The organism is Sphaerisporangium corydalis (assembly GCF_025506355.1).
In the GTDB taxonomy this organism is placed as follows: domain Bacteria; phylum Actinomycetota; class Actinomycetes; order Streptosporangiales; family Streptosporangiaceae; genus Sphaerisporangium; species Sphaerisporangium corydalis.
Genome location: NZ_JANZYP010000070.1, coordinates 1 through 53950 on the forward strand (window position 1 = coordinate 1; position 53950 = coordinate 53950).

The window sequence follows — 53950 nt, forward strand, 5'->3', positions numbered from 1 at the left end:
GGGGGGTTCTTGGGCGGGGGGGTGGTGAGGCGTCGGTTTCGAGGGGGGATGGGAACGGTCCTTTTAGCGGTGTCCTGGGGGGGATTGTGGGACGTTCCTCCACGGGTACGAAGTGGGCGTGGAAGCCGCGTGCCGGTTCGCGTAGTGCCTCTGCCGCGGCGGCCAGCCGTACCGCGCGCAGGTCGTCCGCGCCACGGCTGGCCAGTACCGCCAGGGATTCGAGCCCGTGGGCCGTCTCGGTCTCGAACCCGGCTTCCCGGCTGAGGGTGAGCGCCTCGCCGAGCCGGTGGCGCGCCTCCGTGAAGTCACCTTGTTCCAGGGCGACCATGCCGAGAGCCGCGACGCACTCGATGACCGTCTGGCGGGGGTCGAAGGCCCTGACCAGTCCCAGCGCTCCTTCGAGGTTGCGCCGCGCGGTGACGAGCTCGCCCTCGCTCCGGGCCTCGCGCGCCAGCCCGATGAGCGCGTCCGTCATGCCTTGCTGGTCTTCGAGGGAACTGCAGATCGACAGGACGTCCTCGTACGCCCGGCGCGCCTCGCGCAGGCGTCCGGTCTGTTCGAGCGGTGCCTCCTCCGGCGCCTCGCGGCGGGGCACGCGAAGGTGCCGGCCCCGGTCCCCTTTGCGTGCCGCGCCGACGGCCTTTTCGATCAGCCCGCCGAACGCCGCGTTCCTCCCGGTCTCCGAGCCGGCGACATTCCCCGAGCCGGCGACGTCCCCCGGGCCTGCGACGGTTCCCAAGCCGGGGACGTTCGCGAAGCCGGGGTCGGTCTCCAAGCCGGGGACGTTCCCGAAGCCAGGGACGTTCGCGAGGCCGGGGGCGGTCTCCAAGCTGGGGTCGGTTTCCAAGCCGGGGACGGTCCCGATGCCAGGGACGTTCGCGAAGCCGGGGACGTTTTCCAAGCCGGGGACGGTCCCGAAGCCGGGGGCGGTCTCCAAGCCGGGGTCGGTCTCCAAGCCGGGGACGGTCCCGAAGCCAGGGACGTACCCCCGGGCGAGGGGTGTCTCCGTGTAGAGGGCGGGCTCCGCGTTGGAGGGGGTCCCTGGGTCGGGGGTGCCGTCGGCGATCTCCCGCCCACGAGCGTCCAGGTCGCGGGAACCCGGACCGGCCTCTCGCCGGCTCGTGTCGGCGCCGAACAGACCGCCGGAGACCGGGCGCCGGGTCGTGTCGGGGTCGAGGAGGGTTCCGTGCGGGTCGTGGCGGCTGACCTCGGGGTCGAGGAGGGCGAGGAGGATCAGGGCGAGGGCGTCGCTCGCCAGGCCCTGGGCGGTGCGGCAGAGCGCCAGCCCGGCTTCGGCGTGGTCACCCGCTTCGTCCCGCCGGCCCTGCATCAGGGCGAGGGTGCCGCGCAGCGCGAGCGCCCGCCCACGGAGGCCGGCGGGCATGTGGGGCGAGGCGACGGAGAGCAGGCGCTCCAGCCAGGCGGCGACCTCGAAATGGCGGGGACCCGCGCTGATGATCACCCAGCGCAGGTCGACGATGAGTCGGATCGCCGGCTCGGGGTCGCCGGCCTCGATGGACCATTCGACCGCGCTCGCCAGGTCGGGCTCCAGGCCTTCGAGCTGCCGCAGCAGGCGCTGCGTCGTCGGCCACGGCGCGCGCAGCCCGGGTCTGATCGCCGAGTCGAACTCGACCGCGAGCTCCCGTACGTAGTCGCGGTGGCGGCCACGGAAGCGGTCGTCCTCCCCGGAGACGACCAGCCGTTCGGTGGCGTACTCGCGGACGGGGCCGGGCAGGCGGTAGCGGGTCTCGCCCGCGACCTCGCCGCGCACGACCAGCGACCGGGCGACCAGGCCGCGGACGTGCGTCAGGATGTCCTCGGTCCACAGGCTCTCGCCCGCGCACACGCGCTCGGCCATGCGGAGCGTCCACCCGCCCCTGAAGACGGTCACCCGTCTCAGCAGGGCCTTCTCGGGTTCGCTGAGCAGGTGGTGGCACCAGTCGATGGTCGCCGACAGGACCCGGCGGTGGGAGACCGCGGCTTGCTCCTCGCGAGGGCCCGGTTCCTGGAAGTGGTCGGCGAGGCTCGACGCGACCTGTTCGAGGGTGAGCGTGCGCGCAGCGGCGGCGACCAGCTCGATGGCGAACGGGATGCCGTGGAGCATGCGGACCAGCGAGGCCACGCCGGCGGCACCGTCACGAGCCCCCAGGAAGCCACTCCCCCCTGAGCCCTCCCCGGCTCCCGCCACACGATCGCGGAACAGACGGACGGCCTCACAGTCCGCGAAGTCACGGGGCCCGAGGTCATGGGGCCCGAGGTCACGGGTCGCGTGGGCACCAAAGTCACGGGCCGCGTCGGCACCGGGGTCACGGGCCGCGTGGACACCGGGGTCACGGGCCGCGTGGACACCGGGGTCACGGGCCGCGTGGACACCGGGGTCTCGGGTCGTGTGAGAAGCGGAGGCACGGGTCGCGTACGGGCCCGGGCCGCCGGGCGCGTGAGTACCGGGGTCGCGGGGCGCGTGAGTACCGGGGTCGCGGGGTGAGTGAGGGACGGGGTCGCGGGGTGAGTGGGTGCCGGGGTCGCGGGGCGCGTGAGGGACGGGGCCGCGGGGTGGGTGAGGGACGGGGTCGGGGGGGAGGGTCAGTGGGGGGACGCGCCAGGGTGTTTCGGCGGGGAGGCCGAGGGGCTCGCGGGCGGTGGCCAGGATCACCGCCCGGGGGCAGGCGGACAGCACCCGTTCGCACAGTTCGGCGCACGCCCCCGCCAGGGAGTCGCAGCCGTCGAGGACCAGGAGCACGCGGGCGTGGCCGATCGCCCTGGTCACGGCGTCCTCCGACGTCTGGGACGCCTGCGGCGCGACGCCGAGCGCGGTGGCGACGCGGGCGGCGAGCTCGTGGGGCTGGTCGGCGCCGGCGAACTCCACCAGCCGCGCCCCGGCGGGGAACCGTCCCGCGACCTCGGCCCCGACCTTGAGCGCGAGCCGGGTCTTGCCGATGCCTCCGATGCCGCACAACGTCACGAGACGAGTCACGGCGAGAAGCTGCGCCAGCTCGGTCACGTCGAAATGGCGGCCCACAAAGCTCGCGGGCTCCGACGGAAAGCCGGTGGTGGCTGTCATACGCCTCGGCGGGCGGAAGTGCTGGCCATTACTCAAGTGTTACATCAAATTACGGAGCGCGCTCATGTGATGGAAGGATTCCCGTCATCCCCGATGAGCACCGCGAAAGATGCCAATGAATCCCGTGCTTTTTGGCGCTTTCTCCAGGCTGGTGAAGCCACACGTCAAGGACGCCGGAAGTTCTCCCGGGAACCGCGAGATCCCGCCATTCCCGGCGGGACGGATGTATCCGGCTTACCCGCTAAGCGAATGCCCCGGTCGCGGGGCCCCCGCCCGGGGACGGTCGCGGGCAGGGGCACGATGCCGCGACCGAGCGATCACGGAATGTAAATGACTTTCGCAAATTCCCACCTTCCGTAATTATGATCACTTGGCTACTCTGCTCTGATCACGTCACCTGCGCGGCGCCCCGCCGGGCCGGGTCGCGTACGAGTTCTGGCACGTTCCCGTATGAAGCACGACCCCGCGGGCAGTCGGCGGCAGGAGACGACGATGCGTCGAAGACCGAACGAACTCCACCCCTCATGCGCGACCGCCCAGAAGCGACGCGAGCCGGCGGATCCCCCTCCTCCCCCGGCCTGCCGCGCACACACAGTGATCAACACAGGCCAGGGCGACGACCGGCCGTCACGGAAGGTAAGATTCCACGAGCAACGGCCTCCCGGACGATCTCTGGGCCGGCAGGGCACCTCACTTCGGGAGACTCGGATGGAAACCGCCGACCTGGAAGACCTGAGCCTCGAACTCCTCCTCATCGCCGCGCTGCACGCCGAGGCGGAGCGCCTCGCCTCCCAGCTTCCCGACTCGCCGGGCGGCGGGGTCGAATGGGGCGGGAACGTCCGGCGCGCGTAGTCCCAGCATCATCCCCGGCATATGCGGCGAACCAAAGCAATTGTCACTTTCAACCTAAAGAGTGACCTTTACCGCAGCCGCTTTAAACTGTCGGTGCCGCCGGTCACACTGCGAGCATGGCCGACCTTCCCCAGGAATCCTCCGCTTCGGACGGCTCCACCCCGAAGGACGCGACACCGGACGGCTCCCCACAAAAGCGCCCGGCTCCGGACATCTCCCCGTCAAGTACCACCCCACCCACCGGAAACACCACCGCCGACGATCCGGACCGGCCGGACGACGCATTGATCGATCTCGGCGAGGTCAGCCTCTCCGACTGGCACGCCCACATCGGCACGATGACCGGCGTCGGCTTTCTCACGGTGGCGCGCAGGCTCCCCGCCCTGATCCGCCACGCCGTCCAGATGGCCTGGCGGGCCAGCCCGCGCGACACACTGGCGACGATCTCCCTCAGCGTGCTGGGCGGCATGTTCACCGCCTTCGGGCTGCTCGCCACGACCGGCGTGCTGCAGGCGCTGTTCTCCTCCGGTCCCACCCCCGACCGCGTCAGGGCCGCGTTGCCCAGCCTCCTGCTCGTCGGCGCGGCGGCGACGCTGCGCACGAGCCTCCAGGCCGGGGCCGGGTGGGCGCAGTCCCGGCTGGAGCCTCAGGTCAGCCGCATCGCCGAGAAACAGCTCTACGAGCTGACCAGCCGCGTCGACCTCATCTGCTTCGACGACCCCGACTTCCACGACTCGCTCCAGCGGGCCCGCGTGCGCGGCGTCTCGATGGTGGACAGCGTGGTGAACTCCGCGATCGACCTGCTCACCGGCCTGATCGGCATCGGCGCGGCGGCCGGCGTCCTCGGCATCCTGCATCCGGTGCTGCTGCCGCTGCTCGTGCTCGCCGTCGTCCCCGACGCCTGGGCGGCCGTCCGCTCGGCCCGCATGCGGTACACCACGATGTACGCGATGATCCCGCTCTACCGGCGCAAGTGGATCCTGACCAACCTCATGGCCGAGCGGGAGACCGCCGCCGAGGTCCGCTCGTTCACCATGCGGCGCTTCCTGATGCGCCTGTACGACGCGGTGGCCGGGGCCGAGCAGGAGGCGGTCCTGAGACTCGCCCGGCGGCAGACGGTGGCGCGTGTCATCGGTGAGGCGCTCGGCGGCCTGGGCACCGGCCTGGTCTACCTCGCGCTGGGCATCCTGCTCGCGGCCGGCGCCGTACCGCTGGCCGTGGCCGGCACCGCCGTCCTCGCCATCCGCTCGGGGCAGTCCTCGCTGGCCAACCTCATGTACTCCACCAACCGGCTGTACGAGGAGGGCCTGTACTTCACCGACTTCCTCGACTTCTGCGCGGAGGCGCGTGCGCGGATGGGCCCCGAGCGCCCCCGCCCGGCCCCCGCCGCCTTCGAGAGGATCACCGTCGACGACGTGTCGTTCAGCTACCCCGGCAAGGAGGAGCCCGCCCTGGACCACGTGTCCATCCACATCGACAAGGGCGAGGTGGTCGCGCTCGTGGGCGAGAACGGCTCGGGCAAGACCACCCTTTCCAAGATCCTTGCCGCGCTGTACGAGCCGGAGAGCGGGACCGTCCTGTGGGACGACGTGCGCGTCCAGGACGTCGACCAGGACGAGCTGCGGCGGCACATCGCGGTCATCGCCCAGGACCACACCCGCTGGCCGCTGACGGCCAAGGACAACATCGCGATGGGCCTGGAGAAGGGCGATGAGGCCTTGTACGCGTCCGCCGAGGTCGCGGGGGCCGACCAGGTGGTGGCCGAGCTGCCGAACGGCTACCGCACGCTGCTCGACCGCCGGTTCAAGGACGGCCACGAGCCCTCGGGGGGTCAGTGGCAGCGCATCGCGGTGGCCCGCGGCTTCTACCGGGACGCGCCGCTACTGATCTGCGACGAGCCGACCGCCGCGCTGGACGCCCGTGCCGAGCACACCCTGTTCGAGCGGATCCGCAGGCACGCCGACGGCCGCAGCGTCCTGCTCATCACCCACCGCCTGGCCAGCGTGCGGTACGCCGACCGCATCTACGTCCTCGACCACGGCAAGGTCGTGGAACAGGGCACCCACGCCCACCTCATGGCCTTCGACGGCATCTACGCGGATCTGTACAACATCCAGGCCAGCGCCTACAGCCCCGCGGAGGTCACGCGGGCCGCCGGGCAGTGAGCCGGAGCGGGACGTCGTCGTGCGGGGGTTGCGCGGGTCGACGGACAGTGTGCCGGAGCGAAAGGCCTGGAGGACGGTGAGGTGCGCCATGAGCGCGAACGCCATCAGCCCGCAGGCCGACGCGACCCGGAGCAGCGGGATGTTCATCCGTGTCGGGCGCGGTCCGGCCATGCTCCCTCCCGCTACCGGTCTAGCAGGCGGCGCAGAAAGAACCCCATGTACCAGGGCAAAAGGGAAGCCATGACTCCGGAGAGCAGGCCCGGATCAGCGGGAGCCGGCCTCCGCGGCCTGGCAGCTGACCGGCGTGCCGGAGAGCGCCACGACGTCGCGGTAGTGGTGGATCTTGCGCTTGATGGCGTCCTGCTTCTCCCGGAGCTGCGCGATCTGCGCCTCCACGTCGCGGTCGTGGGACTCCAGCAGCGTGATGCGCTCCGGGATGGTGTGCTCCCCGTTGCGGACGAGCTTGGCGAAGCGCAGCATCTCGGCGATGGGCATGCCGGTGTCGCGCAGGCACCTGACCATGCCGAGCCAGCCGAGGTCGTGGTCGCTGAACCGCCGCTGGCCGACGGCGTTCCGCTCGACCGGCTCCAGCAGGCCGATGCGCTCGTAGTACCGCAGGGTGTCCAGGCTGAACCCGGTCTCCTCAACCACCTGTCCCGGTGTGTATACGCTCACACTCCGAGCATTTCACCTGGAGTGCACTCCAGGTCAAGCCGGAGCGGGGCGTGCCCGGGTGGATGAGGCGGCGTCACGGTCACAGTTCCGGCAGGTGGTCGGCCAGATAGCGCCGGACCAGCCGCCGGCACTCGGCGATCAGCTCGGGGTCGCCGTCGGGGTGGGTGCGGAACGCGAGCTTCAGCACCGCGTCCGCGGCCTCGACGGCCACGATGAGCGCGCGGTCGAGCCCCGGCCCCCTGGGCGCGCCCAGCATGTCGATGGTGAGCGCGCGCAGCCGGTCGGCGACGATGACGTTGTTCTCCAGCGCGGCGTCCAGCAGCCGGTTGGTGCCCTTGATCGGCGGCCCGCCGGGGGTCGGCAGCACCTCGCCGAAGTCGACGATGGCGAACCCCGGGGTGGTGCGCTTCATCGCCACGAACTCGTCCACGGCCAGGTCGACGGCGTCGGTCCAGTCGGAGACGCCCGCCGAGGCGAGCCGGCTGGTCAGCCGGTCGAGGAAGGCGTCGAGGTTCCGCAGCGCCAGCGCCCGCACCAGCCCCTGCTTGTCGGGGAAGAACTGGTAGAACGTGCCGATCGGCACCTCGGCCCTGCGGGCCACCTCTTTGGTGGTCAGCGCTTCGTAGCCCACCTCGTCGAGCAGCCGGGCGCACTCGTCGAGCATTCGCCCGACCCGCTCGACACTGCGGCGCTGGGCGGGACGGCGGCGCAGCGTCCCTGCGGAGACGTTCGTCATCCCTCCATCATCCTCCCGAATCCGTTTGCCGGGCCTAGCATGAGGCCTACTCATATCACCGGAGGTCATCATGTTCCTTTGGGGCACGGCTACCGCGTCCTACCAGATCGAGGGCGCCGTGACGGAGGACGGCCGGGGGACGTCGATATGGGACACCTTCGCCCACGAGCCCGGCCGGATCAGAGACGGTCACACCGGAGACGTCGCGTGTGACCACTACCGCCGATGGTCCGAGGATGTCACGCTCATGAGCGATCTGGGGGTGAACTCCTACCGGTTCTCCATTTCGTGGCCGAGAATCCAGCCCGAGGGCACGGGGAAGGTCAACGAGGCCGGGTTCGGCTTCTACGACAGGCTGGTGGACGAGCTGTGCGAGCGGGGCATCGTCCCGGCGGCCACGCTCTTCCACTGGGACCTCCCGCAGGCCCTGGAGGACAAGGGCGGCTGGCTGAACCGCGACACGGCCCACCGGCTGGCGGAGTACGCGGGGATCGTGGCCGAGCGCCTCGCGGACCGGGTCCCGATGTGGATCACGCTCAACGAGCCGTTCATCCACATGGTCTTCGGCTACGCGCTCGGCGCGCACGCCCCGGGCAGGACGCTGTTCCTGGACGCGCTGCCCACCGCCCACCACCAGCTCCTCGGCCACGGCCTCGCCGTGCAGGCGCTGCGGGCGGCGCGGGCCGGCCAGGTGCTCATCACCAACAACTGCACCCCCGTGTGGCCGGCGTCCGGCTCCGCGGAGGACCTGCGGGCCGCCGACGCCTACGACACCCTGCACAACCGGCTGTTCAACGACCCCATCCTCACCGGCGCATATCCCGATATGTCGGCGTACGGGGTGGCCGCGCTGGACGCCGTCCAGGACGGCGACCTGGAGATCATCGCCCAGCCCCTGGACGGCCTCGGGATCAACTACTACAACCCCACCCGCATCGCCGCCCCCGCCACCCCGCCCGGCCCCGGAGAGCTGCCGTTCGAGGACGCCGGCATCACCGGCTACCCGACGACCGCGTTCGGCTGGCCGGTGGTGCCCGACGGGCTGCGCGAGCTGCTGACCGGGCTGCGGGCCAGGTACGGCGACGCGCTGCCGCCGGTGTACGTCACCGAGAACGGCTGCTCGCAGCCGGACGAGCCCGGCCCGGACGGGGTGGTGGACGACCAGGCGCGCATCGCCTTCCTCGACGGCCACATCGGCGCGGTCAGGGCGGCCGTCGCCGAGGGGGTCGACGTGCGCGGCTACTACGTCTGGTCGCTGCTGGACAACTTCGAGTGGGCCGAGGGGTTCAACCAGCGGTTCGGCCTGGTCCACGTCGACTTCGCCACCCAGAAGCGCACGCCGAAGGCCTCGTACCACTGGCTGAGGGAGCGCATCGCCGCCCAGTGAGGCCTGAGGGACCCCCGGCGGACGGCCATCGCCGCCCAGTGAGGGGACCCCGGCGGACGGCCCTGACGGCGGGTGGCCTCATGGGCGGCCGGAGCGCTAGAAGACCGAGACGTGGACGTGGTCGTAGTGGTTCGCGGTGATCCCGCCCCGGTCGGACATCTGCCGCCACCCGGCGCCGGTGCGGATGTCGTAGTAGCGCTGGCGCCAGATGATGTACATGATGCCAATCTGGCGCCCGTTCTCGATGCACCACTGCGCGAGGGCGTCGCCCCGGGCCACCGACCCGGCGTCGGGCATCCTGCCGCCGCCGCTCATCATGAAGTCGCAGGCGCGGCCCTTGCCGTGCTCGCCGGGGTCGCCCGCCCGCAGGCACCCGACGCCGAACGGCATCGGGTAGTTCTGCATGATGACGTTGCGGATGCTGACCATGCGCGCGGTCAGCCCGCTGCCCGCGTCCGGCGTCTGGAAGCCGAACTTCTTCAGCAGCGCCTCGACGTCCCGCTTCTTGGCCTCGAGCTGCTTGATCTCCTTCTTGAGATCGACGATCTTGTCCTGGGCCTGGGCCTGCGCGGTCTTCTGGTCCTTGATCAGCGCGCCGATCCGGTTCAGCCGCTGGTTCTTCTCCTCGGCGAGGTAGGTGACCGTGGCGGCCTGTCCGAGGATCGAGTCGGGGTCGCCGGTGTAGCTGAACACGCGGGGGCCGTCGAGCGAGCCGGACATGTAGGAGTTGCGGTAGAACTGCGCGACCTGCCGCTTGGCCTCGGCGAGGTCGGCGCGGAGCTTCTTGACCCGGCCGCCGGCCTTCTCGGCGGCGTCCCGCACGTCCTGAAGGCCCTCGATCTGCCCCCGGTAGGCCTTCTGCAGGTCCGCCGCCTGCTTGGTGAGGCGTTCGAGCTGGGCCTGGGGACTGGGCTTGGCCTCGGCGGCCGGTACGGCGAGCGCCGAGAACAGGCCGACGAGGACGGTGGCCAGCACCAGCACACGGCCTGATCGCATCAGCCCTCCCACTTCAGACGTCCCGAACTATAGAAGCCGATCTTCGGGGGTGTCACACGATCGGAAGAACCTATACACCAATGGCGAAGTTTCTACCACTTCGCGAATATGCAGGTCGCGGGTTTGCCGAGAATTGGGCCCCGACAAATTTCCGGACACCAGCCGACATATCACTACACCATCGGGTGGTCAGGCCCCGGCAACGAGCAGTCGATCTTACCCACGGACGGCGGCCACGGTCCCCCACTCTTGCCAACCGCGACAGAACATGGTTCTGTCGCAACGACCGGGCGATGCGGCTTGTGAGCGACAGCCCTCCATGGCAAGACTAAACAAGCAAGCATTCGGTCAACTAGGACCCGGCCCACCCGACCAGGAGGCAGACACATGCTCCAGCACGACCGTCTTTTCATCGGGGGCGACTGGGTTGCTCCCGCGGGCACCGCGATGATCGACGTCGTCTCCCCGCACACCGAGGAGATCATCGGCCGGGTGCCCGACGGCACCCCCGCCGACATGGACGCGGCCGTCGCCGCCGCCCGCCAGGCCTTCGACAACGGGCCGTGGCCGAGGATGTCCATGGCCGAGCGCGCCGAGACGGTCGGCAAGCTGGCCGGTCTCTACGCGGCCCGCCAGGCGGAGATGGCCGAGATCATCACGCTCGAGATGGGCAGCCCCATCACCTTCTCGCAGCTCGCCCAGGCGCCCCAGCCGCTCGGCATGCTGCAGTACTACAGCGAGCTGGGCAAGACCTTCGCGGTCGAGGACGAGCGTCCCGGCATGTTCGGCCCCGTGACGGTGCGCCGCGAGCCGGTCGGCGTCGTCGCCGCCGTGGTGCCGTGGAACGTGCCCCAGTTCGTCATCATGACCAAGCTCGCCCCCGCTCTGATCGCCGGGTGCACGGTCGTGGTCAAGCCCGCCCCCGAGACGCCGCTGGACTCCTACCTCCTCGCCGAGATGATCAAGGAGGCGGGCATCCCTGACGGCGTCGTCAACATCGTGGCCGCCGGCCGCGAGGCGGGCGAGCACCTCGTCTCCCACCCGGGCGTCGACAAGGTGGCCTTCACCGGCTCCACGGCCGCCGGCCGGCGCATCGCCGGGATCTGCGGCGAGCAGCTCAAGCGGTGCAGCCTGGAGCTGGGCGGCAAGTCGGCGGCGATCATCCTCGACGACTGCGACCTCGGCGCGGCCATGGGCTTCCTGTCCATCGCCTCCCTCATGAACAACGGGCAGGCGTGCGTGGCCCAGACCCGCATCCTCGCCTCGTCCTCGCGGTACGACGAGGTCCTGCAGGCCATCGCGGACATGGTCAGCGCCCAGCCGGTCGGCGACCCGTCGGAGCCGACCACCGGCATCGGCCCGATGGTGGCCAAGCGCCAGCAGGAGCGGGTCGAGGGCTACATCAAGCTCGGCATCGAAGAGGGCGCCAAGCCGGTCGTCGGCGGCCTCGACCGCCCCTACGACCGCGGCTGGTACGTGGCCCCGACCGTCTTCGCCGGGGTGACCAACGACATGCGCATCGCCCGCGAGGAGATCTTCGGCCCGGTCCTTTCGGTGATCGAGTACGACGACGAGGCCGACGCCGTCCGCATCGCCAACGACAGCGACTACGGCCTGTCCGGCACGGTCTGGACCTCCGACACCGACCACGGCATGGACATCGCCCGCCAGGTCCGCACGGGCACGTACGGCGTGAACATGATGAACACCATGGAGCCGTCGTCGCCGTTCGGCGGGTACAAGGCCAGCGGCATCGGGCGCGAGCTCGGCCCCGAGGGCCTGTCGTCCTACCTGGAGTACAAGTCGATCGCCCGCCTGGGCTGACGTGCGTAACCGCCGCCCAGCGCGCCCCCGCGTCGCTGGGCGACGGCCCCGCATTACAAGGATGTCCGAGATCGCCCCCGCCAGAAGACATGCCCGGGTCATGAGTTCTCCTGGTGGATCTCATACCTCCTTTGGAGGTAGACGACATTTACTCTGATTTGGTTCGCGCCAGAACCCCGTCGGTTTCCCGGGCGATCTCCAGTTCCTCGTCGGTCGGCACGACGGCGACGGTCACGGCCGAGTCGCCGGCCGACACCACCCGCGCACCGGTGACCGACACGTTCCGCAGGGGGTCCAGGCGGATGCCCATGGGTTCGAGGCCGGCGAGCACGTTACGCCTGACCTGCGCGGAGTTCTCTCCGACGCCACCGGTGAAAGCGATCACGTGCACCGTGCCGAGGACCGCGCAGTAGGCGCCGATGTACTTCCTCAGCCGGTGGCAGTACACGGCGTAGGCCAGCGCGGCGTCCGCGTCGCCGGCCGCGACCCGCTCGATGACCGTTCTCATATCGTTGTCCCCGCTCAGCCCGTGCAGGCCGGCGCGGTGGTTGAGCATCGACTCCACCTCGTCAGGCGTCATGCCCTCACGGATCAGGTGGAAGATCACGCCCGGGTCCAGGTCGCCCGGCCGGGTGCCCATGACCAGGCCCTCCATCGGCGTCATCCCCATGGAGGTGTCCACGCACCTGCCCGCCGAGACGGCCGAGGCGCTGGCGCCGTTGCCGAGGTGCAGGACGATCACGTTGGCCGTGCCCGGCCGGCCGATCATCTCGGCGGCCACGCGTGACACGTACGCGGTGGAGGTGCCGTGGAACCCGTACCGGCGCACGCCGTACCGCTCGGCCACCTCGCGGTCGATGGCGTACGTGCGGGCCGCGTCCGGCATCGTGCTGTGGAACGCGGTGTCGAAGACCGCGACCTGCGGCAGGTCGGGGCGCAGCCGGCGGGTCTCCTCGATGCCCGCGAGGTTCGCCGGGTTGTGCAGCGGCGCGAGCGGGACGGCCTCCTCGATGCGCTTGACCACCTCGTCGGTGATCAGCACCGGGCCGGTGAACCACGGGCCGCCGTGGACGACGCGGTGGCCGATGGCCGTGAGGTCGCCGGAGTCCATCGACACCTCGTCGGCGACGCGCTGGAGGGCCGCCTCGTGGTCGGGGACGCCCGAGTCCGGCTCGCCGACGCGCTCGACCTTGCCGGACTTGATCCGTGTCGGACCGTCCAGGTCGACGAGCTGGTACTTCACCGACGAGGACCCGGAATTGATCACCAGGATCACTGGTCCACCCCCTGTGCCCGGTCGTGGTGACGCCGGCGCGCCGCCGATGTCCCGAACCGATGCCCCAGGAACGGGAGGTTAACCGGTGGCCCGCGTCCCCGCAGATCGGTGACCCGTGCCGGGGTACGCGGGCGCGGCGGCGATCCACTCGCCGATCCGCCGGATGAGGGCGGGGGTCGCCGCGGACTCGGCGTGGCCGTAGCCGGGCTCGATCCACAGCTCCTTGGGCTCGCGGGCCGCGTCGAAGAGCTGGTGGGCGTGCTCCAGGGGGAAGAAGGTGTCGGCGTCGCCGTGCACGATCAGCAGCGGGGTGGGCGAGATGCGCGCCACCGCCTCGTACGGCGGGAGCGGCACCGGGTCCCACCGGCCGGCCTGGATGCGGGTGTGCTTGGCCAGCCGGGCCACCAGCCGCCCCGAGGGCCGCTCGATCACCCAGTGCACCTGCCGCATCGGGCGGGTGCCCCGGTAGTACCAGCGGGCGGGGCCGCTCACCGCGACGACCGCGTCCGTGCCGGCGTGCAGGGCGGCGTGGCGCACGGCCACGGCGGCGCCCATCGAGAACCCGACGGTGACCACGCGGGAGTAGCCGATCGCGCGGGCGTGCCTGACCGCCGCGTCGAGGTCGAGCACCTCGGCGTCCCCGACCGTGGACAGGCCGCCCGACCTGCCGTGGCCGCGGAAGTCGAAGGCGAGCACGCCGCCGAAGCCGCTCAGCACGTGGGCGATGCGCCGCGTCGTGCCCTCACGCCAGGAGCCGGTGAAACCATGGGCGAGGACGATGCCGAGATCGGCGTCACCTCGCGACGGGATGTGCGAGGCGTCGATCCGCACACCGTCCTTGGTCATCAGCGTCGCTGGGAATGCTTCGGCGAGAGGCATGGGAAGAGCTTAATCGGGGGCCGTCAGCGAGGTCCGGCAAGGTGGCCGGGAGGGGGCACGGCCGCGTGGCCGTCCATCTTCGCCGCCATCGGCGTGACGCATCCGGTCACGAACGCGCCCACCACCAGGGCCCAGACGCCCAGCCGGCACCGTTGTCCTGTCTGCCGCCCGCGCGGGCGGCGGCCGAGAGGCTCGGTCGCCGGAGGCGCCGGGGTGACGAGCCGGTTCAGATCTTCGTCCACCATGTCCGGTGTCTGCCCCTGCGGGCCGCCGTTAGTCCAGAGTGCGGAGTTCCTTGACCATCATGGGCCGGGGTCGTGGTCATCCCCTTCCCCCGTCCTGGCTGGTCATCCAGGGTCACGCGAGCGGGCCGGAAAGTTCGAAATCGTGCCGGATTTGCCCCCCTTTGCGCAAGACCGGCACGTGGTGGTAACAGCGATCAACTAAAATAGTGGTGGCTGCATACTCCGCGGCCGGCCTCCACGACCCAGAGCGAGACTCCATCATGCCTTTGAACAGCCGCGACGACCTGCGGAACATCGCGATCATCGCGCACGTCGACCACGGCAAGACCACGCTGGTGGACGCCATGCTCTGGCAGTCCGGGGCGTTCCGTGCCAACCAGGACGTCGACGAGCGGGTCATGGACTCCAACGACCTGGAACGCGAGAAGGGCATCACCATTCTCGCCAAGAACACCGCCGTCAAGCACAGCGGGATGACCCTCAACATCATCGACACCCCCGGCCACGCCGACTTCGGCGGCGAGGTCGAGCGCGGCCTGTCCATGGTCGACGGCGTCGTGCTGCTCGTCGACGCCTCCGAGGGGCCGCTGCCGCAGACCCGGTTCGTGCTCCGCAAGGCCTTCGCCGCCAAGATGCCGGTCATCCTGTGCATCAACAAGGTCGACCGGCCCGACGCGCGCATCAAGGAGGTCGTCGACGAGGTCTACGAGCTCTTCATGGACCTCGACGCCACCGAGGAGCAGATCGACTTCCCGATCGTCTACGCCTCCGCCAAGGCCGGCCGGGCCAGCCTCAACCGTCCCGAGGACGGCGGCATGCCCGACTCCGAGGACCTTGAGCCGCTGTTCGAGACGATCACCAAGACCATCCCCGCGCCGGTGTACGACCCGACCGCGCCGCTCCAGGCGCACGTCACCAACCTCGACGCCTCCAGCTACCTCGGCCGCATCGCGCTGTGCCGCGTCCACCAGGGCACCATCAAGAAGGGCCAGCAGGTCGCCTGGTGCCGCACCGACGGCACCATCCAGCGGGTCAAGATCAGCGAGCTGCTGATGACCGACGCGCTCGAGCGCAAGCCCGCCGAGCAGGCAGGGCCCGGCGACATCATCGCCATCGCCGGCATCCCCGACATCATGATCGGCGAGACGCTGGCCGACCCCGACGATCCTCGCCCGCTGCCGCTCATCACCGTCGACGAGCCGGCCATCTCGATGACGATCGGCACCAACACCAGCCCGCTGGTGGGCAAGGTCAAGGGTTCCAAGGTCACCGCGCGCATGGTGAAGGACCGCCTCGAGAAGGAGCTGGTCGGCAACGTGTCGCTGCGCGTGCTCCCGACCGAGCGCCCCGACACCTGGGAGGTCCAGGGACGCGGCGAGCTGGCGCTGGCCATCCTGGTCGAGCAGATGCGCCGCGAGGGGTACGAGCTGACCGTCGGCAAGCCGCAGGTCGTCACCAAGACCATCGACGGCAAGCTGCACGAGCCCGTCGAGCGGCTCACGGTGGACGCCCCCGAGGAGTACCTCGGCACGATCACCCAGCTCCTCGCCGTCCGCAAGGGCCGCATGGAGCACATGACCAACCACGGCACCGGCTGGATCCGCATGGAGTTCGTGGTCCCCTCCCGCGCGCTCATCGGCTTCCGCACCGAGTTCCTCACCGAGACGCGCGGCACCGGCCTGATCCACCACGTCTTCGAGGCCTACGAGCCGTGGTACGGGGAGCTGCGCACCCGCAGCAACGGCTCGCTGGTGGCCGACCGCGCGGGCGTCGTCACCGCGTTCGCCATGATGAACCTCCAGGAGCGCGGCACCCTGTTCATCACGCCGACCACCGAGGTGTACGAGGGCATGATCGTCGGGGAGAACTCCCGCTCCGACGACATGGACGTCAACATCACCAAGGAGAAGAAGCTCACCAACATGCGCTCCTCCACGAGCGACGAGACCGAGAAGCTGATCCCGCCGAGGTCGCTGTCGCTGGAGCAGGCGCTGGAGTTCTGCCGCGAGGACGAGTGCGTGGAGATCACCCCGCACACCGTCCGCATCCGCAAGGTCGTGCTCGCCGCGGCCACCCGCGGCCGCTCGGCCGCCCGCGCCAAGCGCGGCGGCTGACCGGGACGCGGTGACCGTGTCTGACCGGGCGTGGTGACCGAGGCCTGAAGGCCGCGCGTGCCGGCCGGGTGGGTCAGGGGCGTCTGCTCTCCTCGCCCGCCTCGCCGGTGTACCGCCGGCCCGGGACCAGGCCGCGGGCACCGTACAGCTCGGACACGGTGACGAAGGTGTAGCCCTTGGCGGTGAGCTCGCGCAGCAGCCGGGGCACCGCCTCGACGGTGGTCCGGTGGATGTCGTGCAGGAGCACGATCGACCCCGGCCGGGCGGCGGAGGCCCGTTTGGCGACCAGGGTGCTGTTCCTGTCGCGCCAGTCGAGCGTGTCCAGGTCCCACAGGACCTGCGCCAGCCCGTCGTGCGCCGCCTCGGCCGCGACCGTGCCGTTGGTCGCGCCGTACGGCGGTCGCAGCAACCGCATCGTCGCCCCGGTGGCCGCCTTGACCACCTGCTGGGTGCGCTCGATCTGGCCGCGCAGCGCCTCGCGGGACAGCGAGGTGAGCGACGGGTGGCTCCAGGAGTGGTTGCCCACCTCGTGGCCCTCGGAGACCATGCGGCGGACGAAGGGCAGGGTGCGCGGGGTCACCATCTGGCCGACGATGAAGAACGTGGCCTTCGCGTGGTTCTCTGCGAGGATGTCCAGCACGGTGCCGGTGTAGTCGAACGGCCCGTCGTCGAAGGTCAGGGCCACGCACTTGACCTGCCCGCACTTGATCGAGCGCCGCCTCGGCGCCGCCACCGGCCGGGTGCCCGGCCAGCCGGGCTGCTGGGCGATCACCCACCGGGCCAGCAGGACGGGGTCGGCCTGTCTGCGGACCGGTGCCGACGTCCGTACCCGCACGACACCGTCGTCATGGCCCTGCGGTACCGGTGCCACCACCTCGCCGCATCCCGGCAGGCTGAGCACCGCCAGGAACGACAGCGGGAGCGACAACCACGTGAATCCCACCCGTATGACTGCCACCCGCGCGCTCCCCCCGAACAGCGGCAGGGGTCACGGGTAGTTGTCGAAGTTCTCCGCCGTTTCCCCCCGCAGAGTCTTCTCCAGCTCGTCCCACCAGGGCGGTGCGTCGGCCTGTGACTCGGCGTAACGACGTGCCACCCGAATGGCACATCCAACCGGATCAGTACCCAGGTGGCGACGTTTCACCACACCCTCCTGCCAACGGTAAAAGCCATCACGGAACGTGACGACCAGCCCAATCCACACGGAAAGAATCGCGTCGTCGCACACTTCGTAGGCGTCTGTCACCCCCAGGCCGACGAGCTCCACGCGGAGTTTCGCGAGGGCCCCACGGGCGTCGGTCACCCCACCACCCCCCGGGCGACGTCCAGCCGGCCGGGTCGGGACTCCCTGAGTGCGCGCACAACGTTCATGTACCCGCATTGGGCGGTGCTTTGCACCACCGTAAGCGAGACGTGATGTTACTGTGAGAAACCAAACGACTACTTGGCGTTCCTTTACCCGGCCGGACACCTCTCGCACGCGGCCGGGCGCCTCGCGGCACCGCCGTTTGAGCGCCTCGCGGGCTCCTACTGGTCGAGCGTCTCGCGGGGTTCGGTGACGACCATGATGAAGCGGAGCGGCTCGGTCCCCTCGTTGGCGTAGCGGTGCGGCCGGTCGGCGCTGAACAGCACCGCCTCGTCCCGGGCCACGACATGGCTGTGGCCGTACACCGACAGGGTCAGCTCGCCTTCCAGAATGGTCAGCATCTCGCGGGTGCCCGCCGGGTGGGCGTCGCCGTCGTGGAACTCCCCGCCCGCCAGGGTCCAGTCCCACAACTCCAGGATCGCCGGGGCGTCCGAGCCGACCAGCAGGCGCGCCGAGCCGCCCTTGTCGCTCCGCCACAGGGTGACGACGTCGGAGGCGTGCACGACGCGCACCACCGGGGTGTCGGAGACCTCCACCAGGCGGGCGACCGTCACGCCGAGGGCGTCGGCGATCCGGGTCAGCGTGCTCACGCTCGGATTGGTGCGGCACTGCTCGATCTGGACGAGCATCCCGCGGCTCACGCCGGAGCGTGCCGCCAGCGCGTCCAAGGTCAGCCCTCGGTGGGCTCGCTGGGCGCGCACGTTGGTGGCGATCGCCGCCGTGACTGTCTCCGGATCCGGCATGGGTGCAGTGTATTGAAATTTGTGTACAACCCATTAGTCGCAATATATTGCACTAACAGTGCAATCCATTGGGGGTTAGAGGGTAATGACGGTGGTACTGCTGGCGACGGCCTGCGCGGTGGTCTATGGCACGGCGGACTTCTTCGGCGGCCTGGCCGCCAAACGCTCGCGCGTGCTCGCCGTCGTCCTGGTCAGCCAGATCGCGGGGCTGCTGTTCGTGCTCCCGCTGCTCCCCCTGCTGCCAGGGGTGCCCGGCCTGGACACGATCGCGTGGGGCATGGCGGCCGGCCTGTCCGGCGGGCTCGCCGTCATCATGTTCTACCAGGCGCTCGCGGGCGGGGTGATGTCCGTGGTCGCCCCCACGACCGCGACCATGTCGGCGGCGCTGCCGGTGCTGGTCGGCCTGACGATGGGCGAACGGCCGGAACCGCTCGCGCTGTGCGGGGTGGCGCTCGCCCTGGCGGCGGTGGTCCTGGTCAGCCGGGACTCCGGGAGCGCCGCCGGGCGGGCGACGCTGGGCCCGATCCTGCGGTCGCTGGTGGCGGGGCTCGGGTTCGGCGGGTTCTTCATCCTGCTGAAGCAGGTGCCGGAGAGCGCCGGGGTCTGGCCCCTGCTCGGCGCCCGCACGGCCTCGGTGGTGGTCGTCGCCGCGCTGGCGCTGACGACCGGGCGCTCGCTCCGGCCGGGCCGGGGGGCGCTGCCCGCGATCATCGCCACCGGCGTGCTCGACATGGCCGCCAACGTGCTCTACCTGCTGGCGGTGCAGCGCGGCCTGCTGATCCTGGTGGCGGTGCTCGTGTCGCTCTACCCGGCCAGCACCCTGCTGCTCGCGCGGTACGTGCTCGGGGAACGGCTCAACGCCGTGCAGGCGGCGGGTGTGGGCCTGGCCCTCGGCGCCGTCGCGCTCATCGCCGCCGCCTAGCTCGGGGGAATCCGCCCAGATCTCAGGCGCGGTGGGCGGTGACCTCGATCTCGATGCGCATCCTCGGATCCGACAGCCCGCACACCAGCATCGTGGCGGCCGGGCGCACCTCGCCGAAGCACCGCCGGAGCGCCGGCCAGCATGGCTCGAAGTCCGCGGGGTCGGGCAGCATGTACCGGACGCGCACCACGTCCGCGAACGAGCAGCCCGCCTCCCGCAGCGCGTCCCCGATGTTCAGCAGGCACCGCTCGGCCTGGTCCACGATGTCGTCGGAGATCGTCATGGTCCGGTAGTCGAAGCCCGTCGTCCCCGAGACGTGCACCCAGTCACCGTCGACCACGGCACGCGAGTACCCGATGGCCTGCTCGAACGTGGAACCGCTTGAGATCAGTCTCCGTGTCGTCATGGCGAGACCGTAGGCACACGGGGGGCCGGACGTCCATGTGATCTTCACGACGCCCGGCCGTGTGCGCGCACCAGGCGGCGGCACGGCCGTGAGCGCCGTCGGGCACCCCGGCCGTGAGCGCCCTCAGGCGGCCTGGAACTGCGGGGACGGCCGCAGGGCGCCCTCTTCGTGGGCGTAGCCCTCCAGCATCGACCTGAGCTGGCGGCGGCCACGGTGCAGGCGGGACATGACCGTCCCGATCGGGGTGCCCATCCGCTCGGCGATCTCCTTGTACGCGAACCCCTCGATGTCGGCAAGGTACACCGCGACCCGGAAGTCCTCGGGCAGGGCGCGGAGGGCGTTCATCACGACGGTGTCCGGCAACTGCTCCAGCGCCTCGGTCTCGGCCGAGCGCAGCCCCGTGGACATGTGCGACTCGGCGGCGGCGAGCTGCCAGTCCTCGATGTCCTCGGCCGCCGACAACTTCGGCGAGCGCTGCTGCTTGCGGTAGTCGTTGATGAAGTTGTTGGTGAGGATCCGATGGAGCCAGGCCTTGAGGTTCGTCCCGGGGCGGAACTGGTGGTAGGAGGTGTACGCCTTGGCGACGGTCTCCTGCACCAGGTCCTCGGCGTCGGCGGTGTTGCGGGTGAGTCGCATGGCGGACGCGTACAGCTGGTTCGTCACGGGCATGACGTCGCGCTCGAACCACGCCTGACGCTGCTGCTCGGTCATCGAGATCATCTCATCCCCCTCATGCCTGCCTGTCCCCCGTTACCCATCCGGCATGAACCCATGCAGGCTCGGTAACCGCTTTACTCCATCTGACGGCTGATCACATGCTCGCGGTTCACCTATAAGGGTGACGTTAAGGGTATTAGCTGGTCAGGAGGGCCTTGAAGCGATCGGGCCGAGGTGGCGACTTCACACCCGAGACCGGACAAGTCTCATTATAATAACAGACAACACCCAAAAGCGGGAAAAGTGTGGTAAGGGTCACATCATCGGACCAGCCGATAGCGTAGGGCCATGAAGCACGTAGATCGGCATGATCCGGCGACCCGGGCCTGGGCGGCCGAGGCGATCCGCACGGTCGAGGCGGACGCCAATCGTAGCTGCGACACCCACCTGCACGTATTCCCCCTCCCGCCCCACTGGGGGGTCGACCTCTACCTCAAGGACGAGTCGGTCCACCCCACCGGTTCCCTCAAACACCGGCTGGCCCGGTCGCTGTTCCTGTACGGGCTGGCCAACGGCTGGATCGGCCCCGCCACCACCGTCATCGAGGCCTCCAGCGGCTCCACGGCGGTCAGCGAGGCGTACTTCGCACGCATGCTCGGCCTGCCGTTCGTCGCCGTGATGCCCGCCTCCACCTCCCAGGAGAAGATCGCGCTCATCGAGTTCTACGGCGGCAAGTGCCGGCTCGTCGACGACCCGGGGACGATCTACGAGGAGTCCCGCCGGCTGGCCGAGGAGGGCGGCGGCCACTACATGGACCAGTTCACCTACGCCGAGCGGGCCACCGACTGGCGGGGCAACAACAACATCGCCGAGAGCATCTACCAGCAGATGACCCTGGAACGGCACCCCGAGCCCGCGTGGATCGTCGTCGGCGCCGGCACGGGCGGCACGTCCGCGACGATCGGCCGCTACATCCGCTACCGCCGCCACGCGACGCGCCTGGCCGTGGTCGACCCGGACGGGTCGGCGTTCTACCCCTCGTGGACCGAGGGTGACGCGAGCACGACGGGCACCGGCTCCCGCATCGAGGGGATCGGGCGCCCCCGGGTCGAACCCTCGTTCCTGCCGACCGTCATCGACCGCATGATCCAGGTGCCGGACGCGTCCTCGATCGCGGCCATGCGCTGGGTGCGTGAGGTCACCGGCCGCCACGTCGGCGGCTCCACCGGCACCAACGTCGCGGCGGCCGTCCAGATCATCGGGGAGATGCGCGACAGGGGTGAGCGCGGCAGCGTGGTGACCCTGATCTGCGACGGCGGCGACCGCTACACCCGCACCTACGACGACGACACCTGGCTCGCCGCCCAGGGCCTCGACATCACCCCACCCCTGACCGCCCTCCGCGCCTTCCTCACCACCTGACACCCCCGGTCTCACGCCCTGATGGTCCGGGGACGTCTCACGCCCTCGTGGTCACCCGAGGACGCGGAACCGGAGGTTCGTCGCCCCCGGCGCCTCGACCAGGCCGAGCCGTTCGAGCTTGACGTTCATCCCGCCAGGGTGGTCGAACAGCCGGACGCCGTCGCCGAGCAGGACCGGCACGACGAGCACGTAGATCTCGTCCAGTTCGCCCGCCTCGACGCACTGCCGGGCGACGTCCGCCCCGAGGACGCCGACGTACTTGTCACCCGCGGCGGCCCGTGCGGTGGCGACCGCCTCGGCGAGGTCCCCGACGAAGGTGACACCCGGCACCGGCGCCTCAGGGGCGTGGTGGGTGAGCACGAACTGCGGCCCTGACCACCCCCCGCCGTACGGCTCCCCCTCGTTCTCGGTGTCCTTGTACGGATCGTCGCCACCGAAGGTACGCCTGCCGACGAGCAGGGCACCGGTCCCGTTCATGACCTCGTCCATCGCCGGATTGGGCCCCAGATGCGCGACCATCCAGGACATGTCCCCCCCCGGACCGGCGATGAAGCCGTCCAGCGACATGGCGCACTGATACTGCAACTTCCCCATGACCCGCCTCCACGAACTCGACGCCGCGCGACCCTACGCCACCCGGCCCAAGTGCGGACGGCCCACCCCACCAAAACTCATCGGCCCTCCACCGTTTCGACGTGGGGCGCTCGTGTCAGGGCTCACTCGTCCGCGGAGCGGCTGACCGGTCAGGACGTGGGGCCGGACTGCGCGGCAGGACCATGGATGATCTGTTCCAGACAATCGCGGAACAGATCGTCGACGGTGCGGCCGGGTTGGAAGTACTCGGCCACACCGGCCACCACGGTGGGATACGCCGCGGCGTACGCGGCCATGTCGAAGCCGTCCAGGGCGTTCGCGTCGGGGCGGCCGGCCTGTTCTTCCAGGACGTAGCCGACGGTGAAGCGCAACACCGTCATCACGATCAGGCGGGCCTGCCGCAGGGGAATGCCCCGCCCGACCAGTGAGCTCATCGCCAGTTCGGAGATGGCGGCCATCTTGAGGGACAGCTGGGAGGCCGCGATGATCCGGGCTCCGTCCGGGTGGGCCAGCAACGCGCGCCGCAGCCGCTCAGCCAGGCCGATCAGCCAGTCTTGCCAGCACTCCTCCGGCACGGGCGACGCCATCTCGGGGAACTGCTGCTCGAGAATCGCCTCGGCGATCGCGGTGACCAGCGCCGCCTTGTTCGGGATGTGCCAGTAGAGGGTCGGCGACTGTACGCCGAGCCGGGCGGCCAGTTTGCGGGTCGTCACGCCGTCGAGACCCTCGGCGTCCAGTAGCGCCACGGCCTCGGTGACGATCCGCTGCTTGTCCAGGGCCAATTTCTCCGTACCTCCCCTCCGGACTCTATCAGTGCTAGAGTTCCCTATCAGTGATAGAGAGTCCTGCCAGAGGAGACAACGATGAGACACCGGCACTCGCTCCGCGACCTGCTGCACCTGGCGACCCATCGCATTCCGGGGATTCCCCCGCACACCGAGTGGCCGACCGGCCACCAGGGCCAGGCCCACCACAGCCACGGCCAAGCCCACTACGGCCATGGGCGGCGGCACTCGCTCACGCACGACCGTCCGCACCACGGTTCGCACCACCACGGGTCAGGCCACTCGCCGGCCCGTCCGCCTCGCGTCCTGGTGGCGTGGCAGACGCGGATCGCCCGGTTGTTCGGTCAGGAGCTGGGATGAAGGCGGCGGTGCTGCACGAGGCCGGCGGCATCCCGCGTTATGAGGACTTCCCCGATCCGGTGGCCGGCGACGGCGAGGTGATCATCGACGTCAGGGCGGTCTCCGTCGAGAACGTCGACAAGGCGATCGCGGCGGGCACGCACTACGCCAGCGAGAAGTACAGCGGCCAGTTCCCGGCGATCCCCGCCTTCGACGGCATCGGCGCCCTCCCGGACGGCACGCTCGTCGGGTTCGGCAACATCCGCCTGCCCTACGGCGCGCTCGCCGAGAAGACCGTGGTGCCCCAGGGCTCCTACATGCCGATCCCCGACGGCATCGACCCGGCCGTGGTGGCCGTGATGGCCTCGGCCGTCACCGCGATGTCGATGAAGACGGCCGCGGGGTTCGTTCCCGGTGAGACGGTGCTGGTGCAGGGCGCCACCGGGGTCGCCGGGCGGCTCGCGGTCAAGGTGGCCCGGCTGCTGGGCGCCGGCCGGATCGTCGCCACCGGCCGCGATGACGACCAGTTGCGCGAGGTACAGGCCATCGGCGCCGACACGGTGATCAACACCGCGGTCTCCGACGAGGCGCTGGCGCAGGCCTACCTCGACGCCAGGGGGGACGGATACGACGTCGTCCTGGACTACCTGTGGGGCAGGCCCAGCGAGATCCTGCTGCGCGCGCTGGTGCCGCGGTCGTTCGCGTTCGGCAAGCCGACCCGGGTGGTCCAGATCGGCGAATCGGCCGAGACCGTGATCACGCTCGCCGGGTCGAGCCTGCGCACCTCCGGCGTGGAGATCTACGGTGCGGCCAAGGGGCTCAACCCGCGGACCATGGACGAGGTGTACCAGCAGATCGTGACATGGACGCGGTCCGGCGAGCTCACCTTCGACGTGGAGAAGGTCCCGCTGAGCGACATCGAGGCCGCCTGGCAGCGAACCGATCTGCGCGGTCGCCGGCTGGTCGTGGTGCTTTGACCGTCGCAGGCCGGGCCTCGGTGGAAGGCCCGGCCGTCTCGTTGCGTGCTGTGGGCAAGGTCTTCGGCAGCGGGTCCGGCGAGGTCGAAGCGCTGCGCTCGGTGAACGCCGACTTCGGCCGCGGCACCTTCACCGCCGTCATGGGGCCGTCCGGCTCAGGCAAGTCGACGCTGCTGCAGGTCGCGGCCGGTCTCGACCGGCCCACCTCTGGCGAGGTGCTGCTCGCCGGGCACGACCTGGCCAAGCTAAGCGAGACGAAGCTGACCCTGCTGCGCCGCGACCGCATCGGCTTCGTCTTCCAGTCCTTCAACCTGCTGCCGTCGCTGACCGCCGAGCTCAACGTCGGCCTGCCAATGCGGCTCGCCGGGCGAAAGCCGCAGCGGGCGGCGGTCCTCGATGCGCTCGGCGCCGTCGGACTGGCCGACCGCGCCGGGCACCGCCCCGCGCAGCTCTCCGGCGGCCAGCAGCAGCGGGTCGCCATCGCGCGGGCCCTCATCGCCCGGCCCGAGGTGGTCTTCGCCGACGAGCCCACCGGCGCGCTCGACTCGGCCGCGAGCCGACAGGTGCTCGACATCCTGCGCGACCTCGTCGACCGGGAGCGGCTCACCGTCATCATGGTCACCCACGACCCGTTCGCCGCGTCCTTCTCCGACCGCGTGCTGTTCCTCACCGACGGTCAGGTCACCGGCGAGCTCACCGAGCCCACCGCCGAGGCGGTCGCCGCCCGGATGACCCGGCTGGAGGTCCCGTCGTGATCGCCCTGGCCTGGCAGACCGTCCGGGCCCGGATGGGCGGCTTCGTCGGCAGCTTCGTCGCGCTCGCGTTCGGCGTCGCGCTGCTGACCACGTCGGCGCTGTCCGCGCTCAGCGCGCTCGGCACCGGCGACGGCCGCGCCGCCTGGCTTGCCCGGGCCGACGTCGTCGTCGCCGGCACCGCCTCGGCCACCCTCACCGCCGACGACGCCACCGGGCCGCCCGGCGTCGCCGATACCGTCGAATCCCGGGCGCTGCCGGGCGACCTGCCCCGGCGGCTGTCCACCGTGGACGGTGACCTCGTCGTCGACCACGCCGGCTACGCCACCGTCGAGGGCGAGACGGGCGACCGGATCCACCCCTGGTCGGTCGCGGCCCTGCACCGCTCCACCTGGGCCGCGGGCGGACCCCCGGCGGGGCCGGACGGCATCGTGCTCACCTTGCCCACCGCCCACCGGGTCGGCGACCGGATCACCGCGCAGACCGCCGCCGGGCACCGCGAGTTCGTGGTCAGCGGTGTACTCGGCACGACCGCGCCGGCCGCGTTCTACACCACCGACGCCGTCGCCGCCGAGCTCGCCGGCGACCGGATCGCCGTGATCGCGCTCACCGCCCGCCCGGGCACCACCGCGGCCGCGCTGGCCGGGCAGGTACGTGCCGCCGCCGGCGACCAGGGCGCCGGCGGGGCCGTGCGCGTGCTCAGCGGCCGGGACCGGGTCGACGCGGCCCCGGACCCCGACTACCAGCTGCGCACGGCCGCGCTCATCGTGCTGGGCAACAGCGCCGGCATCGGCCTGGTCGTCGCCGCGTTCGTCGTCGCGTCGACGTTCGCCTACTCCGTCGCCACCCGGCGGCGCGAGTTCGGGCTGCTGCGCTCGGTCGGGGCGACGCCCCGCCAGGTCGGCCGGCTCGTGCTCGGCGAGGCCATGACCGTGGCCGTCGTCGCCTGCCTGGCCGGCGCCGCCCTCGGCTACGCCGTCGCCGCGCCGTTCGCCCACTGGCTCGCCACCGTCGGCCTCGCCCCGCCCGGGTACACCGCCCGGTTCATCTGGTGGGCGGTGGCCGCGGCGATCGGCGTGGGCCTGCTCGTCGCGCTCGTCGCCGCGTGGCTGTCGGCCCGGCGGGCGGGGCGGATCAGGCCGGCCGAGGCGCTGCGGGAGGCCACCGTCGACCAGCGCGCGATGACGGTCGGCCGGTGGATCGCCGGCCTGCTCGCCGTCGGTGGCGCCGTGCCGCTGGCCGTCGCCTTCTCCGCATTGGACCCCGCCGCCCTCACGGGATACTTCTTCCTCGTGGTACTGCTGCTCATCACCGGCTGCGCCCTCCTCTCCCCGGTGCTGCTGCGGCCGCTCGTCTGGCTGCTGACCGCACCCGCCGCGGCCACCGGAGGCGCGACCGGGACCCTGGTACGGCACAGCGCGCTGACCGCGATGCGCCGCACGGCGGCCACCGTCGCGCCGATCGTCATCACCATCGGCCTGGCGGCCGGGGCGTTGGTCGGCGAGTCCATCATCACCGAGACCGGGCGGGCCGCCGCGGAGCACCGCGTCGTCGCGTCCGCCCTCGTCTCCGGGCCGGTCTCCGAGGGGACCGTGGCCGCGGTGGCGCGGGCGCCGGGGGTCAGGGCCGGTGTCGCCGTCACCGACCGGCCGGTGTACGTGTACGAACTCAACCCGCCGTACGACTGGACCGGTCGCTACGTAGACGGCCCCGCCCTGTCCCGCGTCGTGCACCTGCCGGTCGTCGCCGGCAGCCTCGACGACCTCACCGGAACCGACACGGTCGCGGTGCCCGTCGGCCGCCGGCGGCTCGGCGACACGCTGCGCATCGCGCTGGCCGACTCCACCGAGGTGTCGCTCCGCGTGGTGGCCGTCGTCGACGACCAGATCGACCTGGCGCGGACGCTGCTGCTGCCGGCCGCCCTGCTCACCGGGCACAGCGGCGCGCCGCTCGCCGACCTCGTCTACCTCGATCTCGAGCCCGGCGCCGACACCGGCCCGGCGGCGGCCGCGGCCGCGGCGGGCGGCGGGGCGCTGGTACCGACCGCGCGGTTCCACGCGGTCCTCGACGCCGAGGGCGACCGGCTCAACAGCCTGGCCACCCTCGCACTGCTCGGGATGGCCCTGCTGTACACCGCCATCGGTATCGCCAACACGCTGCTCATGGCGACCAGCGGCCGGGCGCGCGACGTGGCGGTGCTGCGGCTGTCGGGGGCGACGCCCGGCCAGGTGCTGCGCATGATCGGCGCGGAGGCCGTGCTCGTCACCGCGCTCGGGGCGGTGTTGGCCGTGGTCGCCGTGGTGCCCGCGGTCGCCGGGCTCGTGCTCGCGCTGCGAGGCAAGAGTCCGGAGGTGCTCGTCGTGATGCCGTGGTGGCCGGTCGCCGCGATCGCCGGCGCCTGCCTCGTCATCGCACTGACCGCGAGCCTGGTACCGGCGGTCGTACTGGTCCGCCGACGACCTGCCGACCTGGCGAGCACCTGGGAGTAACGGCGTCCACGCCCACGCTGCCCGGCATCGAGCAACGCTCTCAGAGTGAGAGTCTCGGCTGTGATGAGCACCGGACGCATGGACCGGATCGGCCCGGCAGTCCCCCGAATCGGAAGGGATCGTTCCTCGCTCCGACCAGGGCGAAGCTCCCGAACAAACGCCCGAGCGGAGCGAGGCCCTTTTCGAGCGGAGCGAGGGACCTTCCTGGCCCGGTGAGCTAGGCCTGTTTCCGAGCGGAGCGAGGATCGTTCTGTGGGGGTTCGGTCAGTCGCCGAGGATGGCGTCGACGAAGGCTTCGGCGTCGAAGGGGGCCAGGTCGTCGGGGCCCTCGCCGAGGCCCACGAGCTTGACGGGGACGCCGAGCTCGCGCTGGACCGAGATGACGATGCCCCCCTTGGCGGTGCCGTCGAGCTTGGTCAGGACGATGCCGGTGATGTTGACCACCTCGGCGAACACCTGGGCCTGGCGCATGCCGTTCTGCCCGGTGGTCGCGTCCAGGACGAGCAGGACCTCGTCGACGGTCGCCCTCTTCTCGATGACCCGCTTGACCTTGCCGAGCTCGTCCATCAGGCCGGTCTTGGTGTGGAGGCGGCCGGCGGTGTCGATGATGACCGCGTCGACCTTGTCCTCGATGCCCTTGCTCACGGCGTCGAAGGCCACCGAGGCCGGGTCGGCGCCCTCGTCCTTGCGGACCACCTCGGCGCCGACGCGCTCGCCCCAGGTCTGGAGCTGGTCGGCCGCGGCGGCCCTGAAGGTGTCGGCCGCGCCGAGGACGACCCTGCGGCCGTCGCCGACCAGCGCGCGGGCGAGTTTGCCCGTGGTGGTGGTCTTGCCGGTGCCGTTGACGCCGACGACGAGCACGATGGCGGGCCGCTCGCCGTGGGGCGTGGTGTGCAGGGTGCGGTCCATGTCGGCGCCGACCTGGATGAGGAGCTGCTCGCGGAGCAGCGCGCGCACCTCGTCGTGGCCGCGCGAGCCGAGCACCTTGACCTTGGTGCGCAGCTCCTCGACCATCGCGCGGGCCGGGGCGACGCCCACGTCGGCGGTGATCAGCGTGTCCTCGATCTCGTCCCAGGCGTCGTCGTCCAGGCGGTCGCGGGAGAGCAGCTCCAGCAGGCCCCTGCCCAGCGCGCTCTGCGAGCGGGCCAGCCGGGCGCGGAGCCGTACGAGGCGGCCGGCGGACGGGGGCGGGATCTCGATCGCGGGGACCGCCGGGGCCACGGGCTCGACCGGCCTGGCGGGCGGCGGGACGGTGGTCGTGGCGGCGTCGTCCTCGACGACGCCGGTGGCCGGGGCCCGTTCCTCCTCACGGAGGGCCGGCGCCTCCGATGGCGGGACCGGAGGCGCGTGCCGATCGCGGGGCCGGAAGAGCAGGAACATGCCCCCCGCCGCGAGCAACGCGACGAGGAGAACGATCACGATGATGCCGAGATACCCATCCACAAGATGTCAGTTTCCCAGACGACCGGCCATGATGGCGCCCGGGCTCGCCCAAGCCACCCCCGATATACCGACATTTCCGGAAATCGCCAGGTTATCGATGGCCAATGGGGGTCAGGCGGTTTCGCGTTCGCGGAGGCGTTGGCTGACGACCTGGGTGACGCCGTCCCCGCGCATGCTGACCCCGTACAGCGCGTCGGCGATCTCCATCGTGCGCTTCTGGTGCGTGATCACGATGAGCTGTGAGCTCTGCCGCAGCTCCTCGAAGAGCGTGAGCAGCCGCTGGGTGTTGGTGTCGTCGAGCGCGGCCTCGACCTCGTCCATCACGTAGAACGGCGACGGCCGCGCCTTGAAGATCGAGATGAGGAACGCCACGGCGGTCAGCGACCGCTCGCCGCCCGACAGCAGGGACAGGCGCTTGACCTTCTTGCCCGGCGGCCTGGCCTCCACGTCGACGCCGGTGGTGAGCATGTCGGCGGGGTCGGTCAGCAGCAGCCGCCCGTCGCCGCCGGGGAAGACCCGGGAGAAGATGGCCTCGAACTCGCGCGCGACGTCCTCGTAGGCGGCCGTGAAGACCTGCTCCACGCGCTCGTCGACCTCCTTGACCACGGTCAGCAGGTCGCGCCGCGTCTTGCGCAGGTCCTCCAGCTGGGAGTTGAGGAAGGTGTGGCGCTCCTCCAGCGCCGCGAACTCCTCGAGCGCCAGCGGGTTGACCTTGCCGAGCTGGGTCATCTGCCGGTCGGCCACCCGGGCCCGCTTCTCCTGCTCCTCGCGGACGTACGGCACCGGCTCGCCGTCCTCGCCGGGCACGGGCTGGTCCGGGCCGTACTCGGAGATCAGGGCGTCCATCTCGACCCCGTACTCCTCCATGGCCCGGGTCTCCATCTGCTCCAGGCGCAGGCGCTGCTCGGTGCGGGCGACCTCGGTGCCGTGCACGCGGTTGACCAGCTTGTCGAGCTCGCCGGACAGCTCGCGCACGGCCGTGCGGACGGACTTGAGCTCGGCGTCGATCTCGCCGCGCGCCCGCTCGGCCTCGTCGCGCTCCTGGGCCGCCAGCGCCAGGGACGCCTCGAGCACCCCGAGCGCGCGGCCGGCGCCGTGGACGACCGCTTCCGCGACCTGGGCCTGGGCCCGCCGCCGTTCCCGCAGGGCCGCCGCACCCGCCCGTTCCTCGCGCTCACGCCTGGCCGCGCGCATGAGCTGGTCGGCGCGGCCCTCGATGCCCTTGACCCGCTCCTCGGACGTGCGGACGGTGAGGCGGGCCTCCATCTCGCTCTGGCGGGTCACCGAGCAGGCGACGGCCAGCTCGTCCCGCGTGTCGGTGGTCGGCTCGGCGGACAGCTCGTCGGCGTACTCCGCCTCGGCGAGGCGCTCTTCGAGCTCCAGCACGCCGGCCAGGTCGCGGTCGCGCGCCTCCTCGGCGGTGACGACGTTCTTCGCCAGCCGGTCGCACTCGTCCCGCGCGGCCTTGGCCGCCGCGTCGAGCTGGGCCAGCCGCCGGGCCGCGGCGGCCACCCGCTGGTCGGCCTCGCGCTGCCTGCCGCGCAGCCGGTCGAGCACGCCTTGGGCGGCGTTCACCCCGGCCTGGGCGGTGTTCACGCCGGTCTGGGCCTGGGCGGCCCACGTCTGGGCGGCCTCGACGGCCTGCTGCGCCGCGCGTTCGGCGCCGGCGGCCTCGGACAGGGCGGCGGCCGAGCGCTCGGCGTCGGCGCCCGACTCCGCCAGGTCGGCCACGGCCTGGTCGAGCGCCGCGCGCACCTGGAGCACGGAGGTGCCGCCGCCGGACCCGCCGTGCGCGAAGAACGCGCCGACCAGGTCGCCCGTCCAGGTGACCGCACGCAGGTCGGGGCGCTCCTCCACGAGCTTCCTGGCCACCGTCACGTCGTCCACCACGACGACGCCGGACAGCAGGCTCTCGACGGCGGGGCGGAACGCGTCGGACACCTCCACCAGGTCGCGGACCCACGGGGCGCCGTCGACGGCGGCGGGGCGCGGGACGGCGGCGTCGGAGGCGATGACCAGGCCCGCCCGGCCGGCGTCCTCGGCGCGGAGCAGCTCGACGGCGTCCACGACGGTGGACAGGGACTCGACGGCGACCGCCTCGGCCGCGGCGCCGAGCACGGCCGCGACGGCCGGTTCCGCGCCCGGCCTGACGGTCATCATCGTGGCGAGCGGCCCGAGCACGCCGGACAGGCCGGCGGACAGGAGCGCCGCGCCGCCGTCCGCGCCCTGGGAGATGCCCATCCGCAGGGCGTCCCGCCGGGCCTCCAGGGCGGCGACGGCCCGCTGCGCCTTCTGGTCGGCGGCCTGGGCCGCGGCCGTGGCCGAGCGCGCCGCGGCGAACTCCCTTCTCGGGGTCTCGGCGGCGACCTTGGCCTCCTCGACGGCGGTCCTGGCCTCCTCCACGGCGGCCTGGGCCTCGGCGACGCCCTGCTGTGCCCGCGCCAGCTCCTCGGCGAGCGCGGGATCGCCGCCGGGCTCGTCCAGCTCCTGCGCGTCGCGGTCCTCGGCCGCCCGCTCGCTGCGCTGCCGCGCCTCGGCGAGCGCCTTGGCCAGCCGCCCGATCTCCTCCTCTGCGGCCCGCGCGCGCCCGCGCACGGCGGCCACCTCGCCTCGCAGCTTGGCCAGGCTCTCCCGCCGGTCGGCGGCGGCCCGCGCCGCGGCGGCCAGGCGCCTCTCCTCGCCCGCGAGCGCGGTCTCGGCGTCCGCCCGGCGCCCGACGGCCTGTTCGAGTATCGTCTCGGCCTGCTCCAGCTCGATCTTGAGCGCCTCCTCGCGGGCGCCCACCTCGGCGGCCTCGCGCTCGTAGTCCTCGGGGTCGCGCCCGCGCCGTTCGATGGAGGCGGCCTCGACGGCGTGGCGGTGGCGCTCGGAGGCGAGGGTCTCGACGCTGTGCAGGCGCTCCTTGAGTGCCGACAGGCGGTAGAAGGTCTCCTGGGCGGCGGCCAGGCGGGGCTGCGCAGCGCCCTCCGCGGCCTCCAGCTCGGCCTCGCGAGCCTGCCCCCGCTCCAGGTCGGACTCGACCTGGGAGCGCCTGGCACGGATCTGGGCCTCGTCGGCCGCCTCGCGGTCGAGGTGGCCGCGGAGCCGTACGACGTCGTCGGAGAGCAGGCGCAGGCGCGCGTCGCGCAGGTCGGCCTGGATGACCGCGGCCTTCCTGGCGATCTCGGCCTGGCGGCCCAGCGGCTTGAGCTGGCGGCGGAGCTCGTTGGCCAGGTCCTGGACGCGGGTGAGGTTGGCCTGCATGGCGTCGAGCTTCCGCAGCGCCTTCTCCTTGCGCTTGCGGTGCTTCAGTACGCCGGCGGCCTCCTCGATGAACGCCCTGCGCTCCTCGGGCCCGGCGTGCAGGACGGCGTCGAGCTGGCCCTGGCCGACGATCACGTGCATCTCGCGGCCGATGCCGGAGTCGGACAGCAGCTCCTGGATGTCCAGGAGGCGGCAGGTGTCGCCGTTGATGGCGTACTCGCTCTGGCCCGATCGGAACATCAGCCGGCTGATCGTGACCTCGGTGTAGTCGATCGGGAGGGCGCCGTCGGTGTTGTCGATCGTGAGCGTCACCTCGGCGCGGCCGAGCGGCGGCCGGGAGGAGGTGCCGGCGAAGATGACGTCCTCCATCTTGCCGCCGCGCAGGGACTTGGCGCTGTGCTCACCCATGACCCAGGCCAGGGCGTCGACCACGTTGGACTTGCCGGACCCGTTCGGCCCGACCACGCAGGTGATGCCGGGCTCGAAGCGCAGGGCGGTGGCCGAGGCGAAGGACTTGAAGCCGCGCAGGGTGAGGTTCTTGAGGTACACGCGCCGACCCCCCGTCCGCTCCGAGATCGCCCGCAGGCCTCGGGGACGATCCTCGGGGGCACCCTACCGGCTCATGGGCCGCGAAAGTGCGCAGGCGGCGATGCTCGGCGGCGGGGAGGGCGCGACATCTCGCTCAGGGCATGCTTAAGAACCCACCGAGCGGGGTAACCACCAGGCAAAGAAACCGGGTAAATGACAAGGGACGCCTTTGCGGGGCGTCCCTGACAGTGTGATGCCGTACCGAACCTCTCAGGTGAGGGCCGGCTCGCGATCTTGCAGACGAGCGAACGCCTCATCGCGCGACTGCGCGGCGAGAGCGTCGTTCTGGGCCTGGAGCCTTGTGAGCTCTGCCTCCAGATCCCGGATTCGCTGCTGGAGACGGCGCATTTCCGAGACCATTCGAGGGTCAAGACCGCCGACGTGGCCGAGTAGAGCCTTCGCCATGGTTAAGGGTCCTCCACGCTGAGTGACCAAACTGGTTCGCGCACTTCTTGCCGCGGGAGGGGTGCGCGTGTTTCCTATCAAGAGTCGCACCGGCAAAGGAGGCGGTCAAGTTGAACGCTCCCCATGAATGCACCAATGGGCACTCCCGACATGTAAATATACCGCATTTAGGGGGTTTAAGGGAAGCGGCTACCGCTCCACGAATCCATCGAAACCACCGCGAACCACCGACCACCGCTCTACCACCACGTCTACCCGCCCGGGGGTGTCGCCACCCCTGAGCTGGGAAAGCAGCTTCTCGCAGGCCTCGCGGGGGCCCTCCGCCACCACCTCGACCCGGCCGTCGGCGAGGTTCGAGGCCGAACCCACCAGTCCGAGCTCCAGCGCCCGGGACCGCGCCCACCAGCGGAAACCCACTCCCTGGACCCGGCCGCGCACCCAGACGTTGAGACGAACATCACTCTCGTCCGCGTCCGGAAGGCCGCTCATGACCCCACCCGGGGTTGACACGAGGGGCAACTGTAGGAGGACCTGTTCATGAACGCCTCCCGCAGGACGGGACCGCCGCACCGGGCGCACGGCTCGCCCTCCCTGCCGTACACGTTGAGTGACCGCCCGAAGTAACCACTCTCGCCGTTCACGTTGACGTAGAGGCTGTCGAACGAGGTGCCGCCCTGGCCGAGCGCCTCGCCCAGCACCTCGCGCACGGCCGCCAGCAGCTCGCCGGTCCTGCGCGTCGACAGGGTGCGCGTGGGGGTCCCGCCGTGCAGGCCCGCACGCCACAGCGCCTCATCGGCGTAGATGTTACCCACGCCGCTGATCAGCGACTGGTCCAGCAGCGCCCGCTTGACCTCGGTCTGCCTGGCGGTCAGCCGCAGCGCGAACACCTCGTCGTCGAACGCCTCTTCGAGCGGGTCGGCCGCGATGTGCGCGATCGGCTCGGGCACGGAGCGGCCGAGCGTCACCAGCGGGGCGACCAGAAGGTGGCCGAACGTGCGCTGGTCCACGAACCGCAGCTCCGGGCCCCCGTCGTCGAAGGCCAGCCGTACCCGCAGGTGCTTCTCGACGGGGGACCCGCGCTCGACGACCAGCAGTTGCCCGCTCATCCCCAGATGGGCCAGCAGCGCCTCGGAGGCCTCTTTGACGTCACCGGCTTCCCCGGCCGCTCCGGCGGCCTCAGCGTCGCTCACGGCCTCACCCAGGGGCATCCACAGGTATTTGCCCCGCCGCTCGGCAGAAAGCAGCGTGCGGCCCGCGAGCCGGCCGGTGAACTCGGCGGCCCCCGGGACGTGCCGGCGGATCGCACGGGGGTGGACGACCTCGGCCTCGGCGACCGTCCGTCCGGCGACCCAGCGCGAGAGCCCCCGCCGCACGACCTCAACCTCGGGCAACTCGGGCATGGGCTAGCTTGCCGCCTTCTCCAGCTTCGCCTGCGCGTCGCTCTTCGCCTGGGCGTCGCTGCGGGCGCGGATCGCCGTCCAGGCGGCCTCCGCGGCCTGCTGCTCGGCCTCCTTCTTGCTGCGCCCGGCACCCGAGCCGTACTCCTGGCCGCCGACCCGCACGACGGCGGTGAACGACTTGGCGTGGTCGGGCCCGCTCTCGTCGACGTGGTACTCGGGCACGCCGAGCATCTCCGAGGCCGTCAGCTCCTGCAGGGAGGTCTTCCAGTCGAGACCGGCCCCGAGCGACGCCGAGCGCTTGATCAGCGGGTCGAAGAGCAGGTGGACCACGCGGAAGGCCTCGTCCAGGCCCTTGTCGACGTAGACGGCGCCGATCAGCGCCTCCAGGGTGTCGGCGAGGATCGAGGACTTGTCACGGCCTCCCGTGCCCTCCTCGCCCCGGCCCAGACGGGTGAAGCGGCCGAGGTCCAGGGCGCGCGCCACGTCCGCCAGGGCGCGCATGTTGACGACCGCCGCCCGCAGCTTGGCGAGCTGGCCCTCCGGCAGGTCGGGATGGCCACGGAACAGGGTGTCGGTGACCACCAGGCCCAGCACCGAGTCGCCCAGGAACTCCAGGCGCTCGTTGGTGGGCAGGCCACCGTTCTCGTACGCGTACGAGCGGTGCGTCAGCGCCCGCTCGAGAAGCGCGTCGTTCAGACGGACGATGAGCACGCGCTCAAGCTCGTCCCTCGCGACCTCTACGGCAATCGGCTTTCCACCTGCGGCCACGTCTCCTCCTCGGACGGGAATCTCCGGCCGTCACGCAGCACGTCACGACCATGGTCGCGATGGCGGATGGAAACGCGTTGCCCGAAAACGTGGTGGACGCCGGGAGATTGCGGCAACCCCGGCGCCCACCACGGCCGCGGGCGAACCGCCACCGCACGCCTTGGACGGTGGACGGACGTCCCGGCCGGATGCGAGGCATCCGGCCGGATCACCGGCCACCGCAGGCGTGATCAGGCCGACGGCTCGATGACCTGACGGCGGTTGTAGGTGCCGCAGGTCGGGCATGCCACGTGCGGCAGCTTCGGCGACCGGCACTGGTTGCAGCTAACGAGCACGGGCGCGGTGGCCTTCCACTGCGCGCGGCGGGAGCGGGTGTTGCTCCGCGACATTTTCCGCTTCGGGACTGCCACGTCAACCCTCCTGGTCATTGGTGTTGTCGGACATCAGGCCTTGCAACGACGCCCAGCGGGCGTCGACCTTCTCGTGCCGGTGGTCCGGGCCGGCCTCCGCCAGCTTGACCCCGCACTCCACGCACAGCCCGGGACAGTCATCACTGCACACCGGGCTCAACGGCAGTGCGAGCACCACCGCGTCGCGGAATGTCGGCTCGAGATCGAGCAGTTCACCGTCGAGGAGTGAGTCGTCCTCGGCGGCTTCTTCCGCCGAGTAGAAGAAGAGCTCCTGGAAACCGACCTCGATCTCCGAGGTCAGCGGATCCAGGCAGCGCGAACACTCTCCGCTGAGGGGAGCCTTCGCCGTGCCCGTGACGAGCACGCCTTCCATCACCGCCTCGAGCCGCATGTCCAGCTCGATTTCGGCGTCCTTCTCGACGCCGATCATGCCGACGGAGAGATTCACCGGTGCCGGGAGTGAACGGGAGATCCCGCGCATAGAACCCGGTCGCCGCCCCAGATCGTGGGTAGAGATCACCCAGGGGGCACGGGGGTCGAGGCTATGCAGCGTCTTCCTGCTCTCTTGAGGCATGGCGAATCACCGCCGTCGTACAAGGCCGATTAGAAAGAATACCAGGACTTAGCCGCGCAGCCGCTCGACGAGCATCTGGTGCACGAGATCGGGCACGAGTCCGGACACATCCCCACCATACCGGGCGATCTCCTTCAACCTGCTCGACGACAGGAAGGAGTACTCCGGGTTGGTCGACATGAAAAGGGTCTCCACGCCGGACATCCGGTAGTTGAGCTGGGCCATCTGCAGCTCGTAGTCGAAGTCGCTGACCGCGCGCAGGCCCTTGACGATGGTCGGGATGCCCTGCTGCTTGCAGAAGTCCACGAGCAGCCCGTAGAACTTCTCGACGCGCACGTTGCCGTACTCCAGCGTCACCGCCTGGAGCGTCTCGATGCGCTCGTCCACGGTGAACAGGCTCTTCTTCTCCACGTTGATCAGCACGGCGACGACGACCTCGTCATACAGACGGGACGTGCGGCCGATGATGTCAAGGTGACCGTTGGTGACCGGGTCGAAGGACCCCGGGCAGACGACACGACGCAAGGCTTACCCCCAGTTTCACTGGTTCCCGGCGGCGCGACCGTACCAAACAGACGCCTCGCCATAGCGACGGACCCTCTCCTGTTCGAACCCGGAGGGCCAGACAAGGTCCTTCCCCCGTGACTCGCGCTCCACCGCCACCAGCGCGTCCTCCGTGAGCCAGCCGTTGTCGCGCAGGCTCTCCAGCACCTGGTGGACCATCTCGTCGGGGACGGCGTAGGGCGGGTCGGCGAACACGAAGTCGTAGGGCTCCGCGCACGTGGCGGCCACCAGCCGCTCGACCCGCTCGCCCGCGACGACGGCTCCCGGCAGGCCGAGCACGGCGATGTTCTCCCTGATCGTGCGCGCGGCCTTGGCGTCGGACTCGACCAGCAGCGCGTGCGCGGCCCCGCGCGACAGCGCCTCCAGGCCCACCGCGCCCGATCCGGCGTACAGGTCGAGCGCTCTGGCGCCGTCGAGCGCCCCGAGGAGGGAGCCGACGGTGGAGAACAGCCCTTCCCTGGCGCGGTCGCTCGTCGGCCGGGTGCCACGCCCCGGCGGGACGGCGATCCGGCGCCCTCCGGCGGCTCCTGCGATGACTCGGGTCACCCGCCCATTCTGGCCGCATCCGCCCCCGCGCGACGCCTCGGCGCCTCGGCGGCCCTCGGTTCCGGTCGGGCGGCCTCCCAACGGCCCCGTTACGGGGGTCCCAGGTCAAGAGTGGCCAAGTGTCGGCGAGGAATGCGCAAGGGTCGTTCCCCACCGCCGTCCCAGCCCACATGATGAGTTCTGCGGCCTTCATGGTGACCCAGGGGAAGGCCGACCGGCGTGATCGTGAGCCCTTCCGCGCGCCGGTACCCTCGGCACCTGACCCGAGGGTGGGCCCAGCCGGGGACGGCATTCGGGGGGAGGCCGTCCCAAGGCTGGGCCCTGGGTCATTTCACAGACCCAGGCCCCCCGACGCGGCGGCATCTCACACGGACCCAGGCCCCTCGCGTGGCGGTCAGGCCTTTTCGAGGTAGTCGGCGCGGTCGTCGCCGAGGAGACGGTCGATCTCGGCCCTCAGCTCCGGATGCCCGCTCAGCTCGGGGTCGCCCGACAGCAGCCCCGCCGCCTCCGCCCGCGCGTCGCTGATCACGTCCTCGTCGCGCAGCAGCCGCAGCATCTTCAGCGAGGACTTGCGCCCCGACTGAGCCGCGCCCAGCACGTCGCCCTCGCGCCGCTGCTCCAGGTCGACCCGGGACAGCTCGAAGCCGTCGAGGGTGCCGGCGACGGCGTCCAGCCGGTCGCGCGCGGGGGTGCCCACGGGGAAGTCGGTGACGAGCAGGCAGAGCCCCGGCAGGCCGCCTCGGCCGACGCGCCCGCGCAACTGGTGGAGCTGGGAGACGCCGAACCGGTCCGCGTCCATGATCACCATCACCGACGCGTTCGGGACGTCCACTCCGACCTCGATCACGGTGGTGGCGACCAGCACGTCGACCTCGCCCCGCGTGAACGCGCGCATCACCGCGTCCTTCTCCTCGGGAGGGAGGCGCCCGTGCAGCACCTCCACGCGCAGGCCGGAAAGCGGCCCGCCCGCGAGCATCGGGGCGACCTCCAGCACGGCCAGCGGCGGGCGCCGCTCCTCGTCCGGCTCCTGCGCCCCGCCGCCCAGGTCGCCCTCGTCGCCCTCCAGGTCGCCGATGCGGGGACAGACGATGTACGCCTGGCGGCCGAGGCCGACCTCCTCCCGGATGCGCTCCCAGGTGCGGTCGAGGAAGTGCGGCTTGTCCGAGACGGGCACGACGTGGGTCGTGATCGGCGCCCGGCCGGCGGGGAGCTGGGTCAGGGTGGACACCTCCAGGTCGCCGAAGACGGTCATGGCGACCGTGCGCGGGATCGGGGTCGCCGTCATCACCAGCACGTGCGGGCGGCCGTCCCCGGCCTTCTCGCGCAGCGCGTCACGCTGCTCGACGCCGAAGCGGTGCTGCTCGTCCACGACGACGAGGCCGAGGTCGGCGAACTGGACGTGCTCCTGCAGCAGGGCGTGGGTGCCGACCACGATGCCGGCGGCGCCCGAGGCCGCGTCCAGCAGCGCCACGCGCCGCCCCGCGGCCCCCATCGAACCGGTCAGCAGGGTCACCGCCGTGCCGCCGAACACGCCGCCCGTGCCGAGGTCGCCGAGCATGCGCGTGATGGAGCGGTGGTGCTGCTGCGCCAGCACCTCGGTGGGGGCCAGCAGCGCGGCCTGCCCCCCGGAGTCGACGACCTGGAGCATCGCGCGCAGCGCCACCACGGTCTTGCCCGCCCCGACCTCGCCCTGGAGCAGCCGGTGCATCGGATGGTCCTTCGCCAGCTCGGCCGCGACCTCGGCGCCGACCGCGACCTGGCCGTCGGTGAGCTGGAACGGCAGCCTGGCGTCGAAGTCGGCCAGCAGCCCGTCCGGCAGTCCCGGGCGGGGGGTGGCCGGCCACGCGGCGGCGGCCTGGCGGCGCCGGGCCAGCACGGCCTGGAGCACGAAGGCCTCGTCGAACTTCAGGCGCGTGCGCGCCCGCGCGATGTCGCCCTGGTCGCGCGGGCGGTGGACGGCCTCCAGGGCGTCGGCCAGGCCGGGCAGCCGCCTGCGGGAGCGAAGCTCGGCGGGCAGCGGGTCGGGAAGCGGGCCGAGCGTGTCCAGCACCACGCCGATCGCCCTGCGGATCACCCAGGACGTGACGCCGCCGGCCGCCGGGTAGATCGGGACCGGCGCGGCGGCGAACTCGGCGGCCGAGGAGTCGGTCTCCTCGAAGGGCTCGAACTCGGGGTGGTTGAGCTGCCATTTGGCCCGCTCGCCCCGGCCGAACCGCCCCACCTTGCCGGAGAACATCGCGCGGGTGCCGGGCTTCAGCCGGCCCTCGACCACGTGGGAGACCTTGCCGAAGAACGACAGGTAGATCGTGTTGCGCCTGCCGTCGACGACCTCGACCTCCAGCCAGGTGCCGGCGCGGTTGCGCATGGGCTTGCGCATCAGGCGCGACACCTCGCCGACCACGGTGACGTGCTCGTCGACCTCCAGGGCGTCCAGCGCGGTCAGCTCACCCCGCTCGGCGTACCGCCGGGGGTAGTGGCGCAGCAGGTCGCCGACCGTGGAGAGGTTGAGCGAGCTCTCCAGCGGCTTGGCCGTCTTGGGGTCAAGCGCCTTGATGAGCGGCTCGTCGAAACGCGTCACGTCACCAAGTTCTACCGTTCCCGGCCGACAAGAACACGCCATCCTCCCCGGCCCGCGCCGACGCGGGTCATTCCACGCCGATGAGGAGGGGGTAGCCGCCCTGGCCGCCTTCGTAGCTGACGACCTCGATGTCCGGGCGCACGTCCTCCAGGTGGTCCTGTACGGCGCGGGCCAGCGACGGGCCGGCGTCCAGGCCCACGATCAGGGTGACCAGTTCGCTGCCGACCGAGAGCATGCGGGAGGTGACCTCAACGGCGATGTCCTCCACGGCCGTGCCGATCAGGGCCACGTCGCCGTCGATCACCCCGAGCACGTCGCCGGGGCGGCACATGCCCGCGCTGGTCATGGCCTCGCGGTCGGCCACCCAGACGTGGCCGTGGCGGGTGTGCCCGGCGGTGTCGGTCATCGCCACCACGTCGTCGTCGAAACGGCGCAGCGGATCGTGCACGGCGAGCGCGGCCAGTCCCTGCGCGGTCGCCTTGGTCGGCAGCACGCTGACGACGACGCCCTCCTCGCGGGCGATCTCGGCGGCGGCCACGGCCACGGCGTTCACGCCGACGTCGTTGGGCAGCACCGCGACCTCGGTGCCCGCCTCCCTGATCGCGGCCACCACCGCCGCCAGCGCGGGGGTGGACCCGGGCTCGCGGCGGACCACCACCGCGCCCGCCTGCGCGAACAGCCGCGCGATGCCGTCCCCTGCCGCCACGGCGACCACGCCGCGCCCGTTCCCGGCGCGGTGGGTGCGCGCGGGCGCGGTCAGATAGACGATCTTGAGACGGTACGGCCGGCCGGCGCGCATCCCGGCCTCGATCGCGGCCCCGGCGTCGTCCACGTGGACGTGCACGTTCCACAGGCCCTCTCCCCCGACCACCACCAGGGAGTCGCCCAGCCGGTCCAGTTCGGCCCGCAGGCCGTCCACGGCGGCCTCGTCCGCGTCCAGGAGGTACATCACCTCGTACCCCGGCCCCGCCGCGGCCTCGGGCTCGCGTCCCGCCTCCGCCACGGTCTCGGGCCCGTGCTCAGGCACCGCCGGCGCCTCGGACCCGTACCGGGCGGGCACCTCGTAGCGGCCGGCGTAGGAGCCGGTGAGGACGGCCGCCAGGGTCTCCATGATGACGGTCAGCCCCGCGGCGCCGGCGTCCACGACGCCGTTGCGGGCGAGCACGTCGAGCTGGCCGGTGGTGCGGCCCAGCGCCGCGCGGGCCGAGGCGGCGGCCCTCCCGGCCACCTCGGCGGGCGCGCCCGAATGGTCACGCACCTCGTCGGACATCGAGGTGAGCACGCTGAGGATCGTCCCCTCGACGGGTCTCGCGACGGCCTTCCTGGCCAGCTCGGCCGCCCTGACGATCGCTTCTCCGAGGTCACGGCCCTCGCCCGGGGCGTGCTTGAGCACCTCGGCCATGCCTCGGAGCGCCTGGCTGACGATCACCCCCGAGTTGCCCCTGGCGCCGAGCAGGGCGCCGTGGGCGAGGGTCCGCCATGTCGTCGCGGCGTCGGCGTCCTCGGGGAGGCCGTCGACGGCCTCGGCGGCCGACAGCATCGTCAGGTGGAGGTTCGTCCCGGTGTCGCCGTCGGGGACCGGGAACACGTTGAGCGCGTCGATCTCCGCCCTGGCGCGGCCGAGCGCGTCGGCGCACAGCCGGGACCATCGGCGTACGGTCGGGGCGTCGAGGACCTGGAGGGGCTCGTGGCCACGCGCGCCCGCGCCGGCGGCCTCCGAAGGCATGTGGCTCCCTCCCGGGCGGGACTCCCGGCCGATCGCCTCCCGCACACGGGCGACCATACTGCGCGGCGTCCCCCGGCGCGCTCCCCGGACGCCCGCGCCGTACGTACCCGCGCCGTACGCGCCGTGGATGTCCGCCCGTGAGGGTCCGCGTCGTGCCCGCCGCCGGCGCGAGCGAGCACGAGGCCTCTGGGGATGCGCTACGGTTGGTGGTACGAGATTATCGTCGTTCGCCGGTTCCCCCATTTGGCGTGCATCGGGCGGCATCGGATACTCTCGTGTGGCCAGCCGGTTGTCCCGGCATGCCCGACCACCGCTTCTACCTCGGTTTCGGGCTCATTGACTGATCTAAGGAGCGATGACCGTGGCTTCCGTCTGCGACGTTTGCGGCAAGGGGCCGACTTTCGGCAACAACATCTCGCACTCGCACCGCCGCACCCGCCGCCGTTGGAACCCCAACATCCAGCGTGTGCGCGCCATGGTGGGCAGCACGCCGAAGCGGCTGAACGTGTGCACCTCCTGCATCAAGGCGGGTAAGGTCACCCGCTGACCTGATCTTCACAACGGCCCGTCGTCCCCAGGGGACGGCGGGCCGTCCGCGTTCCGTATCGGAAACGCCGCCACGGCCGGGGAATCCGGGTGCATGGGGGGAAGATCGGTGGGTAGCGGGTCCTCGTGCCGAACCCGCCCGTAAACCTGAGTGTCAACGCCTCGACCGGCCAGAAGGTCACTGTGTCGGTCATAGCGCTTCTCTTCCTGGCCGTACTCGGCGGCATCGCCGGTGTGGCGGCCCTCGTCCTTGGAGGGTTCACCTCCGATGTCCCGTCGGGGAACCTCGCCGAGTCGTCGTTCGGCTCGGGCGAGGGCGAGACGGTCACCACCACGGTCAAGATGATCTTCGCGGTGATCGCCCTGCTCATGGTGGGGTTCGTCGCCACCATGGTCCTCGGGACCTACCGGCGGCGCGCCGTACTGGACGGCACCACGCTGGAGGTCCGCGGCCTGCTCGGAACGCGCCAGGCGGACCTCGCCGCGTCCCGCGTGTGGATCGACTCCGAGCCTGAGTACGTCAGGAACCCGAACGGCGAGGGCACGATCCCGACGGGACGCCGCGTGCCTCACCTGGTCGCCGAGGACGGGCGGAACCGGCGGAAGATCAGGCTCCGCCTGCACAGCATGGCCCGCACCCTGCTGCCGCCGCACGAGCTCAACGCCCTGGCCGACGCCATCGACACCGGCGCGCGCCCCGGCCAGGACGCCGCCCAGGCCACGAGCACCTCGTCCCTGCTCCGCCGCCTCGCCGACGACCCCATCGCCCGGCTCATGTGACCTCGCGGCGCCCGATCAGTCCGCGTGCGCCGGACATGCCCCCGCGAGCGGTCAGGGGCGGCGCCAGAGCCAGCCGTGGTCGACCGGGCCGATGCCGGCGCCGAGGGCGAAACCGTGGGCGATCGCCCCGGTGACGTACAGCTTGGCCTTCTCCACGGCGGCCGGGACGTCCTCGCCCATGGCCAGGTAGGACGCGATGGCCGAGGCCAGCGTGCAGCCGGTGCCGTGGGTGTGCCGGTTGTCGTGCCGCTCGGCGGAGAAGCGGTACTCCCTGGCGCCGTCGGTGAGCAGGTCGACGGGCGGGCCTGGCAGGTGACCGCCCTTGATCAGCACCCACGTGGAGCCGAGCTCCAGCACCGCCTCGGCCGCCGGGCGCAGCCCGTCCTCGTCCACGACCTTCACCGACGTGAGCTGCTCGACCTCCCACAGGTTGGGGGTCACGACGGTGGCCACGGGCAGCAGCCGGGTCGCGAGGGTGTGGACGGCCTCGGGCGCCAGCAGCGGATCGCCGTGCTTGGAGACCCCGACGGGGTCGACGACCACCGGCGCCTCCACCCCGGCCAGCACCTCGGCGACCACCTCGACCAGTTCGGGGGAGGCGAGCATGCCCGTCTTTATGGCCTGGGCGCCGATGTCGCCGAGCACCGATTCGAGCTGGGCGCGCACCGCCTCGGCCGGGAGCTCCCAGTAGCCCTGCACGCCGACCGAGTTCTGCGCGGTGACGGCGGCGATCACGCTCATGCCGTGGACGCCGAGCGCGAGCATCGTCTTCAGGTCCGCCTGGATGCCCGCGCCCCCGCCGGAGTCGGAACCTGCGACGGTCAGTACACGAGGAGGGCTCATCCCTCCATCAAACCAGGGCCGGACCACCCTCTCGCCCGGTCACGGCGGACCGGGCGAAGGGGTGGTTCCCGGTCTACTGGGCTTGGGCCGCGAAGCCGTTCTCGGTCACCTCGACGCGGCAGGTGCCTCCGGTCAGTTCGCAACTGCTCGGCGCGGTGGAGTCGCCGTCGGCGACGAAGGAGACCACCACCTGCTCGTCCTGGGCCAGCGCCTCGGTGGAGCTCAGGACCAGGGTGTCGCCCTCCTGGGTCCAGTCGGCGCCGTCGGCGCCGGTGACGTCGCCGCCCACCCGCATCCGCAGGCTCCACCCGTCCAGCTCCGTACCCGTGTTCGTCACGGTGAGCTGGCCGGTGTAACCGGTGTCGGTCACTCCGGAGACGCCGAAGTCGACGGCCACCCGGCCCGGCGAGACGACCGGGTTGCTGTCGTCCACGTTCGGGGTCGGGTCCGGCGACGGCTCGTCGGTCTCCTCGATCGTCGTCGGCGTGGGCTCGGGGGTGTTGCGCGGCGTCTTGCTCGGCTTGGGGGTGGGGGTGGCCCTCGTACGGTCCGGTGTGGGGCGCGCGGAGGAGACGGGGGTCCTGGGCACCCGTGAGGCGCTCGCGGTCGGCTTGGGCGATCTGGAGGCCTTGGGGGACGCGGTCTCGTCGCCGGAGGCGTCGGCCGTGGAGGTGTCCTCCGGTGCGGACGTCGTGTCGCCCGAGGGCTTGGCCGGCGCGATGGCGGCGCAGACCTGGCCCGAGGGGCAGTCCGGTGCCTTGGTGAGGTCGACCTGCGTGGAGGACAGCTTGACGCCGATGAAGGCGGAGCCGATGGCGGCCACGACCGCGAGCGCGGACAGCGCCGCCAGGCGCCGGCCCCGCCCGGGTCCCCGCCGTCCCTCGCCGTCATCGTCGTCGTCCGGTGGCCAGGGCCCGTCCGGGCCCGAATGCCGTCGCCCGCCCATGCGCGAGTCCCGCCGGCCGTCTTCGCCCGGCGCCTGACGCCCACCCGGGCGCTCCTCCGCGCCGAAGGCCTGACGTCCCTCGCCATCCGCCACAGGGCGTCCGTCCGCCCCGAGGGCGGTACGTCCGTCCGTACCTGCCGCAGAACGTCCGCCCATGCCGGGCGCCGTACGTCGGTCCGTACCCGGCGCCGTACGTCCGGCCATGCCGGGCGCCGGGCGCGCGTCGACTCCTTGGGCCTGGCGCCCGTCCGTTCCTTGGGTCTGGCGTCCGTCCGTGCCTGCGGCCCAGGTCCCGTCCGGGCCGGGGACGCGCGCGCCGTCCGTACCGGCGGCCTGGGATCCGTCCGCGCCGGGGGCCCACGCTCCGTCGGCACCGGGCGCCTGCGGGCCGTCCGTACCGGGGCTCCAGGCCCCGTCCGTACCGGGCGTCCACGTGCCGTCCGTGCCCGGGGACCGGTTGCCGGCCGCGATCGCGTCCTGGGCGCGCCGCTCCTCCTCCGCGCGCTGGCGGCGGCGCTCGGCGCGGCGCCCGCCGCGCCGCTTCTCGTTCTCGGGAGCCTGGCCCAGGATGTCGGCCTCGCCGGCTCCTGAGCCGAGGAACCCGTCGGCGCGGTCGAGCATCGGATCCGGCCCGAGGAAGCCGCCGTCGTCGTCGGCCGGCCCGTACCCGGCGGCTCCGCTCTCCCGTAACGCGCGCTGGTCGGAAAGCCCGAACCCCTGACCGGCCCGCCGGTCGTCACGACCGGGCCCCTGCGGGGGCCGCTGGTCGTCGCGGCCCGCCTGGGGGGCCTGCTGGTAGGGGAAGCCGCCGCGCGCCTGGACGGGCCGCGCCGCGCGTCCCTGCTCCGGACGCTGGTCGAGAGGGCCGGCCAGTTCTTCCGGCACGCGGTCGGGGTCTATCGGGCTGAGGTCCCAGGCGGTGGGCTCCTCGACACCCATCGCTCCAAGGTCCCCCAGCCGGTGGTGGGCGGGCCCGGACGGCTGGAAGGGGTCCGGGGAGCCTGCTGGCTCGACGGGGGCGGCACCGGGGCTCTGGAGGCCCTGGGCGCCTTCCCGCGCGCTCGGCGGGGCGGCCGGGACCGGGTCGTCCCACGAACTCGGCCACGCGGGACGGGACGCTCCCGAGTCGGCGCCACCGCCGGCGGGCTGGAACAGGGCTCCCGTGCCACCGCCCGGTGCGAGAGGCTCGCCGGCGGACTGGAACGGGCCCCTGGCCTCGTCACCCTGCCGGAACGCGTCCTCACCGCCCTGCGGGAACGGCTCGTCGCCACCGTTCGGGTAGGGGTCGCCCTCCGGCAGGAAGGAGTCGTCGGGCTGGAACACATTGCCAGCGGGCACGACCTGCTGGAACCGGCCGCTGCCAGGCGGGAACGATTCGCCTGCGCCAGGCTGGAACGGGTTCCCTGCGGAGGCGCCCTGCTGGAAAGGGTCGCCGCCCGGGAGGAACGAGCCGCCCGGCTGGAACCCATCAGCGGCAGGGGCGCCCTGCTGGAAGCCGTCACCCTGGTGGAACGGGTCGGGGCCGCCCGCGCCCGGCTGGAACCCGTCAGCGGCGGGGGCACCCTGCTGGAAAGGGTCGCCCGCGGGGCGGAACGGGGGCTGGAAGGGCTCGGCGGGGGCCGGGCGGAGGGAGTCCTCGTCGACCGGCTCGGGTGGCGGCTCGCCGGGAGCCGACCACCGCGGGTGCTCACTGTCCGGGTCGTCGAGCCACCCCGGGCCGTCAGCCTCGCTCAGCCACTCCTGGGTCCCCCGCTCGTCGTCGTCACCCCACCCCGGAACTCCCTGCTCACCCGCCCACTCGGAGTCGGCTTCCCGACCTCGGGATGACTTGTGGCGTCCCCGTCCCATGAAGCGCCTTCCTTGTAGAAACCACGGCGCCCATCTTCATAACACCTTCAATACTTCTTTGTCACAATATTCACCTTATTCACGGTAGTGATCCCAGCCACCTTCCGCCTCGGCACGGCCGGTGACCTGCACTCCCTCCCCCTCGGTGACCCGCCCGATGATCTTCCATTCCGGCGGCAGGGAAACCTCTTCAGGGAAGGCCGCGACCAGCGCGTGATCCTCACCGCCGGTCAGCACCCACCCGAGCGGGTCCTCGCCGAGCTCCGCCGCCGCGGCGGCCAGCACGTCAGGCACCGGCAGCGCGCCGGGCTCCACCACGATCCGCACCCCGCTCGCGGACGCGATGTGCCCGAGGTCCTGGAGCAGCCCGTCGCTCACGTCGAGCATGGCCGTGGCCCCGAGGATCGCCGCCGCCGGGCCGCACGCGTACGGCGGCCGTGGACGCCGATGGGCGTCCACCAGCTCAAGGAAGGCGCCGGGCTCACGCAGGACACCCCCGCCGTCCGAACCCGAGCCCAAGCCCGAACCCGGCCCCGCGTCGCCGGTGGCCAGGAGCAGGGCGAGGCCGGCCGCCGCGTGGCCGAGGCGTCCCGCCAGGGCGATGACCTGCCCCGGACGTGCCCCCGACCGGGTGACCGGGGCACGCCCCCCCAGGTCCCCCAGCGCCGTCACCCCCAGGACGATCTGCTCGGACCGCACGATGTCACCCCCCGCCACGCTCGCCCCCACCAGGGCGCACTCGTCCCTGAAGCCGTCCGTGAGGCCGTCGAGCCAGCCCACGGGCAGGTCCCCTGGCAGGCCAAGGCCGACGAAGATGGCCGTAGGGTCGGCTCCCATCGCCACCACGTCCGACAAGTTCTGCGCTGCCGCTTTTCGCCCGATCTCGTCCGGACTGGACCAATCACGGCGGAAGTGTCTACCCTCAAGTAGGAGATCCGTCGTCACGACGACTCGTCCGTCCGGGGCGCGCAGGACCGCGGCATCATCGCCGGGACCGAGCAATACCGCCGGAAATTGTGGCAAGCGTCCGACAATACGTGCAATGATCCCGAATTCACCAAGATCTGTGACTCTGATATCACACCTCCAGGTGTGTTCCATGTACGGTGGCGATTCGGCACGGATCCAGCCGGCGGATTCGGTACTCATCCGGCCGGAAATAGCTCTGATACGACGATTTTCGCCCCCGTGGGAGGACGTGATGGTGCAGGCCTACATCCTTATCCAGACAGAAGTCGGCAAGGCCGCCGAGGTCGCGGGCGCGATCGCGGTCATTTCCGGGGTGACCCAAGCGGAGGACGTCACCGGCCCATATGACGTGATCGTCCGCGCGGAGGCCAGCAACGTGGACGATCTCGGCAAACTCGTCGTCGCCCAGATCCAGGCCGTCGCGGGAATCACGCGTACCCTTACGTGTCCGATCGTTCATATCTGAGCGCCGACACATTTCAGGGGGAGCCGTGGTCCGGGTCGTCGCCGTCTTGGTGGCCCTGGCGGCGCTCGCCGGGTGCGGAGCGGTCCGGGTCGAACCCCCCGCGCCGGGAGGGACCACGGCCACCGCCTGCGCCACACTGAACGGCCGGCTGCCCCGCACGTTGGACGGCGCGGAGCGCGTCCCGTCCGATCCCCCCTCGCCCTATGTCGTGGTGTGGGGCTCGGCGGAGATCGCGCTCCGCTGTGGCGTACCCCGTCCCGCCACGATGGACCCGCGCCAGCAGGTGCCGGAGATCAACGGTGTCGCGTGGTTCGCCGACCCGGTGCGGCCGCTGCTGTTCACGGCCCTGACCAGCGACGGCTACGTCGAGGTGACGATCTCCCGCAAGCACCAGAGCGCCGGCGTGCTCGTCGACCTCGCCGCCCCGATCAAGGCGGCCTTCCCGGGCTGACCCGCCCTCACCCGCCACGACCGGCCTCCTCGCGCACCGGCGCCTCCCCCGCGCGCTACGCCCGCCGGGCCGTCCGCGACCTCACCGCAGGCCCGCGGGACGGCCGAGGGCGAGCTGGATCATGCGGTCGATCAGCTCGGCGTACGGAACGCCGGTCGCGTCCCACAGTTGCGGCGCCATGGACGTGGCCGTGAAGCCCGGCATGGTGTTGATCTCGTTGACGATCAGCTCGCCCGAGGGGGTGTAGAAGAAGTCGACCCGGGCGAGCCCCTCGCAGCCGAGCGCCTCGAACGCCGCGACGGCCATCCGCCGCAGCTCGTCGCTCGCCGCCGCCGGCAGGTCGGCGGGCACGGCGAGCGAGGTGTCCGACCCGATGTACTTGGCGGTGAAGTCGTAGAACTCGTGGTCGTCGTTGATCACGATCTCGCCGGGCAGGCTGGCGGCGGGCGGCTCGTCGCCCGGCGACTCCAGCACCGCGCACTCGATCTCCCGCCCCTCGATCGCGGCCTCGACCAGGACCTTCGGGTCGTGCTCGCGGGCGAGCTCGATCGCGCGTTCCAGCTCGCGGAGATCGTCCGCGCGTGAGATGCCCTGGCTGGAGCCCGCCCGGGACGGCTTGACGAACACCGGCCAGCCGAGCGCCTCGACGTCCTTGATCACCCGCTCGGGTTCGAGACGCCAGTCACGGTCGCGCACCACCACGTACGGGCCGACGGGGAGCCCCGCGCCGGCCAGCAGCGTCTTCATGTACGCCTTGTCCATGCCGACCGCGCTGGCCAGCACGCCTGAGCCGACGTAGCGGACGCCGGCCATCTCCAGGAGGCCCTGGATGGTGCCGTCCTCGCCGTACGCGCCGTGCAGCAGGGGGAACACGACGTCGACCTGGCCGAGGGTGGTGGGGATCCGCCCGGCGTCGAGCGCCACGATGCGCCCGTTGTCGGACGGGAGCGCGAGCGTCGTCCCGCTCTCGTCCACGGCGGGGAGCTCCCCGCCCTCGATCTCGAAGCGCTGGCCGTCGGGGGCCAGCACCCAGCGCCCGTCCGTGGCGATGCCGATCGGCACGACCTCGTACTTGGACCGGTCGATGGCCGCCAGGACGCCGCCGGCGCCCATGAGCGACACCGCGTGCTCGGAGTTGCGCCCGCCGAAGACGACCGCGACCCGCACGCGAGGCCGGGATTCCTGCTGCTCGTTCATGATGCCCGAATCTACCGTGCGCCCTTGTCGTCCCTGCTTGTCAGGTACGTGTCGCGTTGTTCGAACGCAGCGCGTCGAGCGCTTCGGTGACGTCGGCGATCAGGTCCTCGGAGTCCTCCAGGCCGATGGAGAACCGCACGGCCCCCGCGTCGATGCCCGAGGCCGTCAGGGCGGCCTCGTCGAGCTGGCGGTAGGTCGTGGAGGCCACGTGGGCGACCTTGGTGTGCGTGCCGCCGATCGAGGTCGCGATGCGCGCGAGCCGCACGGTGTCGGCCAGCGCCACCCCGGCCTCGTACCCGCCGTGCGGGGTGACGGTGACGCAGGCCCCGTACCGGGTGCCCTCGGGGCCGGAGTCGAACAGCTGGCGGGCGAGCTGGTGGCCGGGGTGGTCGGCGAGGCCGGGGTAGTCGACCCGCCGGACCGCGGGATGCTTGGCCACGGCGGCGGCGAAGACCATGGCGGTGGCGCACATCCTGCGCACCCGCAGCGGGAGCGTCTCCAGGCCTCTGCGCAGCAGGAACGCCTCGTCCGGCGAGAGGGTCGCGCCCGTGTCGATGCGGACCTCGCGGATCTTGGAGATCAGGTCGGGACGGCCGACCACGGCGCCGCCGGTGCAGTCGTCGTGCCCGCCGATGTACTTGGTGGCGGAGTGGATCACCAGGTCGGCGCCGTGCTCCAGCGGGCGGCACACCACGGGGGTGGCGAACGTCGAGTCGACGACCAGCAGTGCCCCGGCCTCGCGCGCGATGCGGTACAGCCCGCGGATGTCGGCGACCGCCATCGTCGGGTTGGTCAGCGTCTCCGCGTACACGATCTTGGTCGAGGAGCGGAGGGTGGCGTGGACGCGGCGCAGGTCGGAGTAGTCCACGAAGTCGACGGACACCCCGAAACGCGACAGCACGTTCGACAGCAGCGAATGCGTGCCGCCGTACAGCGGCGCGGGCGCGACGACGTGGGTGCCGGCCCGCAGGAAGGTCATGAGCACGGCGCTGACCGCCGCCATGCCCGAGGAGAACGCCTGGCCCGCGACGTCCTCCGGGGCCGCGGCGCCCTCCAGCGAGGCGATGCCCGAGGCGAACGCCGCGACGGTGGGGTTGTCGATCCTGGAGTAGGCGAACCCGGGGACGCGGTCGCCGAGCACGTCGGCGTACTCCGCGGAGCTGTCGAAGCTCCACGCCGCGCTGCGCCACACGGGCAGCCCGATCGGAAGCTGGCGGGGCATCGGAGGCGGCGGCAGGTGGACGGCCCGGGAGTTCTCACCGAGTCTCCTGCGCATGCGTCGGGAGGGTGTCACACGCCGTACCGTTCGGGCTTGGGAGTCCGCGACATCAGCAGCACCGCGGCCTCGCTCGGAGTCATTCCGTCATGGACGACGCCCACCACCACCTCGGTGATCGGCATCTCCACGTCATACCGCCTGGCCAGGCCGAGCACCGACTCGCACGACTTGACCCCCTCGGCCGTCTGCTTGGTCGCGGCGATCGTCTCGGCCATCGACATCCCTCTGCCGAGGTTCTCCCCGAACGTCCGGTTCCGCGACAGCGGGGACGTGCAGGTCGCGACCAGGTCGCCCATTCCCGCCAGACCGGCGAAGGTGTGCGGGTCGGCGCCCACCGCGGCGCCCAGCCGGGCGATCTCCGCAAGGCCCCTGGTCATGAGGGTGGCCCTGACGTTGTCGCCGAGCCCCATGCCCGCCGCCACCCCGACGGCGAGCGCGATGACGTTCTTCACGGCGCCGCCGAGCTCGACCCCGACCACGTCGGAGTTGGTGTACGCCCGGAACCACGGGAGGTGGCAGGCCTCCTGCAACCGGCCGGTGACCTTGTCGTCCACGCTCGCGACGACCGTCGCGGCCGGCTCGCGGCGGATCAGCTCGCCGACGAGGTTCGGGCCCGACACGACGGCGACCCGCTCCTCAGGGACCCCGGCGACCTCGCAGATGACCTCGCTCATCCGCTTGGAGGTGCGCAGCTCGATGCCCTTCATCAGGCTGACCAGCACCGCGTGCTCGGGGATGTGCGGGCGCCACCCGCCGAGGTTGCCGCGCAGCGTCTGCGAGGGGACCGCCAGGACCACGAAGTCGGCGCCCTCCATGGCGACGGCCGCGTCCGTGGTCGCGCGCAGCGACTCGGGGAGCCGCACTCCTGGGAGGTACTCGGGGTTCTCGTGCCCCCGGTCGATCGCCTCGACCACTTCGGCGCGGCGGCCCCACAGTGTCGTGGAGGTGCCTCCCTCCGCGAGGATCATCGCGAAGGTCGTCCCCCAGGAGCCCGTGCCGAGAACGGCGGCCTTCGTCATCTGCTCACCGTACGCCCACTCCCCGCCGCCGGACCCTGGCCGGCCGCCACTTGATCGTCCACGGCGCGCCCGGTCACCCGGCGCGGCTCTCGGCCTCGCCGAAGGGGACCTCCGGCGCCTTCTCGCCGCGCAGCTCGGAGAGCTGGGCGTTGATGGCGGCCATGATGTCGGCGGTCGCGTCCTTGAGCACCTTCCCGCGCCTCGGCAGCCCGTCGTACTTCGACAGGTCGACCGGCGGCCCGGCGAGCACGCGGAAGGTCTTGCGGGGGAACAGGTTCGGCTTCTTCTGGCCGTACGGGAGGAGCTCCTGCGCGCCCCAGTGGGCGATGGGGATCACCGGCACCCCGGTCACCAGCGCCAGGCGCGCGACGCCGGTCTTGGCGGCCATCGGCCAGAAGTCGGGGTCGCGGGTGATCGTCCCCTCGGGGTAGAAGATCACGCACGCGCCGTCGAGCAGGGCCTGCTCGGCGTCCTTCAGGGAGCGCGCCGCGTCGGTGCTCCCGCGGAACACCGGGATCTGCCGGCACTTGCGCACGATCGTGCCGATCACCGGGATGTCGAAGACCCCGGACTTGGCGAGGTAGACCGGCCAGCGGCCGTTGTCGTAGGCGTAGTGGGCGAAAAGCAGCGGATCGCTCCACGACAGGTGGTTCGCCGCGATGATCACTCCACCGGTGCGCGGGACATTCGACCGCCCGCGCCAGTCACGCTTGGTGAACAGATAAAGCAGCGGTTTGACGATCGCCACAACGAGGGCTTCCCAGAAGATGGGCGGACGTCCGGGGCGGCTCATTGACTCCTCCAGTCATGCCTGTGCGCCATCAGTCTCCCGGTTGGCTCCACGAGATGTCGAGGCGGGATGCTAAGGCTATGCGTGGTGCGGAACGTACTGACCTCGGCCGGGGACCCGGCTGGACCATTGTGGTGCCGGTGAAGACCCTGGTCGCCGCCAAGACCCGCCTCGCCGCGGCGACCGGCCCCTACCGGTCGGCGCTCGCCGTCGCCATCGCCTGCGACACCGTCTCGGCGGCGCTGGCCTGCCGGGACGTCGCCCGGGTCATCGTGGTGACGGGCGATCCCGTGCCCGCGCAGGCCCTGGCCGCGCTGGGCGCGCACGTCGTCCCCGACCCGGACGCCGGGCTCAACGCCGCGCTGCGGTCCGGCGGCGCCGAGGCCGTGCGGCTGGCGCCGGACGGGCCGGTCGGCGCGCTCCAGGCCGACCTGCCGGCCCTGCGGCCCGCGGAGCTGGGCGTGGCGCTGGCCTCGGCCGCCGACTTCGACCAGTCGTTCGTCCCGGACGCGGCCGAGATCGGGACCACCTTTTACGGGGTACGGCCCGGCGTGGCGTTCCGCCCGAGGTTCGGCGGCGAGTCGCGGGCCAGGCATCTGGGCGGCGGCGCCAAGGAGCTGACCCCCGACGGCATCCCCTCGATGCGGTGCGACGTGGACACCCCCGCCGACCTGGAGAGGGCGCTGGCGCTCGGCGTCGGCCCGCGCACGGCGGAGGTCGTGGAAGCACTGAAGGAGTCCTCCACCTGGAGGACTCCTTCGTGATCGGGACCGGCGCGGGGCGGGTCAGACATCCCTGGACGTTGGATGTCAAGCGGCGAGGTCGTGGTTGCGGTGTGACCATGCGGTTGCCTGGTCGTAGGTGGTGTGGGTTTTAAGGCAGCCGTGGAGGATGCCCACCAGGCGGTTG

Annotated in this window: 48 protein-coding genes and 1 pseudogene; 16 read left to right on the forward strand and 33 right to left on the reverse strand. The window is 71.7% G+C overall.

Features of this window, described 5'->3' with window-relative positions; all coding sequences use genetic code 11:
- A pseudogene (locus NYZ98_RS34225) lies at positions 1–3001 on the reverse strand (hypothetical protein); the annotation flags it as partial.
- 768 nt (positions 3002–3769) lie between these two features.
- On the opposite strand from NYZ98_RS34225, the gene NYZ98_RS34230 reads away from it, so the two are divergent.
- Together NYZ98_RS34230 and NYZ98_RS34235 are read left to right on the forward strand one after the other, a co-directional pair.
- Positions 3770–3913, forward strand: a complete 144-nt coding sequence (locus NYZ98_RS34230) for a hypothetical protein (RefSeq protein ID WP_262848054.1) — start codon at positions 3770–3772, stop codon at positions 3911–3913.
- A 116-nt stretch (positions 3914–4029) separates the two neighbouring features.
- Positions 4030–6078: an ABC transporter ATP-binding protein gene (locus NYZ98_RS34235; RefSeq protein ID WP_262848057.1), complete on the forward strand. Its 2049-nt coding sequence runs from the start codon at positions 4030–4032 to the stop codon at positions 6076–6078.
- A 264-nt stretch (positions 6079–6342) separates the two neighbouring features.
- Here the strand turns inward: NYZ98_RS34235 and NYZ98_RS34240 are convergent, their stop codons facing one another.
- Positions 6343–6753 (reverse strand): MerR family transcriptional regulator, encoded by a 411-nt coding sequence (locus tag NYZ98_RS34240; RefSeq protein WP_262848059.1) that lies wholly within the window; start codon positions 6751–6753, stop codon positions 6343–6345.
- Between the two features lie 79 nt (positions 6754–6832).
- A complete protein-coding gene (locus NYZ98_RS34245) occupies positions 6833–7489 on the reverse strand; it encodes a TetR/AcrR family transcriptional regulator (RefSeq protein ID WP_262848061.1) in 657 nt (218 codons plus the stop codon).
- Between the two features lie 70 nt (positions 7490–7559).
- On the opposite strand from NYZ98_RS34245, the gene NYZ98_RS34250 reads away from it, so the two are divergent.
- Positions 7560–8876 carry a GH1 family beta-glucosidase gene (locus NYZ98_RS34250; RefSeq protein ID WP_262848063.1) on the forward strand — a complete coding sequence of 439 codons (1317 nt, stop codon included), beginning with the start codon at positions 7560–7562 and terminating at the stop codon, positions 8874–8876.
- A gap of 96 nt (positions 8877–8972) precedes the next feature.
- Here NYZ98_RS34250 and NYZ98_RS34255 read toward each other — a convergent pair whose 3' ends face one another.
- Positions 8973–9872, reverse strand: a complete 900-nt coding sequence (locus tag NYZ98_RS34255; protein ID WP_262848065.1) for a coiled-coil domain-containing protein — start codon at positions 9870–9872, stop codon at positions 8973–8975.
- A gap of 387 nt (positions 9873–10259) precedes the next feature.
- Between NYZ98_RS34255 and NYZ98_RS34260 the strand changes: the two genes are divergently transcribed.
- On the forward strand, positions 10260–11696 hold the full coding sequence (locus NYZ98_RS34260; RefSeq protein ID WP_262848067.1) for an aldehyde dehydrogenase: 1437 nt from the start codon (positions 10260–10262) through the stop codon (positions 11694–11696).
- A gap of 148 nt (positions 11697–11844) precedes the next feature.
- Here the strand turns inward: NYZ98_RS34260 and NYZ98_RS34265 are convergent, their stop codons facing one another.
- From NYZ98_RS34265 to NYZ98_RS34275, 3 genes are all read right to left on the reverse strand, one after another.
- Positions 11845–12972: an acetate/propionate family kinase gene (locus tag NYZ98_RS34265; RefSeq protein WP_262848069.1), complete on the reverse strand. Its 1128-nt coding sequence runs from the start codon at positions 12970–12972 to the stop codon at positions 11845–11847.
- A gap of 78 nt (positions 12973–13050) precedes the next feature.
- A complete protein-coding gene (locus tag NYZ98_RS34270; protein ID WP_262848071.1) occupies positions 13051–13851 on the reverse strand; it encodes an alpha/beta hydrolase in 801 nt (266 codons plus the stop codon).
- Between the two features lie 23 nt (positions 13852–13874).
- Entirely contained in the window at positions 13875–14096 is a 222-nt protein-coding gene (locus NYZ98_RS34275) for a hypothetical protein (RefSeq protein WP_262848073.1), read from the reverse strand.
- A 260-nt stretch (positions 14097–14356) separates the two neighbouring features.
- Between NYZ98_RS34275 and typA the strand changes: the two genes are divergently transcribed.
- Complete coding sequence (gene typA / locus NYZ98_RS34280; RefSeq protein ID WP_262848075.1) at positions 14357–16210, forward strand: translational GTPase TypA; 1854 nt, start codon at positions 14357–14359, stop codon at positions 16208–16210.
- Between the two features lie 73 nt (positions 16211–16283).
- Here typA and NYZ98_RS34285 read toward each other — a convergent pair whose 3' ends face one another.
- From NYZ98_RS34285 to NYZ98_RS34295, 3 genes are all read right to left on the reverse strand, one after another.
- Positions 16284–17168 (reverse strand): polysaccharide deacetylase family protein, encoded by an 885-nt coding sequence (locus NYZ98_RS34285; protein ID WP_262848077.1) that lies wholly within the window; start codon positions 17166–17168, stop codon positions 16284–16286.
- 30 nt (positions 17169–17198) lie between these two features.
- Positions 17199–17513, reverse strand: coding sequence for a hypothetical protein (locus NYZ98_RS34290; RefSeq protein ID WP_262848079.1), 315 nt, complete (start codon positions 17511–17513; stop codon positions 17199–17201).
- A gap of 224 nt (positions 17514–17737) precedes the next feature.
- Complete coding sequence (locus NYZ98_RS34295; RefSeq protein ID WP_262848081.1) at positions 17738–18319, reverse strand: helix-turn-helix domain-containing protein; 582 nt, start codon at positions 18317–18319, stop codon at positions 17738–17740.
- A gap of 85 nt (positions 18320–18404) precedes the next feature.
- On the opposite strand from NYZ98_RS34295, the gene NYZ98_RS34300 reads away from it, so the two are divergent.
- The gene (locus tag NYZ98_RS34300; protein ID WP_262848083.1) at positions 18405–19241 is read left to right on the forward strand and encodes a DMT family transporter; all 837 of its coding nucleotides are present in this window, start codon (positions 18405–18407) and stop codon (positions 19239–19241) included.
- 22 nt (positions 19242–19263) lie between these two features.
- Here NYZ98_RS34300 and NYZ98_RS34305 read toward each other — a convergent pair whose 3' ends face one another.
- Both NYZ98_RS34305 and NYZ98_RS34310 read right to left on the reverse strand, forming a co-directional pair.
- Complete coding sequence (locus NYZ98_RS34305; RefSeq protein WP_262848085.1) at positions 19264–19647, reverse strand: RidA family protein; 384 nt, start codon at positions 19645–19647, stop codon at positions 19264–19266.
- Positions 19648–19770: 123 nt separating this feature from the next.
- Positions 19771–20367: a sigma-70 family RNA polymerase sigma factor gene (locus tag NYZ98_RS34310; protein WP_262848087.1), complete on the reverse strand. Its 597-nt coding sequence runs from the start codon at positions 20365–20367 to the stop codon at positions 19771–19773.
- Positions 20368–20652: 285 nt separating this feature from the next.
- On the opposite strand from NYZ98_RS34310, the gene cds1 reads away from it, so the two are divergent.
- Positions 20653–21726 (forward strand): L-cysteine desulfhydrase Cds1, encoded by a 1074-nt coding sequence (gene cds1, locus NYZ98_RS34315; RefSeq protein ID WP_262848089.1) that lies wholly within the window; start codon positions 20653–20655, stop codon positions 21724–21726.
- 51 nt (positions 21727–21777) lie between these two features.
- Here cds1 and NYZ98_RS34320 read toward each other — a convergent pair whose 3' ends face one another.
- Positions 21778–22320 carry a dihydrofolate reductase family protein gene (locus tag NYZ98_RS34320; RefSeq protein ID WP_262848091.1) on the reverse strand — a complete coding sequence of 181 codons (543 nt, stop codon included), beginning with the start codon at positions 22318–22320 and terminating at the stop codon, positions 21778–21780.
- Positions 22321–22469: 149 nt separating this feature from the next.
- Positions 22470–23102, reverse strand: coding sequence for a TetR/AcrR family transcriptional regulator C-terminal domain-containing protein (locus tag NYZ98_RS34325; protein WP_262848093.1), 633 nt, complete (start codon positions 23100–23102; stop codon positions 22470–22472).
- Between the two features lie 81 nt (positions 23103–23183).
- Between NYZ98_RS34325 and NYZ98_RS34330 the strand changes: the two genes are divergently transcribed.
- The 4 genes from NYZ98_RS34330 to NYZ98_RS34345 are packed head-to-tail and all read left to right on the forward strand — an operon-like array spanning position 23184 to position 27662.
- Positions 23184–23465, forward strand: coding sequence for a hypothetical protein (locus NYZ98_RS34330; protein WP_262848095.1), 282 nt, complete (start codon positions 23184–23186; stop codon positions 23463–23465).
- Positions 23462–24421, forward strand: a complete 960-nt coding sequence (locus NYZ98_RS34335) for a quinone oxidoreductase family protein (RefSeq protein ID WP_262848097.1) — start codon at positions 23462–23464, stop codon at positions 24419–24421. The genes NYZ98_RS34330 and NYZ98_RS34335 overlap by 4 nt, the downstream gene beginning before the upstream one ends.
- Positions 24418–25176, forward strand: a complete 759-nt coding sequence (locus tag NYZ98_RS34340; RefSeq protein ID WP_262848099.1) for an ABC transporter ATP-binding protein — start codon at positions 24418–24420, stop codon at positions 25174–25176. The genes NYZ98_RS34335 and NYZ98_RS34340 overlap by 4 nt, the downstream gene beginning before the upstream one ends.
- Entirely contained in the window at positions 25173–27662 is a 2490-nt protein-coding gene (locus tag NYZ98_RS34345) for an ABC transporter permease (RefSeq protein WP_262848101.1), read from the forward strand. The genes NYZ98_RS34340 and NYZ98_RS34345 overlap by 4 nt, the downstream gene beginning before the upstream one ends.
- 264 nt (positions 27663–27926) lie before the next feature.
- Here the strand turns inward: NYZ98_RS34345 and ftsY are convergent, their stop codons facing one another.
- From ftsY to NYZ98_RS34405, 12 genes are all read right to left on the reverse strand, one after another.
- Positions 27927–29105, reverse strand: a complete 1179-nt coding sequence (gene ftsY / locus NYZ98_RS34350; protein ID WP_262848103.1) for a signal recognition particle-docking protein FtsY — start codon at positions 29103–29105, stop codon at positions 27927–27929.
- A 111-nt stretch (positions 29106–29216) separates the two neighbouring features.
- The gene (gene smc / locus NYZ98_RS34355; protein ID WP_262848105.1) at positions 29217–32897 is read right to left on the reverse strand and encodes a chromosome segregation protein SMC; all 3681 of its coding nucleotides are present in this window, start codon (positions 32895–32897) and stop codon (positions 29217–29219) included.
- A 249-nt stretch (positions 32898–33146) separates the two neighbouring features.
- A complete protein-coding gene (locus tag NYZ98_RS34360; protein WP_262848107.1) occupies positions 33147–33341 on the reverse strand; it encodes a hypothetical protein in 195 nt (64 codons plus the stop codon).
- A gap of 189 nt (positions 33342–33530) precedes the next feature.
- Positions 33531–33830, reverse strand: coding sequence for an acylphosphatase (locus NYZ98_RS34365; protein WP_262848109.1), 300 nt, complete (start codon positions 33828–33830; stop codon positions 33531–33533).
- A complete protein-coding gene (gene mutM, locus NYZ98_RS34370; protein WP_262848111.1) occupies positions 33827–34741 on the reverse strand; it encodes a bifunctional DNA-formamidopyrimidine glycosylase/DNA-(apurinic or apyrimidinic site) lyase in 915 nt (304 codons plus the stop codon). The genes NYZ98_RS34365 and mutM overlap by 4 nt, the downstream gene beginning before the upstream one ends.
- 3 nt (positions 34742–34744) lie before the next feature.
- On the reverse strand, positions 34745–35452 hold the full coding sequence (rnc, locus tag NYZ98_RS34375) for a ribonuclease III (RefSeq protein WP_262848113.1): 708 nt from the start codon (positions 35450–35452) through the stop codon (positions 34745–34747).
- 287 nt (positions 35453–35739) lie between these two features.
- On the reverse strand, positions 35740–35919 hold the full coding sequence (gene rpmF / locus NYZ98_RS34380) for a 50S ribosomal protein L32 (protein WP_262848115.1): 180 nt from the start codon (positions 35917–35919) through the stop codon (positions 35740–35742).
- A 1-nt stretch (position 35920) separates the two neighbouring features.
- Positions 35921–36493, reverse strand: a complete 573-nt coding sequence (locus tag NYZ98_RS34385; protein ID WP_262848117.1) for a YceD family protein — start codon at positions 36491–36493, stop codon at positions 35921–35923.
- Between the two features lie 48 nt (positions 36494–36541).
- Positions 36542–37018: a pantetheine-phosphate adenylyltransferase gene (coaD, locus tag NYZ98_RS34390; protein ID WP_262848119.1), complete on the reverse strand. Its 477-nt coding sequence runs from the start codon at positions 37016–37018 to the stop codon at positions 36542–36544.
- A 15-nt stretch (positions 37019–37033) separates the two neighbouring features.
- Complete coding sequence (rsmD, locus tag NYZ98_RS34395; RefSeq protein ID WP_262848121.1) at positions 37034–37603, reverse strand: 16S rRNA (guanine(966)-N(2))-methyltransferase RsmD; 570 nt, start codon at positions 37601–37603, stop codon at positions 37034–37036.
- Between the two features lie 394 nt (positions 37604–37997).
- Positions 37998–40181 carry an ATP-dependent DNA helicase RecG gene (recG, locus tag NYZ98_RS34400; protein ID WP_262848122.1) on the reverse strand — a complete coding sequence of 728 codons (2184 nt, stop codon included), beginning with the start codon at positions 40179–40181 and terminating at the stop codon, positions 37998–38000.
- A 67-nt stretch (positions 40182–40248) separates the two neighbouring features.
- Positions 40249–41907, reverse strand: coding sequence for a DAK2 domain-containing protein (locus NYZ98_RS34405; RefSeq protein WP_262848123.1), 1659 nt, complete (start codon positions 41905–41907; stop codon positions 40249–40251).
- 361 nt (positions 41908–42268) lie between these two features.
- On the opposite strand from NYZ98_RS34405, the gene rpmB reads away from it, so the two are divergent.
- A complete protein-coding gene (rpmB, locus tag NYZ98_RS34410; RefSeq protein ID WP_262848146.1) occupies positions 42269–42454 on the forward strand; it encodes a 50S ribosomal protein L28 in 186 nt (61 codons plus the stop codon).
- 182 nt (positions 42455–42636) lie between these two features.
- Positions 42637–43233, forward strand: a complete 597-nt coding sequence (locus tag NYZ98_RS34415) for a hypothetical protein (protein WP_262848125.1) — start codon at positions 42637–42639, stop codon at positions 43231–43233.
- A 51-nt stretch (positions 43234–43284) separates the two neighbouring features.
- Here NYZ98_RS34415 and thiD read toward each other — a convergent pair whose 3' ends face one another.
- The 3 genes from thiD to NYZ98_RS34430 form a co-directional block, all read right to left on the reverse strand.
- Positions 43285–44076: a bifunctional hydroxymethylpyrimidine kinase/phosphomethylpyrimidine kinase gene (thiD, locus tag NYZ98_RS34420; RefSeq protein WP_262848128.1), complete on the reverse strand. Its 792-nt coding sequence runs from the start codon at positions 44074–44076 to the stop codon at positions 43285–43287.
- A 73-nt stretch (positions 44077–44149) separates the two neighbouring features.
- On the reverse strand, positions 44150–46870 hold the full coding sequence (locus tag NYZ98_RS34425; RefSeq protein ID WP_262848130.1) for a hypothetical protein: 2721 nt from the start codon (positions 46868–46870) through the stop codon (positions 44150–44152).
- 75 nt (positions 46871–46945) lie between these two features.
- A complete protein-coding gene (locus NYZ98_RS34430) occupies positions 46946–47971 on the reverse strand; it encodes a thiamine-phosphate kinase (RefSeq protein ID WP_262848148.1) in 1026 nt (341 codons plus the stop codon).
- 100 nt (positions 47972–48071) lie between these two features.
- On the opposite strand from NYZ98_RS34430, the gene NYZ98_RS34435 reads away from it, so the two are divergent.
- Positions 48072–48305, forward strand: a complete 234-nt coding sequence (locus NYZ98_RS34435; protein ID WP_262848132.1) for an Lrp/AsnC family transcriptional regulator — start codon at positions 48072–48074, stop codon at positions 48303–48305.
- Between the two features lie 25 nt (positions 48306–48330).
- On the forward strand, positions 48331–48756 hold the full coding sequence (locus tag NYZ98_RS34440) for a DUF3515 domain-containing protein (protein WP_262848134.1): 426 nt from the start codon (positions 48331–48333) through the stop codon (positions 48754–48756).
- A gap of 81 nt (positions 48757–48837) precedes the next feature.
- Here the strand turns inward: NYZ98_RS34440 and NYZ98_RS34445 are convergent, their stop codons facing one another.
- The 4 genes from NYZ98_RS34445 to NYZ98_RS34460 all read right to left on the reverse strand — a co-directional run bounded on the left by NYZ98_RS34445 (position 48838) and on the right by NYZ98_RS34460 (position 53044).
- Positions 48838–49953 carry a D-alanine--D-alanine ligase family protein gene (locus NYZ98_RS34445; RefSeq protein ID WP_262848136.1) on the reverse strand — a complete coding sequence of 372 codons (1116 nt, stop codon included), beginning with the start codon at positions 49951–49953 and terminating at the stop codon, positions 48838–48840.
- Positions 49954–49993: 40 nt separating this feature from the next.
- Positions 49994–51229 (reverse strand): trans-sulfuration enzyme family protein, encoded by a 1236-nt coding sequence (locus NYZ98_RS34450; protein ID WP_262848138.1) that lies wholly within the window; start codon positions 51227–51229, stop codon positions 49994–49996.
- A 14-nt stretch (positions 51230–51243) separates the two neighbouring features.
- Positions 51244–52251 carry an NAD(P)H-dependent glycerol-3-phosphate dehydrogenase gene (locus NYZ98_RS34455; protein ID WP_262848140.1) on the reverse strand — a complete coding sequence of 336 codons (1008 nt, stop codon included), beginning with the start codon at positions 52249–52251 and terminating at the stop codon, positions 51244–51246.
- 73 nt (positions 52252–52324) lie between these two features.
- Positions 52325–53044, reverse strand: a complete 720-nt coding sequence (locus NYZ98_RS34460; RefSeq protein WP_262848142.1) for a lysophospholipid acyltransferase family protein — start codon at positions 53042–53044, stop codon at positions 52325–52327.
- Positions 53045–53121: 77 nt separating this feature from the next.
- Here NYZ98_RS34460 and cofC point away from each other — a divergent pair, with 77 nt between their 5' ends.
- Positions 53122–53805, forward strand: coding sequence for a 2-phospho-L-lactate guanylyltransferase (cofC, locus tag NYZ98_RS34465; protein ID WP_262848144.1), 684 nt, complete (start codon positions 53122–53124; stop codon positions 53803–53805).
- The last annotated feature ends 145 nt before the right edge of the window (positions 53806–53950 follow it).

Excerpts from the sequence above, each read along its gene's own strand:
- NYZ98_RS34230 (WP_262848054.1), top strand. The coding sequence starts at position 3,770 with ATGGAAACCGCCGACCTGGAAGACCTGAGCCTCGAACTCCTCCTCATC.
- NYZ98_RS34235 (WP_262848057.1), top strand. The coding sequence starts at position 4,030 with ATGGCCGACCTTCCCCAGGAATCCTCCGCTTCGGACGGCTCCACCCCG.
- NYZ98_RS34245 (WP_262848061.1), bottom strand. The coding sequence starts at position 7,489 with ATGACGAACGTCTCCGCAGGGACGCTGCGCCGCCGTCCCGCCCAGCGC.
- NYZ98_RS34250 (WP_262848063.1), top strand. The coding sequence starts at position 7,560 with ATGTTCCTTTGGGGCACGGCTACCGCGTCCTACCAGATCGAGGGCGCC.
- NYZ98_RS34255 (WP_262848065.1), bottom strand. The coding sequence starts at position 9,872 with ATGCGATCAGGCCGTGTGCTGGTGCTGGCCACCGTCCTCGTCGGCCTG.
- NYZ98_RS34260 (WP_262848067.1), top strand. The coding sequence starts at position 10,260 with ATGCTCCAGCACGACCGTCTTTTCATCGGGGGCGACTGGGTTGCTCCC.
- NYZ98_RS34270 (WP_262848071.1), bottom strand. The coding sequence starts at position 13,851 with ATGCCTCTCGCCGAAGCATTCCCAGCGACGCTGATGACCAAGGACGGT.
- NYZ98_RS34275 (WP_262848073.1), bottom strand. The coding sequence starts at position 14,096 with ATGGTGGACGAAGATCTGAACCGGCTCGTCACCCCGGCGCCTCCGGCG.
- typA (WP_262848075.1), top strand. The coding sequence starts at position 14,357 with ATGCCTTTGAACAGCCGCGACGACCTGCGGAACATCGCGATCATCGCG.
- NYZ98_RS34295 (WP_262848081.1), bottom strand. The coding sequence starts at position 18,319 with ATGCCGGATCCGGAGACAGTCACGGCGGCGATCGCCACCAACGTGCGC.
- NYZ98_RS34300 (WP_262848083.1), top strand. The coding sequence starts at position 18,405 with ATGACGGTGGTACTGCTGGCGACGGCCTGCGCGGTGGTCTATGGCACG.
- NYZ98_RS34305 (WP_262848085.1), bottom strand. The coding sequence starts at position 19,647 with ATGACGACACGGAGACTGATCTCAAGCGGTTCCACGTTCGAGCAGGCC.
- NYZ98_RS34310 (WP_262848087.1), bottom strand. The coding sequence starts at position 20,367 with ATGATCTCGATGACCGAGCAGCAGCGTCAGGCGTGGTTCGAGCGCGAC.
- cds1 (WP_262848089.1), top strand. The coding sequence starts at position 20,653 with ATGAAGCACGTAGATCGGCATGATCCGGCGACCCGGGCCTGGGCGGCC.
- NYZ98_RS34320 (WP_262848091.1), bottom strand. The coding sequence starts at position 22,320 with ATGGGGAAGTTGCAGTATCAGTGCGCCATGTCGCTGGACGGCTTCATC.
- NYZ98_RS34330 (WP_262848095.1), top strand. The coding sequence starts at position 23,184 with ATGAGACACCGGCACTCGCTCCGCGACCTGCTGCACCTGGCGACCCAT.
- NYZ98_RS34335 (WP_262848097.1), top strand. The coding sequence starts at position 23,462 with ATGAAGGCGGCGGTGCTGCACGAGGCCGGCGGCATCCCGCGTTATGAG.
- NYZ98_RS34360 (WP_262848107.1), bottom strand. The coding sequence starts at position 33,341 with ATGGCGAAGGCTCTACTCGGCCACGTCGGCGGTCTTGACCCTCGAATG.
- NYZ98_RS34365 (WP_262848109.1), bottom strand. The coding sequence starts at position 33,830 with ATGAGCGGCCTTCCGGACGCGGACGAGAGTGATGTTCGTCTCAACGTC.
- mutM (WP_262848111.1), bottom strand. The coding sequence starts at position 34,741 with ATGCCCGAGTTGCCCGAGGTTGAGGTCGTGCGGCGGGGGCTCTCGCGC.
- NYZ98_RS34385 (WP_262848117.1), bottom strand. The coding sequence starts at position 36,493 with ATGCCTCAAGAGAGCAGGAAGACGCTGCATAGCCTCGACCCCCGTGCC.
- NYZ98_RS34405 (WP_262848123.1), bottom strand. The coding sequence starts at position 41,907 with ATGCCTTCGGAGGCCGCCGGCGCGGGCGCGCGTGGCCACGAGCCCCTC.
- thiD (WP_262848128.1), bottom strand. The coding sequence starts at position 44,076 with ATGAGCCCTCCTCGTGTACTGACCGTCGCAGGTTCCGACTCCGGCGGG.
- NYZ98_RS34425 (WP_262848130.1), bottom strand. The coding sequence starts at position 46,870 with ATGGGACGGGGACGCCACAAGTCATCCCGAGGTCGGGAAGCCGACTCC.
- NYZ98_RS34430 (WP_262848148.1), bottom strand. The coding sequence starts at position 47,971 with ATGGAACACACCTGGAGGTGTGATATCAGAGTCACAGATCTTGGTGAA.
- NYZ98_RS34435 (WP_262848132.1), top strand. The coding sequence starts at position 48,072 with ATGGTGCAGGCCTACATCCTTATCCAGACAGAAGTCGGCAAGGCCGCC.
- NYZ98_RS34445 (WP_262848136.1), bottom strand. The coding sequence starts at position 49,953 with ATGAACGAGCAGCAGGAATCCCGGCCTCGCGTGCGGGTCGCGGTCGTC.
- NYZ98_RS34450 (WP_262848138.1), bottom strand. The coding sequence starts at position 51,229 with ATGCGCAGGAGACTCGGTGAGAACTCCCGGGCCGTCCACCTGCCGCCG.
- NYZ98_RS34455 (WP_262848140.1), bottom strand. The coding sequence starts at position 52,251 with ATGACGAAGGCCGCCGTTCTCGGCACGGGCTCCTGGGGGACGACCTTC.
- NYZ98_RS34460 (WP_262848142.1), bottom strand. The coding sequence starts at position 53,044 with ATGAGCCGCCCCGGACGTCCGCCCATCTTCTGGGAAGCCCTCGTTGTG.
- cofC (WP_262848144.1), top strand. The coding sequence starts at position 53,122 with ATGCGTGGTGCGGAACGTACTGACCTCGGCCGGGGACCCGGCTGGACC.